Source organism: Streptomyces sp. KL109B (genome assembly GCF_030766935.1).
In the GTDB taxonomy this organism is placed as follows: Bacteria; Actinomycetota; Actinomycetes; order Streptomycetales; family Streptomycetaceae; genus Streptomyces.
In genome coordinates this window covers 227,141-279,468 of sequence record NZ_JASERL010000015.1, presented here as the reverse complement: position 1 = coordinate 279,468, position 52,328 = coordinate 227,141, and the positions used below count along the sequence as shown (strand labels likewise).

Below are 52,328 nucleotides of genomic sequence, written 5' to 3'. Positions count from 1 at the left end.
ACAGTTCCCCTGTTCAAGGTGGAGACGGGGCCGCGTGGTGCTTCTGCACCGCGCGGCCCCGTCCGCGTAACGGGACGATGCGGGTACGACGAAAAGGACCCATTGACGCCGATCACGCCGACAGTTAACTTCGCTATACGGATTGTTGATTCCGTGAAGTGGAAACATCGAGCATATGGAGAGTGCACGAATGGGTCAGCAGGAGAAGGTGTCGACGAGCCTCGCGGGCACGGTCAGCGAGAGCATCAGCGCCTCACTCGCCCCGGTCGACGCGGAGCTCGCCCGCCGCTACCCGGGAGACCCCGGCACCCGTCAGCCCGTCCACACCGTCTACGTCCCCGGTGACGCGTTCAATGCCGAGACCATCCGCACCTGGGGCGACAAGGCCCTCGCGCAGCTCGACGAGCACGCCCCGGACGCCGCCTCCTTCGCCGCCGTCCTCGGCCTGAGCGAGAAGCTCGCCGAGCCGGTCTACAAGGGCGTACGCGCGAAGCTGGAGCGGGAGCCGATCGAGGACCTGCGCGTCGACTTCGAGGACGGATACCGCCCGGAGTCGGACGCCGACGAGGACGAGACCGCCGCGCGCGCCGCGCGCGTCATCGCCGAGGCGTACGCGAACGGGACCGCCGCCCCGTACATGGGCATCCGCATGAAGTGCATGGAGGAGGCGGTCCGCGACCGCGCCATCCGTACCCTCGACATCTTCCTCACCGGCCTCATGGAGCACGGCGGCCTGCCCGACGGCCTGGTCCTCACCCTCCCCAAGGTCACGTACCCGGAGCAGGTCACGGCCATGGTCCGGATCCTCGAAGCCTTCGAGAAGCAGCACGGCCTGGAGGCAGGGCGGATCGGCTTCGAGATCCAGATCGAGACCAGCCAGTCCATCCTCGGTGGCGACGGCACCGCCACCGTGGCCCGCATGATCGAGGCCGCCGAGGGCCGCGCCACCGGCCTGCACTACGGCACCTTCGACTACAGCGCCTGCCTCGGCGTCTCCGCCGCCTACCAGGCCAGCGACCACCCGGCCGCCGACTACGCGAAGGCCGTCATGCAGGTCGCCGCGGCCGGCACCGGGGTCCGCGTCTCGGACGGCTCCACGAACGTCCTCCCGGTCGGCTCCACGGAGAAGGTGCACGACGCCTGGCGCCTGCACTTCGGCCTCACCCGCCGCGCCCTGGCCCGCGCCTACTACCAGGGCTGGGACATGCACCCGGGCCACATCCCGACCCGTTACGCCGCCGTCTTCGCGTTCTACCGCGAGGGCTTCGAGGCCGCAGCCGCGCGCCTCGCCGCGTACGCCAACCAGTCCGAGGGCGACATCGCCGACGAGCCCGCCACCGCCAAGGCCCTCGCCGGGTACCTGCTGCGCGGCCTCGACTGCGGCGCCCTCGACACCGCCGAGGTCGCCCGCCTCTCCGGCCTCACCCGCGCCGACCTGGAGTCCTACTCCGCCCCCCGCCGCGGCGACCTGACGGCCACGGCCCAGTAGCACCGCCCCGCGAACCACCACTGCCCCTCCCCGGGGACGGCCGGGGAGGGGCAGTGGCGCATTCACACGTCCGCACACCACGGTGCGGACAAATCAAGCCCTCTGCGTCGCGTGCTCGGCGCATTCATGGCGTCCGCATGCCACGGTGCGGACAAATCAAGCCCCTGCGGCGATTGAGCAGCGGGGTCCGGGGCAGAGCCCCGCGACGTCACCCCCGGGGTGCCGCACCGGACCTACCGGGGCCGCAACCGATCCGGCCCGCTCAACCCGCAGGCGGAATCTCCCCCGACCCCCGCCGAATCAACCGCGTAGGAAGCTCTATCCGCTCCGGCGCCAGCCCCGCCCCGTCCAACTGCAGAAACAATCGATCCGCCGCCGTACGCCCCAGCTGCGCCGCATCCTGCGCCACCACCGTCACCCCCGGCTTCAGCAGGTCACCCAGTTCGATGTCGTCGAACCCGACCAGGGCGACACCCCGCTCGCGCTCGGCCAGAACCCGCACCACCGTCACCGTCACACGGTTGTTGCCCGCGAAGATCGCCGTAACCGGATCCGGGCCCGACAGCATCTCCTCGGCCGCCCGCCGCACCCGCTCCGGATCGGTGACACCGAGCGACACCCACCGCTCGTCGACGTCGAGCCCGGCCTCCTCCATGGCGGCCCGGTACCCACGAAGCCGCTCCACCGCCGTGTGGATGCGCGGCTGGTCACCGATGAAGCCGATCCGCCGATGCCCGTGCGCGATGAGATGGGCGACCCCGTCCCGCGCGCCACCGTAGTTGTCCGACAGCACCACGTCCGCGTCGATCCTCCCGGCGGGCCGGTCCACGAACACGGTCGCGACACCCGCCGCGATCTCCGGCTCCAGATACTGGTGGTCGGCCCCCGCCGGGATCACCACGAGCCCGTCCACGCGCCGCGCGCACAGCGCCAGCACCAATTCCTGCTCCCGCTCCGGGTCCTCGGCACTGGACCCGTTGATGAGGAGCGCTCCGTGCGCCCGCGCGACCTCCTCGACGGCGCGGCTGAGCGGACCGTAGAACGGGTCGGCCAGATCCTCCAGGACGAGTCCGATGCTCGCCGTACGCCCCTTGCGCAGGACGCGCGCGCTGTCGTTGCGCCGAAAGCCGAGCGCGGCGATCGCCTCCTGGACACGGCGCTCGGTGTCCTCGGTGACACCGGGCTCCGCGTTCACGACGCGGGAGACCGTCTTCAGGCCGACCCCGGCGCGCGCCGCGACGTCCTTCATCGTCGGGCGGTTGCCATAGCGGCTTTCGGTACGGGGGGCGGTACGGTCCACTGTGCGCTGTCCTGTCCTGTCGCCTGGGCGTGTGGCGTCGAGCATAGGGCCTGGACAACGTTGTCAGATGCGGGAGAGACTGTCTACCATCGCCCCGGCCGCTGTCCGCGACCATCGACGCGACCGCCTTCGGCCCGCCCCTCGACCTGCCTTTTCCGGGAGACCAGACACCGATGCACATGGACCTCGTCGCCGCGCTCGACATCGGCGGCACCAAGATCGCCGGTGCCCTTGTGGACGACCGGGGCCGGCTCCTCGTACGGGCCCAGCGGCCGACCCCCGCGCAGGAGGACGGCGACACGGTGATGGGCGCGGTGGAGGCGGTGCTCGGCGAGCTGACGGCCGCCGCGCCGTGGCCCCGGGTGCGCGCCGTGGGCATCGGCAGCGCCGGTCCCGTGGACCGCTCGCGGGGCACGGTCAGCCCGGTCAACGTGCCGGGCTGGCGCGGATATCCGCTGGTCGACCGGGTGCGCGCGGTCACTGGTGAGCTTCCCGTCGAGCTGATCGGCGACGGCGTCGCGATCACGGCCGCCGAGCACTGGCAGGGCGCGGCCCGCGGCCACGACAACGCGCTGTGCATGGTCGTGTCGACCGGTGTCGGCGGCGGCCTGATCCTGGGCGGCGAACTGCGCCCCGGGCCGACCGGCAACGCGGGGCACATCGGCCACATCAGCGTCGACCTGGACGGCGACCCCTGCCCGTGCGGGGCGCGCGGCTGCGTCGAGCGCATCGCCAGCGGTCCCAACATCGCCCGCCGCGCTCTGGCCGAGGGCTGGAAGCCGGGCCCCGACGGCGACGCGACCGCCGCGGCGGTGGCCGAAGCGGCCCGCGCAGGTGACCCGGTGGCGATCGCCTCGTTCGAGCGCGCGGCCCAGGCCCTCGCGGCCGGCATCGCGGCGACGGCGACGCTGGTGGAGATCGACATCGCGGTGATCGGCGGCGGCGTGGCCAAGTCGGGCGACGTCCTGTTCACGCCCCTGCGCCGCGCGCTGCGCGACTACGCCACGCTGTCCTTCGTCCAGGGCCTCACGGTGGCCCCGGCCTCGACCGGTACGGACGCGGGCCTCGTGGGCGCGGCGGCAGCGGCGCTGCGCGGTACGGGCTCGGGTGTGAACGGAGTGCCGCGACAGGCGGTGTGAGGCGCTGCGCGGCGCGGGCGTTGCGCGGCACGCCACTTCCGGCCGACCGTACGGGGGCGGAAGCCGCGCCCTCGCCCGCCCGTATGCCCCGTCGATTCACCCCGCGACAGGCGGCTGCCCACGGTCCTCCGGCGCGTCCGGGTCACGGCACACCGCCTGCTCCACGGTCTCCACCGGTGTCAACAGCCTGGTCAGGCCGCCGAGTTCGATGAGGCGGAGAGTGAGGCGCTCGTGGCAGACCACGGTGACGCGGCCGTCCCGGTCGCGGGCCCGGTGGGCGGCGCGTACGAGGAGCCGGAGCCCGGAACAGTCGATGAACGTGGTCCGGGTCAGGTCGGCCACCACCAGGCGATAGGGCCCCGAGGTCAGGGAGTCGAAGAGCGGGGCGAGGTGGTGGAACGCCAAGATGTCGATCTCGCCGAAGAGTTCGACGACGACGCAGTCCCCTTCGGCGCGCAGTCGGGGCGCGGGAAACTCGTCGTCGTACGTGGTCGTCTCGTCGAAAGAGCCGACAGCGTAGCCCTGGTGACAGCTCCGAAGCATCTGGACCCCCGGGTCAAGGGCCCGTCCGGAACCGAAAGCGGTGCCGGTCGGGCGGGATGAGGCCACCGGGGTCCAGGGTGCCAGGTCGAGCACGCTAGCCGGACGGCGGTCACGCTGGGTCGACGGAACGATTCCTGGGCGGATAACGCCACTTGATGGGGTGAATTCCCCGGAATCCACTTGACAGTTGGCGCTGCCTTGCTCTCCCGATGCACCCGGTGTGTTCGGCTCGCACCCCGTGTGAACTCCGCACCGTCGCCGACCGCGCACACACGGTGTCGCTCGCGGTGGGGTCGCGCTTGACTGGCCCGGAGAGAGCGGGAGGCCGGGATCAGGCCGATCGCCCACCGTCGGGCAGCGGTGGGTGCCATTGAGCCGTCGGGTCTCCCGTGCGCGTCTCCGGGCTCCCCCCGATCCCCGGAGACGCCCGGGCGGTGTCATGGCGTGCGACCGCCTGGTACGGAGGGCCCGTCTACCGCGACTTCCCTGGGCGGTGGGCGGGCGCCGCACGTCGGCCGCCCACTGGACCGCAGTTGCTGGCCCATACACCGATCCCCTCATCAGCGGCTGGTTTCCGTGGCAGGGTGTTCCGGGCAAGCCACAGGGGGCCGATGGAAGAGGGGGAACCGTGATCGTCTGGATCAACGGGGCATCCCGTGCGGGAAAGACCACCGCGGCGCGGGAGTTGATCGACCTGATCCCCAATTGCACACTCTTCGACCCCGAGGTGATCGAGGAAGACCTGGAACGGTTGCTACCGGCGAAGCGGCTCGCCGAGGTGAACACCTATCAGGACCTGCCGATCTGGCGGCGCATGGTCGTCGACACGGCGGCGGCGCTCCTCGCCGAGCTGGGTGGCGTACTCGTGGTGCCGATGGGACTGCTGCGCGAGGAGTACCGCGACGAGGTCTTCGGGGGGCTCGCGGCCCGGCGGATTCCCGTGTGCCATGTGCTGCTCGCTCCAGGGGAAACGATCCTGCGCACCCGTGACCCCGCGGGCGAGCCCCCCGCCGACATCGAGCACTACCGCGTGGCGCTCGGAGGCTGGCTCGCCGCCGACGCGTACCCCGTCGACAACGGCGGCCTGTCCCCGTACGAGACCGCCGTCCGGATCGCCGCGGCGCTGCGCACCGGGGACGCGGCCTCCTGCGACATCGTCCAGACGCCCGAGCCGACCGCGGAGACCGTCGCGGCGGGGGTGCTGCTCTTCGACGACGAGGACCGGGTGCTGCTCGTCGACCCTACGTACAAGCCCGGTTGGGAGTTCCCCGGCGGGGTCGTCGAGGCGGGCGAGGCACCCGCGCGCGCGGGGGTGCGCGAGGTGGAGGAGGAGACCGGCATACGGCTCGACGACGTGCCGCGCCTGCTGGTCGTCGACTGGGAGTCGCCCATGCCGCCCGGCTACGGCGGCCTTCGCCTGCTCTTCGACGGTGGCCGGCTCGCGGGGGCCCGGGCGAGCGAAGTGCTGCTGCCGGGGCCCGAGTTGCGCGCCTGGCGCTTCGTGACGGAGAGCGAGGCCGCGGTGATGCTGCCGCCCGTGCGGTTCGAACGGTTGCGCTGGGCTCTAAGGGCGCGTGAACGCGGGGCGGCCCACTACTTGGAGGCCGGGGTGCCGGTGGGGTGAGCGCGCGCCACGGCCGTGCGCAGCGCCTCGCCCGCCCCGCCCACCAGCGGGTCGCCGTGCCCGAAGCAGGCCACCTCGCTGTCGAGCGCGGCGAGCCGCCGGTACGAGGCGATCGCCCGCTCCTTGTCGAGGTTGAACACGCCGAGGACGACCTGGCCGTCCAGCGGTGACACGGCGATCGCGTCGCCCGTGAACAGCACGCCGTGGTGCGGGAGATGGATGCCGATCGAGCCGTCGGTGTGGCCGGGCGCGCCGACCACCCGCGCCCCGTCCCCGAAGTCGAGCGTGTCGCCGTCCTCCAACTCCCTTACTTCGTAAGGGAGCACAGGGGCGGCGGGCGGCGCCGGGAGCTGGGCCAAGGCATGCGCGTGGAGGGGGCGTTCCCAGTCCTCGTAGACCGGACTTGGGCCCGTCGCCTCGCCGCGCACGTACGGGGCGTCGAGGCGGTGCGCGGACACCTCGGCGCCGCTGAGGCGCGCGAACTCCCCGGCGCCGCCCGCATGGTCCTCGTGGAAGTGCGTCAGGACGATACGGCGTACGTCCTCGGGGGCGTGGCCCCAGTCCCGTACGACGTCCGCGATGGGCCCGCCGGCTCCGGGCGCGCCCGCGTCGATCAGGGTCAACTCCCCGTCGTCGCGCCAGAGGTAGGCCTGGCCCACGGGGAAGCGCAGCATGCGCAGGCGGGGCGTGAGGTCGAGGACTTCGGTGGGTGCGTAGGGCGTCATGCCCGCGACCGTACGAGGGGCGCGGGCAGGGCGACGTACGACTTGGCCCAGAGCAGATTCGCCCTGGGGGCGCGTCAGTTGGCGGACGCGTACTTCTGGAGGAAGAGGGCCTCGGCGACCGAGAGGCGCTCCAGTTCCTCGGGGGAGACCGACTCGTTCACCGCGTGGATCTGGGCCTCCGGCTCGCTCAGGCCGATGAGGAGGATCTCCGCCTCCGGGTAGAGCGCGGCGAGCGTGTTGCACAGCGGGATGGAGCCGCCCTGCCCCGCGTACTGCATCTCCTGGCCGTCGTACGCCTGCCGCATCGCGTCGGCCAGCGCCGCGTACGCGGGGCTCTCGGTGTTCGCGCGGAACGGCTGGCCCTGGCCGATCTGCTCGACCTTCACCTGGGCGCCCCACGGGGTGTGCGCCTCGATGTGCGCCATGAGGAGCTTCGTGGCCTCCGCGGCGTCCGTGCCAGGCGGCACGCGCAGGCTGATCAGCGCGCGGGCGCCGGCCTGCACGGACGGCGTCGCGCCGACGACCGGCGGGCAGTCGATGCCGAGGACGGTCATGGCGGGGCGCGCCCAGATGCGGTCGGCGACCGAGCCGGAGCCGATCAGGTCGACGCCGTCGAGCACCTTGGCGTCCTTGCGGAACGCGTCCTCGTCGTACTGCAGGCCGTCCCAGGAGGCGGACGGGTCCAGGCCGTCGATCGTCGTCGAGCCGTCCTCGGCGCGCAGCGAGTCCAGTACGCGGACCAGGGCGGCAAGCGCGTCCGGGGCGGCGCCGCCGAACTGGCCGGAGTGCAGGTTGCCTTCGAGGGTGGCCATCTCGACGCGCACCAGGGTCATGCCGCGCAGCGTCGCCGTAGCCGTGGGCAGGCCGACGCGGAAGTTGCCCGCGTCGCCGATCACGATCGTGTCGGCCGTGAGCAGCTCCGGGTGCTGCTCGGCGTAGCGCTCAAGGCCGCCCGTGCCCTGCTCCTCGGAACCCTCCGCGATCACCTTCACGCCGACCGGCACCCCGCCGTTCGCCTTCAGCGCGCGGATCGCCAGGAGGTGCAGCAGCACACCGCCCTTGCAGTCGGCGGTGCCGCGCCCGTACCAGCGGCCGTCCGCGCGCTCCGTCAGCTCGAACGGGGGCGTCACCCACGCCGACTCGTCCAGCGTCGGCTGCACGTCGTAGTGCGCGTACAGCAGCACCGTGGGCGCGCCCTCGGGGCCCGGCAGGAAGCCGTACACCGACTGCGTGCCGTCCGGGGTGTCGAGCAGTGCCACATCCTGGAAGCCCTCTGTGCGCAGCGCGTCGGCGACCCAGTTCGCGGCGCCCTCGCTCTCGCTCCTCGGGTACTGCTCGAAGTCCGCGACCGACTTGAAGGCGACCAGTTCGGTCAGCTCCGCCTTGGCCTTCGGCATGAGCGAGGCGACGGTCTCGGCAATCGGACGCGGCGACATGGGCACGCTCCTCGTGGGTGCGACGTTGTGCAGGGTGTGTGCTTCAAGCTGTGCGGAAGATCCTCCCACAGCGGGCTGACACACGGCCCGCCGTAGGATGCCTGGGACAGGTGCGGCAGGCATTCCAAGATGGGCGAAACGGGAGCAGCAGACCATCGTGAGCAGCGAGAACCCGGCGACGGGCGGCACGGACGGCAACGAGACGGGCTACGACGGGCAGTCCGGGAGCGTGGACGGCGGGCAGTCCGGGAGTGTGTGGGACGTCGTCGTCGTGGGCGCGGGCCCGGCCGGGGCGTCCGCCGCGTACGCGGCCGCGAGCGCGGGGCGTCGGGTGCTGCTCCTGGAGAAGGCCGAACTGCCCCGCTACAAGACGTGCGGCGGCGGCATCATCGGCCCGTCGCGGGACTCGCTGCCGCCCGGCTTCGTGCTGCCCTTCAAGGACCGGGTGAACGCGGTGACGTTCTCCCTGAACGGCAAGTACACGCGCACCCGGCGCTCCAAGAAGATGCTGTTCGGGCTCATCAACCGGCCCGAGTTCGACGCCCAGCTCGTCGAGCACGCGCAGAAGGCGGGCGCCGAACTGCGCACCGGCGTCACGGTGACGCGCGTCGAGCAGCACGGCAGCGCCGTCCCCGACCGGCGCACCGTCGCGGTGGGGCTGCAGGACGGCGAGACGATCCTCGCGCGGGCGGTGGTCGGAGCCGACGGCAGCGCCAGCCGGATCGGCGCGCACGTCGGCGTGGAGATGGACCAGGTCGACCTGGGTCTTGAGGCGGAGATCCCGGTGCCGGAGCCGGTCGCGGAGGACTGGCGGGGGCGCGTGCTCATCGACTGGGGGCCGATTCCCGGCAGTTACGGGTGGGTGTTCCCGAAGGGGGACACGCTCACGGTCGGCGTGATCTCGGCGAAGGGCGAAGGGGCCGCCACCAAGCGGTACTTGGAGGACTTCATCGCGCGGCTCGGGCTCGCCGGCTTCGAGCCCTCGATCTCCTCCGGACATCTGACGCGCTGCCGCGCCGACGACTCGCCGCTCTCGCGCGGGCGGGTCCTGGTGTGCGGCGACGCGGCGGGGCTCCTGGAGCCGTGGACCCGCGAGGGCATCTCGTTCGCGCTGCGCTCCGGGCGGCTCGCGGGGGAGTGGGCGGTGCGCGTCGCCGAGGCGCACGACGCGGTGGACGCGCGGCGGCAGGCGCTGAACTACGCGTTCGCCGTCAAGGCCGGGCTCGGCGTCGAAATGGCCGTCGGCAAGCGGATGTTGACCGTCTTCGAGCGCAAGCCGGGGCTGCTGCACGCGGCGCTCACCTCGCTGCGCCCCGCATGGAACGCGTTCGCGAGGATCACCCGGGGCTCGACGACCCTGGGCGAGCTGGTGCGGACGCATCCGATGGCGGGGCGGGCGCTGTCGCGGCTCGACCGCTGAGGGCCGCCGACGGTCACTCGCCGACCGTGATGCGGAACACCGGGTGGTCCGGCGATGCGGCGGAGATCTCGTCGTCCGTCGACTTCGCCGTGACGCCCTTGAAGTAGTCGTTCACCTGCCAGCCCCACCGCTCCAGGTAGGTGCGCAGCACCTCGCGCTTGAGGTCGTCGTCGGCCAGCTCGACGGCCTCGAACGCGCGGACCTTGCGGCCCACCCGCAGCTCCCCGCCGCCCGCGGCGTGCATGTTCTTCACCCACTGCGAGTGGCCGCGGGCCGAGACGAGGTACTGCTCGCCCTCGTACGTGTGCGGGTTGACCGGGATGCGCTGCATCTGGCCGCTCTTGCGGCCTCGTACGGAGAGCTCCGCGGAGCCGGCGAGGCTGAGTCCGCGGCGGGCCAGCCAGCCGATCGCCTTGTTCATGCGCGCGGCGGAGGGGGTGGCCTTGAGGTAGTAGGGCTCGGGCTGTGCGGCCATGGTGACTCCCGGAGAGAGTTTTTCGAGAGCGGTGCTCTCGCTTGAGAGCAGTGTGCACGGGTTCGGTGATCCAAAGCAAGAGCGGTGCTCTCTTTTTTGAACAGTGCACCGCAATGTGTGCGGCGCTCCGCCACCGTGGAAGACTCGACCCATGAGTACGAGCCGCAGCACACCCCCACGCGCCACCAGTGCCGCCCAAGGAGCCCGCGCCCGCGCCCGGCAGGAGGTCACCGCCGCCATCAAGGACGAGGCGCGCAGACAGCTCGCCGAAGGCGGCGCTGCGAAGCTGTCGCTGCGCGCCGTGGCCCGGGAGCTCGGCATGGTCTCCTCGGCCCTGTACCGCTACTTCCCCAGCCGCGACGAGCTGTTGACCGCGCTCATCATCGACGCGTACGACGCGCTGGGCGCGGCCGCCGAGCATGCCGACGTCGGCTTCGTCCGGACGTCGTCGGCCACGGAACGCTGGACCTCGGTGTGCGTGGCGGTGCGCGACTGGGCCCTCGCGTATCCGCACGAGTACGCCCTCATCTACGGCTCCCCGGTGCCCGGCTACACGGCCCCGGACACCACGGTCCAGGCGGCCGCGCGCGTGGGGCAACTGCTCATCGGGATCGTGCGCGACGCCCATCAGGGCGGCGGCGTGACCGCGCCCCCGCTCGCGGACGCGGTGCGGCCCGAGGCCGAGCGGATGGCGGCGGAGCTGGCGCCTGACCTGCCGCCGGAGGTGGTGGCCGCGCTCGTTGCCGCGTGGGCGCAGCTCTTCGGGCTCGTCGGTTTCGAGCTGTTCGGCCAGTTCAACCGGGTCGTCGAGGACCGCTCGGCCTTCTTCGCGCACGCCGCGGCACGGCTCGCGAAGGACGTCGGGCTCACCCGATAGCCACCACCCGATAGCCACCACGCGCGCGTACTCCCCGGGAAGTACGCGTGATCACCTCGCACGGCGGACGCCCGATGTCGGACCCGGCGCTTAGCGTGGCGACATGGACGAGCAGCGCGTACGCGACGGTGGTCCGCCCCCGCGGTGGGGCGGTCCACCGTGGCTGCGTGCCCGGTGGGGGAGCGGGCTCGCCGGGAGCGGGCCTGCTGGGAGCGGCCCTGCTGGGAGCGGCCCTGCCGGGAGCGGCCCCGCCGGGATCGGGCCTGCCTGGAGCCGGTCTGCCGAGGGCGGGCGCCGGTGGCCGTGGCGGTCCACGCTGCTGGTCACCGCGTTCGTGCTCCTGGGCACGAACTTCGCCGCGCACGGGCAGGCGGGCGAGCGCGCCGACCTCGACGTGTTCGCGCGGCTCCTGATGCTCGCCGGAGGCGCACTGCTGCTGTGGCGGCAGCGGTACCCCGTCGCCGTCGCGTTCGGTACGACGGCGTGCGTGACCGTGTACCTGGGCGCCGGGTACCCGTACGGCCCGGTGTTCCTGCTCGTGGCCCTCGCCTGCTTCTCCGCGATCGTGGCGGGCCGCCGGTGGGCGGCGTGGGCGGCGGCCGGGATGCTCTGGGCCGGCCATCTGCTCATCGGGCACTGGCTGTACGCGTATCTGCCGCCGACCGGCGACGGGCCCGCCTCCTGGGGGCAGGAGGGAATCGTCGCGGCCTGGGTGCTCGCGGTCATGGCGATCGCCGAACTGGCCCGGGTGCGCCGCGAGCAGTGGGAGCACGCGCGCGTGGAGCGGGAGAAGGCCGCGCGGCGGCGGGCCGACGAGGAGCGCCTGCGCATCGCCCGCGAACTGCACGACGTGCTCGCCCACTCCATCTCCGTGATCAACGTGCAGGCGGGCGTCGGGCTCGCCCTCCTCGACACCGACCCCGAGCAGGCGCGGACCGCGCTCACCACCATCAAGAGCGCCAGCAAGGAGGCGCTTGGGGAGGTGCGGCAGGTCCTCGACACCCTCCGCGCCCCCGGCGACGCCCCACGCGCCCCGGCCCCCGGCCTCGACCGGCTCCCGGAACTCGTCGACCAGGCCGCGAGCGCCGGACTCACCGTCGACGTCATCACAGACGTCGCCACGGACGGCACCACCGACGGCACCCGCACCGCGCTGCCCCCGGGCACCGACCTCGCCGCGTTCCGCATCGTCCAGGAGGCGCTCACCAACGTCGTACGGCACTCGGGCTCACGCCACGCGCGCGTACAACTCACGTACACCGACAGCGAATTGACCCTCACCGTCGACGACGACGGGCCCGCGACCCGCGCCGACGCGGGCGGCAGCGGCAACGGGCTCGCCGGAATGCGCGAGCGCGCCACCGCCCTCGGTGGCACGATCGAGGCGGGACCGCGCGACGGCCGCGCCGACGGTGGGTTCCGAGTGGTGGCGCGGCTGCCGCTCACCGCCACGAACCGGGAGGCCACGCCGTGATCCGCGTACTGCTCGCCGACGATCAGTCGCTCGTCCGCGCCGGATTCAGGGCGCTGCTCGACGCGCAGAACGACATCGAGGTCGCGGGCGAGGCCGCCGACGGCGAGGAGACCGTGCGGCTCGTGTGCGAACTGCGCCCCGACGTCGTGCTCATGGACATCCGCATGCCGCTGCTCGACGGCCTCGCGGCGACCCGGCGCATCAGCGAGGACGCCGGGTTGGAGGCGGTGAAGGTCGTCATGCTGACCACCTTCGAGCTCGACGAGTACGTCTTCGAGGCCATCCGCTCCGGCGCCTCCGGGTTCCTCGTCAAGGACACCGAACCGGACGAACTGCTGCGCGCCGTACGGGCCGTGGTGCACGGTGACGCGCTGCTCTCGCCGGGCGTCACCCGACGCCTCATCGCCGAGTTCGCGGCCCGCTCGAAGGAGCCGGAGGCCGCCGCTCCGCTCGCCGAACTGACCGAGCGGGAGCGGGAGGTGATGGCGCTCGTCGGCATCGGCCTGACCAACGAGGAGATCGCCCGCCGCCTCGTCGTCAGCCCGCTCACCGCGAAGACGCACGTGAGCCGCACGATGGTGAAGCTCGGCGCCCGCGACCGCGCCCAACTGGTCGTGCTGGCCTACGAGTCGGGGCTCGTCCGGCCGGGGTGGCTGGGCTGAGCCGGACCGCGGGTCACGGGGCGCCGCGCGGGGCGACGATCCCGGACTCGTAGGCCAGCACCACGAGATGGGCGCGGTCGCGGGCGTGGAGCTTGGACATGGCACGGTTGATGTGGGTCTTCGCGGTCAGCGGGGTGATCACCATGCGCGCCGCGACCTCGTCGTTGGACAGCCCGTGGGCGACCAGGACGACGGCCTCGCGCTCCCGGTTCGTCAGCTCGTCCAGGCCCTTCGCCAGGCCGGGATGCGGCGGCTGGGTGACGTAACGGTCGATCAGTTTCCGGGTGATGGACGGCGCGAGCAGTGCCTCGCCGCGCGCCGCGACCCGGACCGCGTGCAGGAGGTCCTGCGGCAGGATGTCCTTCACCAGGAACCCGGCGGCGCCCGCCCGCAGCGCGTCGAAGACGTACTCGTCCAGGCCGTAGTTGGTCAGGACGACCACGTGCACCTGGTCGAGGGCCGGGTCGGCGGCGATCCGGCGGGTCGCCTCGATGCCGTCGACGACCGGCATCCGGATGTCGAGCAGCACGATGTCCGGCAGATGCCGCCGGACGAGTTCGAGGCCCTCCTCGCCGTCGGCGGCCTCGGCCACCACCTCGATGTCGTCCTCCAGGTCGAGGAGCGCGCGGAACCCGCTGCGGATGAGCGGCTGATCGTCGACCAGGACCACCCGGATCGTGCGCCCCGCGCGCCCGGTCATGGGGTGCGCTCCACGGGCAGCTCGGCCAGGACCCGGAACCCGCCCTCGGCGCGCGGCCCGGCGCGCAGGGTGCCGCCGAGCGCCGTGACACGCTCGTTCATGCCCAGCAGCCCGATGCCGGGCAGCGGGGCGGAGCCGGGCCGGGCCCCGCCGTCGTCCTCGACGCACAGGGTGAGGGAGCCTTCGCGGTGCTCGACGGTGACCTCGGCGGTGCGGGCGGCGGCGTGCCGGGCGACGTTCGTCAACGCCTCCTGGACGACGCGGTACGCGGTGCGCTGCACGGCGGCCGGCACGTCACGGGGCGCGCCCTCGACCGTCAGCCGCGTCTCCAGGCCGCCCGTGCAGGACCGCTTCACCAACTCCGGTATGTCGTCGAGGGTGTGCGGCGGACGAGTGTCGTCGTCGCGCAGCGCCTCCAGCGTCGCGCGCAGCTCCCGGCTCGCCTCCCGGCCCGCCTCCTGGATCGCCAGCAGGGGCTCGGGCGGCCGCTCGCCGCGCCGGAGCGCCACGTGCACGGCGACCTCGGCCTGGAGCTTGACGATCGAGATCTGGTGGGTCAGTGAATCGTGCAACTCCCTTGCGATCCGCAGCCGTTCCTCGTCGGCGCGGCGCCGCGCGGTCTCCTCCCGCGTGCGCTCCGCCTCGTCCGCCCGCCGCTCGGCCTGCCGCAGCGCTTCCCCCGCCGCGCCGGCCGCGACGAGCCAGCCCAGTTCGAGGGCGCCGCGCGAGTGCGTGAACGCCGCGCGCACCGAATCGCCGCCCGGCGAGACGAGATACGCGAGCGGCAGCGCCGCCATCACCGCGACCGACGCCACCACCGTGCTCAGCCGGTGGCCCTCGCGCACCGCCGCGTACACCGCGAACAGGAACGCCACGACCGGCACATCGACGCCCGCCGCCTGGTGGCCGACCGCGCACAGGCCGGTGACCGCCAGGACGGCGACCGGGGCCCTGCGGCGCGCGTACAGCGCGAGCCCGCCGGTCAACAGCAGGGCGTGGCCGAGGAGTTCGAGCCGGGTACCGGCCCGGGCGCCGGAGAGATCGGCGGCGAGCAGCAGCACCGTCACACACCCGGCGATCACCGCGTCCCTGACACCCGCCCGCACAGCGAACCGTTCCGTGCCCATGCGCGCAATGTAGCCGCGGTGCGGCACGGGCGGACCGTGCGCGCGGAGGACCGGCGGGCTACCGCGGACGCGGTACGGCGACGGCGGCTGCGGCAGCCGCGGTAGCCCGAAGAGTCCACGGCTGCCGGACGACGGGTCCCCGGCCCCGGCGACATCCTCGAAGCGTCAACTCGCAACGCGGCGAAGGTGAAGGAGAATCCCATGTCGGGCTTGATGTCAGTGCGGTCGGCGCTCGTCTCCGTCCAGGCGGCCGACGCCGACACCCCCTATTGGACCGCCGAGCGCGTGTGGTCCTCGGCCGCCGCGGGCGTCGGACTGATCGGCGTGATCTTCGCCGTCCTCGCGCTGACCGGCCGGATCGGTGACCGCGCCGGCAAGGCCGCGTTCGCCGCCCAGGTCGCGGGGCTCGTCGCGATCGTCGTCGGCGCCGTCGACCTCGCACTCGCCGACGGCGGCCCCGGCACCGGCAACGGAGTCGTCGGGGCCGGCCTCGCCCTCGTACTCGGAGTGGCCGCCGTGGTTGTCGGCCGACGGGCACGCCGCCGGCCGCGCGTGGACCGGGCGGCGCGGCACCAGCCGAGCCGGTGACGTCAGACCCCCGAGTGCTCCCGCCAGAACGCGGCCAACGCCGGGTCCCCGCTCACATCGGGGAACGGCAGCCGGTTCCACAGCGCCAGGTACAGACGCACCGCGGGACCGGACAGTTCGCACTCCGCCTCGCCCGAGGCGCCGCGCTCGGTGGCCGGCGGATCCTGTGTGATCCGCACCGTCCACACGGCGTCAGGGCCGGCGTCCGTGGCCCGTACGCGCAGGGTCCGGGGCACGTCCGAGCGCACCCGGCTGCGCTCGCGGGCGTGGAAACCGGCGAGCAGCTCGTCGATCCCGTCGGCCGCGAACTCCGCGGTGATCGGCTCCTCGTGGACCGTCCTGGCCAGCGCCGACTGCGCGTCCACGCGGTGCACGGTCGTCTCGTGCGCCTGGCGGCGGGCCCAGAACGCCAGCGGCGAAGGGGCCGGGAGGAAGGCCCAGCAGTCCAGGTCGGCCGGGGCCGCCGTGAGCGTGTCGACAAGTCGTCGATGGCCCTCGCGGAACCAGGCGAGCAGTTCCGCGCCGTCCAGGCCGACCTCGTGGTGGCCGATCCCGTGCGGTTTGCGCTGCTCCGCCACGTAAGAGGTCGCCCATTGGTGCACCGCGCCCTGGTGACGTAGAAGATCGCGGATCTGCCAGCCGGGGCACGTGGGCACCTTGGCGTCGACGCCCGCCTCTTCGGCGGCCGCGGCGAGCGACCGGCCCTCGATGTCGACAATTCGAATGAGTTCGGCAATCTGCATGGGCAGAGTCTGCCGTCCGAAGCGCCCACGGGCGCAAGCGGGTTGACGGGCGCAAGCGGGTTGACGGGCGCAAGCGGGTTGAACTTCTACGTCGTCGCCACCCGCCGCGTCGCGAAGCCGATCGTGGCGGCGACGGCGGCGAGCAGCGCCACGCTCGTCAGGGCCGCGGACAGCGAGAACCAGTCCGCCATGAAGCCGATCGCGGGCGGCCCGAGGAGCATGCCGCCGTAGCCGAGCGTGGACGCCGCCGCGACGCCCGTCGGGCCCGCGAGCGCCCCGGCCCGTTCGATCGCGACGGGGAACAGGTTCGCCAGGCCGATGCCGGTGATCGCGAACCCGAGGAGCGCGAGCCACACCGTGGGCGCCAGCGAGCCGAGCAGCATCCCGGCCGCGCCGGTCAGCCCGCCGGCCACCAACGTCCGGGTCCTGCCGAGCCGTTCGAGCAGCGCCGTGCCGGTGAGCCGGCCGATCGTCATGGCGAACGCGAAGCACGAGTAGCTGGCCGCCGCGACGCCGGGGTGGGCGTGCAGGTCCTGCTCCATGTGCAGCGCGCTCCAGTCGGCCAGGGCGCCCTCGCCGTACGCCGTGCACAGGGCGATGAGCCCGAAGACGAGGACGAGCAGCCGCGTACGCCCGTCGATGCGCGTACGGGCGCCGGTTCCGGTGGTCTCGGCGGCGGGCGTACGGTCCACGGGGCGCGGCGCCGGGTGCCGCAGCAGCGTCGGCGCGGCGCACGCGGTCACGACGAGGCCGATGACGGCGATTCCGATCAGGTGCTTGGTGGGGGACAGGTGCCCCGCGACCAGGCCGCCCAGCCCCGACCCGACCATCCCGCCGAGGCTGAACGCGGCGTGGAAGCTGGGCATGACCGGCCTGCCGAGCGCGCCGACCAGGTCGACGGCGGCGCTGTTCATCGCCACGTTGATGCCGCCGTACGCCGCCCCGAACGCCAGCAGGACGAGGCCGAGCGCGACGGGCGAGTGGGTCAGCGGCGGCAGGATCACGGTGAGCGGCAGCAGTACCCCGCAGGCGACGGTCACCGCGTGCGAACCGAAGCGCCGGCACAGCCGCCCGGTCAGCATCATCGTGATCACGGCCCCGGCCGAGACCCCCAGCAGCGCGAGCCCGAGCGCACTCGCCGACGCCCCGGTCTGCGCCTTCACAGCCGGAATCCGCACCACCCACCCGGCGAAGACGAAGCCGTCGAGCGCGAAGAACGCGGTGATGGCCAGGCGCAGCCGGGCCAGGGACGCGGCGCGGGGATCGTCGACGCTGACGCCCCGGAGTTTGTTCAGTAGCGGCACAAAAGGCAGGGTAGGCCGGACCCCGGATCCGAACAAGGGGGTTTCCGAGGCCCCCGGCGTCTGTGGGCGCCGTCCCTATGAGCCCCGCCGTCGGACGAGAGGCAGCGGGGTCCGGGGCAGAGCCCCGCGACGTAGGAAACGCCCCGGTCACACGGTGAGTACGCGCACCCCCGCCTCCGTGAACCGCCCCACAACCCCGTCATCCGCCCCCGTATCCGTCACCAGCACATCCACCTCCGCCACGTCACAGATCCGCGCGAACGCCCGCTGCCCCAACTTGCTGGAATCCGCCGCCACCACCACCCGCTCCGCCCGCTCGCACAGCATCCGGTTGATCGCCGCCTCCGCCTCGTCGTGCGCGGACGCGCCGTGCGTGACGTCGAGGCCGACCACACCCAGCACCGCCGTGTCGAGGGTGACCTGTCCCAGCACCCCGTCGGCGAGCGGGCCGATCAACTCGTACGACTGCGGGCGCGCGACCCCACCCGTGAGCACGATCTTGAACTGGGGCCGCACCGCGAGCTCGTTGGCGATGTTCAGCGCGTTCGTGACGATCGTCAGGGCGGGCGATCCGGAGGAGAGGTCGGGCCGGACGGCGAGCGCCCGCGCGACCTCCGTCGTGGTCGTGCCGCCGGTGAGGCCGACCGCCTCGCCGGGGGTGAGGAGTTCGGCGACGGCCTTGGCGATGCGCTGCTTCTCGGCGGCGCCGAGCGCGGACTTGTAGCGCAGCGGGAGTTCGTAGCTGACGCCGTGCACGACGGCCCCACCCCGGGTGCGTACGAGCATCTGCTGCTCGGCGAGGCCGTCGAAGTCGCGGCGGATGGTCGCGGCGGAGACGCCGAGCTCGCTCGCCGCGTCCTCCACGTCCAGGCGCCCGCGCTCGACGAGCAGTTCGAGGAGGGACTTCCAGCGGGCGTCGCGGGACATCGGCGGCTCTCCAACTCGTCGTTCAGTACGGGATCGGTACGGGGTCAGTACGGGATCAGTGCGGGATCAGTGCGGGATCGGTTCGGTGGCACGACCTTAACCGGCCTGCGCGCTAATGCTTGATTGTGCGCGAAAGCTAGCTATATCTTGCAGGAACACGCAGAATCGGGAAGACGCAGAGCAACGCATCCAGCGGGTGCGCCCCACGGGCGTACCCCATCGAGGAGTGGGGGAACGGTATGAGCCACGTCGAGGACGAGCTGAACAGCCAGCCCGAGTGCTGGACGCGGGCCGCGGGCCTCGCCACCCGGCACAAGGCCGCGCTGCCCGCCGCAGGGGAGCGGGTGGCGATCGTCGGCTGCGGCACCTCGTGGTTCATGGCGCAGGCCGCCGCGACGCTGCGCGAGCAGGCGGGGCAGGGCGAGACCGACGCGTTCGCGGCATCGGAGTTCCCGGCGGGACGCTCCTACGACCACGTGATCGCGCTGACCCGCTCCGGCACCACCACCGAGGTCCTCGACCTCCTCGCCGCGCACCGGGGCAGGGCCCGCACCACGGCGATCACCGGTGACCCGGCGACCCCGATCGCGGACGCCGCCGACGACCTGGTCGTCCTCGACTTCGCCGACGAGCGCTCGGTCGTCCAGACCCGTTTCGCCACCACCGCCCTCACCCTGCTCCGCGCCCACCTGGGCCTGCACGACGAGCAGGCGGTCGCCGACGCCCGCACGGCGCTCGCCGAGCCGCTGCCCGAAGGGCTCGTGGACTGCGGCCAGTTCACCTTCCTCGGCCGCGGCTGGACGGTCGGCCTCGCGAGCGAGGCGGCGCTGAAGATGCGCGAGGCGTCCCTGTCGTGGACCGAGGCGTACCCCGCGATGGAGTACCGGCACGGCCCGATCAGCGTCACGACGTCCGGTACGGCGACGTGGATGATCGGCGAGGCCCCCGAAGGTCTCGCCGGGCAGGTCGCCGCGACCGGAGCGCTCTGGATCGAGGGCCGCCTCGACCCGCTGGCGGAACTCGTCCGCGCCCAGCGCCTCGCGGTGGCCGTGGCAGCCCGCCGCGAGCTCGACCCGGACCGCCCCCGCCACCTCACCCGCTCGGTGATCCTCGACGCCAACTGACCGTCCCCGCCAAGGACTTGAGAAGGGAGGGGCCGTGCCCCTCGCAGCAACAGGGACCCTCGTCGGCGCGGCGGCGGCCCGGCGCGGCGCCGTGGCGGCGTTCAACGTCATCACCCTCGAACACATCGAGGCCGTCGTCGCGGGCGCCGAGTCCGTCGACGCCCCCGTCATCCTCCAGATCAGCGAGAACGCCGTCCGCTACCGCCACGGCCGCATCCTGCCGCTGGCCCGCGCCGCCGTCGCCGCCGCCGAGTCCGCGCGCGTCGACGTCGGCCTGCACCTGGACCACGTACAGAGCGACGAACTCCTGCGGCAGGCGGCCGACGCAGGGTTCGGCTCCGTGATGTACGACGCCGCGCGCCTGCCCTACGACGAGAACCTCGCCGCGACCCGCGCCGCCGCCGACTGGGGGCACGCCAACGGCCTATGGGTGGAAGCCGAGTTGGGGCAGGTCGGCGGCAAGGACGGGGCCGGGCCGCTGGACGCCCACGCGCCCGGCGCCCGCACCGACCCCGGCGAGGCCCGCGCCTACGTCACGGACACCGGCGTCGACGCGCTCGCCGTCGCCATCGGCTCCTCGCACGCCATGACGACCCGCACCGCCACCCTCGACCACGACCTGCTGAAGCGGCTCGCCGACGGCCTCGACGTACCGCTCGTGCTGCACGGCTCCTCGGGCGTGCCGGACGCGGAGCTGGCCGCGGCCGTCCGCGCCGGCATCTCCAAGGTCAACGTGGGCACGGCCCTGAACATCGCGATGACCTCCGCCGTCCGGGAGTTCCTCACCGCACACCCGGAGGCGGTCGACTCGCGCAAGTACCTCAAGGTGGCACGCGACGCGATGGCACGCACCGTGGCCGAACTGATCGGGGTGGTGCGCGGCTGAGCGCCGTCGTCCGACGGCGCCCACGGCGCGCGCCCAAGGCGCCGTCCTCTCAGTCCAACGCCCCCTCGTGGTACTGAACTCCCGGATTCCACAGCAGGAACCCCTTGATGCCGTCGGACCTCGCCGCGTCGAGCTGCTCGCGGACCTCCTTGTCGCCGTACGAGACACCGAGGGAGAAGTCCTGGATCCACGGGATGATCTGCGCGTCGGTGTGTTTCGTCTTCTTCGCGAAGGCGGCCAGCGAGCGCTTGGTGATCGGATACGGCTGGGAGTTGGGGTCCGAGACACCGTATTCGCCCTTCGCCCAGTGCGAGGGGTAGATCATCGGCGAGATGTAGTCGGCCTCCTGCGCGAGCATGCCGACGTCCTGGGCGATCTCCTTGGGCCGGTCGACGGCGATGCCGAACACCGAGACACCGAGGAACGCGTGGTGCTTGCGGACGGCGGCACGTGTCTCGCCGACGACGTCGGCGACGGAGCGCTCGGGGCTGGTGTCACCGAGGCCCGGGAAGGACATCTTGCGGATCGGGCCGTCGGGGCGGCGGATGTAGTCGTAGAGGATGTCGTCGAAGCCCAGCTTCGCTGCCTCCTCGGCCAGGTCGATGTTGTACTTCCTGACCTCCTTGTTCGCGAAGTTCGTGAACGACAACTGGCCGTAGCTGCCGCCGTTGTAGGCGCCGCCGCCGGGGGTGCGCACGACGCGGTCGCGGTGGCCTGTCTTCCACGACTTGGTGGCGAGGATCGGATCGCGGAAGGCGACGATGCGGCCGACGACCGCCCCGCCCGCGGCGTGGATCTCCTTGACCGCCTTCTTCGCGTCGTAGTACCCCTTCGCCGCGCCGATGCTCTTGGCGAGCGGCACCTTCGAGTCGTAACCGACCTCGCCGAGCTCGTCCTTGATGTCGAGCTGCACCGCGTTGATCTTCTTCTGCTTCAGCATCTTCATGACGGGCCCGCGCAGCGCGTCCGAGGCCCAGCCCTGCGCGCTGACGTGCACGGTCCTCAACAGCGGCCGATGTACGGTGAGTTCGGCGTCCTCGCGGGCCGTGTTGCCCGCCGCGTCGGTCGCGGTGACCGTCGTACGCCCCGGTGGGCGCGGCAGCCGTACCGCGAAGGAGCCGTCCTTCGCCGGCTTCGCCGCCCGCCCGGCCACCGTCACCTTCTGGGCGCCCGCCGCCTCGCCCCGCACGGTGACGGGCTTCTGGAACCCGCCGGCCTTCGTGTCGGCCACCTTCAGGCGGGGCGCCGCGGTGTCCACGGTGAGCTTCCGCGTGACCTCGGTGTCACCGCCGAGCCACGAACCCGGCTGGGTGACCCGCAGTTGGTGTGTGCCGTCCCGTACGTCGCCCAGGTCGACGGAGAGGCCGCCGCCCTGCCCGGCCCGCGTGCGCAGCGGCTCGCCGTCGAGGGTCACCTTCGTGCCCTTCAGCTTTCCGCCGTCGGCGCCCGTCACCTCGAACTCCCCGGAGCGCAGCACCTGCGCGCCCACCTCGCCGTCGCGCGGCAGGCCCACGAGGTTCAGGGAGGTTCCGTGTGCGGCGCGTAGCGAGAGTGTGCCGCCTATGGCGAGAACCAGTGCGAGCAGTACGCACACGAGGATGACGGGCCTTCTGCGTGGGAAGCCCGCCGGAGAAGCACTGGCGGCCGAATCGGACGTGGAACCGGATGAGCGGGAGGTGGGGGAGCGGAGCCAGTTCTTCCAGTCGAGCCGCATCAGCAGATCCTCCAGGAGGTCTCGTGCGTCGTGGTCTACTGCGCCTTCTGTGTCTTCTCCGTCTTCGTCGTGTGCACCGAATCGCCACAACTTCCGTAGCCGCTCTGGTCCTTGTGGCGGGGGTGGTCTCCTGCGGCGGTACCGGGGGCGATGCGCACAATGAGGGGTCCAAGCCCCCGCGGTCCGCCGATGACCGGCAGGATTCCCGCTCCCCGGGCTCCGGACACACGTCCGGGGCTGCGAAACCGGCCAAACCTCCCGCGCCGGAAAAAGTGCGCGCCAATGAACTCGGCGCGGTGCCGGTGCTGATGTACCACCAGATCGTCGACGACCCGAAGAGCGCGTACGACCGCACACCCAAGGACTTCCGCACGGAACTGGAACGCCTCGCCCGCGAGGGCTACGTGCCCGTGACCGCGGGCGACTTCGAGACCGGGAAGATCGACATTCCGGCCGGCGCCCACCCCGTCGTCCTCACCTTCGACGACTCCACCGACAGCCAGCTCCACCTCGGCTCCGACGGGAAACCCACCAAGGACTCGGCGGTCGGCATCCTGCGCGACGTCGCCGCCGCACACCCCCGCTTCAAGCCCCGCGCCACCCTCTTCGTGAACGGCGACGCCTTCGCCGCCACCGGCCAGAAGAAGGCCCTGACCTGGGCGCACAAGAACGGCTTCGAGATCGGCAACCACACCCTCGACCACGCCAATCTCGCCCAGTCCGGAGCCGCCAAGGCCCGCGCCCAGATCGCCGAAGGACAGAAGTCCATCACCCGCGACGTCCCCGACGCCGACGTCCGCTCCCTCGCCCTCCCGTACGGCGTCCAGCCCGAGCCCGCCTCCCTGGGGCTGAACGGCAGCGCGTCCGGCACGACGTACAAGAACCGGGGCGTCTACCTCGTCGGCGCGAACCCGGCCCCCTCGCCGTACGCGGACTCCTTCGAACCGGCCGCGATCCCGCGCGTCCGCTCGGGCGCCGACAAGGGCAAGGACGGCGGCTTCAGCTCCGCGCACTGGCTCGACCAGCTGGCCGCCGGGAAACTCGCCCGCTACACCTCCGACGGCGACCCCGAACACATCTCGTACCCGAAGGACACGGCCGCCCGCCCGGGCAAGGCGGCGCCCAAGGACCGGTTGCGCCCGTACTGAGCGGCGGCTGCCCCACCGCCTTCGGCGACACTGGGACCCATGAACGAACTGTTCGCCCGCGACCGCACGGAGCCCGCCCCCGGCGCCGTCCACGTCCCCGACTGGCTCGACGCGCGCGAACAGCGCCACCTCGTCGAGCTGTGCCGGACGTGGGCGCGCCCGCCCGCCGGGCTCCGGGACGTGCGGCTGCCGGGCGGCGGCCGGATGAGCGTGCGGCAGTTCGGGCTCGGCTGGCACTGGTTCCCGTACGGGTACGCGCGCACCGCCGTCGACGGTGACGGGGAGGCGGTGAAGCCGATGCCGGAGGAGCTGGTGACGCTGGGACGGCGGGCGCTCACGGCCGCGTACGGGGACGCCGGCGCCACCGATCAGGATCCGTACGACATCGCCCTGATCAACTATTACGACACCGGCGCCCACATGGGCATGCACAAGGACCGGGACGAGAGGTCCACGGCGCCGGTCGTCTCCCTCAGCCTCGGTGACACATGTGTCTTCCGGTTCGGCAACACCGAGACACGTACGAAGCCGTACACGGACGTCGAGCTGCGCAGCGGTGACCTGTTCGTGTTCGGCGGGGAGTCACGGTTCGCGTACCACGGGGTGCCGAGGACCGAGCCGGGGACGGCGCCGCCCGGGCTCGGGCTCGACGGGCGGCTCAACATCACGTTGCGGGTCAGCGGGTTGTAGCGGCGGGGAGCGGCCAACGGTCCGCGGATCGGCCCCGCGGCGTTCACCGGCTACCATTCCTCAGCGTGATCAGGGCGAGGAGTTGCTGATGGGCGGCGGCAAGGCGGCCTCCGGGACCGGGGGCCACACGGCGGGCGACGCGGCCGGGCGGCCACCACGGCTGGAGCGGGGCCGCAGCGCGCTCGGACCCGCGCTCGAACTCGTCCACACCGGGCGCGCCCCGACCCGCGCCGTGCTCACCGCGGAGCTCGGCGTGACCCGCGCGACGGCGGGCGCCGTCGCCGCCGAGCTGGAGGCGCTCGGCCTCATCCGCATCGACGCCAAGCCCAGCGCCGCGTCCGGCTCCCAGGGCCGCCCCTCGCACCGCCTGTCGGTGGCCGACGACGGGCCGGTGGCGCTCGCGGCGCAGGTGCACTCGGACGGCTACCGGGCGGCGCTCGTCGGCCTCGGCGGCGGCATCGTCGCGACCACGCCGGGCTGCGAGATCATCGACCCGGACCCCGCGCACGTACTGCGCTCGGTGGTGGAGGCGGGCGTGCGGCTGCTGGAGACCAGCGGCCGACGCTGCGTCGGCGCGGGCCTGGCCGTCCCCTCGGCGGTCGCCGAACCCGACGGCACGGCCCTTAACCCGCTGCACCTGGCGTGGCCGGTGGGCGCCCCGGTGCGGCAGATCTTCACCGACTGCGTACGGGAAGCGGGCCTGGGCATCCCGGCGTTCGCGGCCAACGACGTCAACCTGGGCGCGCTCGCCGAACACCGGCACGGCGCCGGACGCGGCGCCCGTGACCTGCTCCTGGTGGCGACGGGCCACCGGGGCGTGGGCGGCGCGCTCGTCCTCGACGGGCATCTGCACACCGGCAGTTCGGGCCTCGCCCTGGAGGTCGGCCACCTCACCGTGAACCCTGAGGGCCGCCCCTGCCACTGCGGAAGCCGCGGCTGCCTCGACGTCGAGGCGGACCCACTGGCCTTCCTCACGGCGGCGGGCCGCACCCCCGACCCCGGCGGCTCGCTCCTCGAACAGGCCCGTGACCTGCTTGCGAACGCCAAGGACGCCCCGGAGGTCCGCACGGCGACGGCCCTCCTGATCGACCGCCTCGGCCTCGGTCTCGCCGGACTGGTCAACATCCTCAACCCGGACCGCATCGTCCTCGGCGGCCTCCACCGCACCCTCCTCGACGCCGACCCCGAGCGGCTGCGGGCCGTCGTGGCGGACCGCAGCCTGTGGGGCCGCAGCGGAGGCGTCCCGATCCTGGCGTCGACGCTGGACCACAACAGCCTTGTGGGCGCTGCGGAGTTGGCGTGGCAGCCGGTGCTGGACGACCCGCTGGGGGCGCTCAGCGCGGGCTGACGCCGACGACCGGGACGGGCACGGCTTCCTCCACCCGCTTCCTACGCTCCGTCAGATCCGGTACCAGCGAGGCGATCCCGGCGAGCGCGAGCGCCAGACCGAGCCAGAGCGGCGCGCGCAGCCCGTACGCGTCGATGACGACACCGCCCACCGACGTCGCGACGACGATGCCGAGCGTGATGCACGAGGTGTGCACGGCGTTCACCAACGCGCCCTCATTGGCCCTGCGCTGCACCCGGACCACCATCGCCGGGTTCATCGTGACGCCCACGAGGCCGATGCCCAGCATGCACACCACGGCGGCCGTGCTCAGCTGCGCGAACAGCGCGAACCCCAGCAGGAACAGGGAGTTGAGGACGAGCCCGGCGAGCAGCACCGGCAGCGTGCGCCGGTCGGCGAGCCGGCCCACGACCATGTTTCCGATCACGGTCGCCGCACCGTACGCGACGAGCAGCAGCGGAACGGTGCCCGCGCCGAAGCCCGAGATCTCCGTGAGGATCGGGTTGAGGTAGCTGAACGCGGCGAAGGTGGCGCCGATGACGAGCGTGCTGGTGGACAGCGTCACCCAGACGCGTGCCGACCTGAACACCCCGAACTCCGAGCGCAGTTGACCGCCTTCCGTGCTCGGCGCCACCTCGGGCACCCCGACGAGCGTGGCGGCGGCGGCCAGTACGGCGAGAGCGGAGATCACCCAGAACGCGGCGCGCCAGCCCAGGTGTTCACCGACGAACGTGGCGATCGGCAGGCCCAGCAGGGTGCCGAGCATCAGTCCGTTCAGCGCCACGGACACGGCACGGCCGCGCACTTCGGGCCGGGTGAGGCGGGCGCACATCGCCAGCGCGACACCGAAGAAGGCCTGCGAGGCGATGCCGGTGACGATGCGCGCGGCCATCATCACGGCGTACGAGGACGCGAGTGCGGCCAGCACGTTGCCCGCGAGGAACACCGCGAACAACACCATCAGGGCTCGCTTCTGAGGGACTTTCAGCAGCGCGACGGTCAGGAACGGACCGCCGAACGCCATCGCGACGGCGAAGGCGGTGATGAGATACCCGATCTGCGGGATCGTCGCGTCAAGGCCATCCGCCATCTGCGGCATCAGACCCGCGACGACGAACTCGCTGGTGACCATGGCGAAGATGCCGAGGGCCAGGACGTATACGGCGCGTGGCATGGGTGTCCCTCCAGGAGACGCTGGTTTCGAGTGGTGCGTTTTGGATGGTGCAGTACAAAATCGGGGCATGGCTGACCGAGGAGTGTGCGTGTGCTGCGCTGAACGCGGAGGTGGTGGCGGAGGTGCGAGTGGGATCAGCCGGTGAGCGCGTCCATGGCGATGCGCGCCGTGGACTCCAGGACCGCACGGTCGGCGCCGCCCTGTCCGGCCACGCGCATCCCGCCGATCACGGCGTTGAGGAAGCGCGCCAACTCCTCCGGCGGGCGCCGCGAGGCGATCGAACCGTCGCGCTGCCCGGCCGCGAGCACGGTGCGCAGCGCCGCCAGCCGGACGTCCTGGTCCCGCTCCAGCAGCCGCGCCGACTCCGGGTCGCGCCCCGCGAGCTCCACGGTGGTGTTCACCGTGAGGCAGCCGCGGCTGCGCCCGTCCTTGCGGGTCGCGGCCTCGGTGTCGACCGTCATCGCGAAGTGGTCCCGGATCCGGTCGAGCGGCGCGCGCTCGGCGTCCTCCAGGATCTCCAGCTGGTTCGACGTCATCCGCTCGATGTATCGGGTCAGCGCGCGCGTGAACAGGTCGTGCTTGCTCGCGAACGTGTTGTAGATGCTGCTGCGGCCCAGTCCGGTGGCGATGCACAGATCCTGCGTGGAAGTGGCCTCGTAGCCGTTCTCCCAGAAGGCGTGCATCGCCGCGTCCAGGGCCCGCTCCTCGTCGAACATCCTCGGTCGGGCCATGAGGGGAACGCTACCTGTTTTGGATCGGTCAGTGCAATACCGGGCGCTCGGGTCGGGAGAGGTGCAGTACCTGGTAGCGGTCGCCCGGGGCCTTGGGGGTGTCGTGCGCCCACACGGAGAAGGTCAGCAGCTCCCAGGTGCGGGGGTCGATGGCGGAGGCGGCGTACAACACACCCTGCTCCAGCGCGAGTTGAGCGGTGAACTCGACCGCCTCTGCGGCCAGTTTGGGGAGGTCGGTGCCCGCCTCGATCGGGGTGCGCTGCCGCACGGCCGTCCGTGCCGCGGCTGTGTCCGCCGACCCCTCCTCGTACGCGACACACGTCCAGTGCTGGACCACCGGGCGCCCGAAGTCCTCGACGATGCCCTGGAATCCGGGGCCCCAGAGGAAGGCGTTCATGCCGGCCGGGGAGTTCCACAGGTAGAACGGCGCGTACTGGTTCACGGGGGAGCCGTCGACGCCGCGTACCCGCATCAGATAGGCCTTGGCGGCGAGGCCGGGGAAGTCGTCGAGGAGGTGTCCCTTGGTCTCGACCCGGCGGCGGATGATGTCCATGTCGTAGTCGGCGGGCAGGGTGATCTCGTACTGCATCGCGTGCATGGGCGGCATCCTCAGTGGTGTGTGCTGCCGGAAGTGGTGGGTGGGGTGGGGGAGAGGAGGGCCAGCAGGCCGCGTGTCCCCGCGTCGAACGCCGCCGTGTTCCCCGAGGCCCGCGCCAGCACGTACCCGCCCTGCACGGTCGCCACCACGGCCGCCGCGATCTCGTCCGGCACCAGATGGGACGCCAACTCGCCGCTGTCCACGCCCTCTTGGACGACCTCGGCGATCCGGCGCTCGATGTACGCGATCGTCTCGTCGACCGGCGCCCGTAGTTCATCGCTGACGATCACGTCCGGGTCCATCGTCAGCCGCCCGACGGGGCAGCCGCGCAGCACGTCGCGCTCCCGGAGCAGGTACGCGGCGATCCGCTCGTACGCCGTGCCGCCCCCGGAGAGCAGCCGGTCGACCAGGGTGCGCATCTCGGCGCCCGTGCGCTCGATCGCGGCGAGCGCCAGGTCCTGCTTGCCGGTGAAGTGGTGGTACATGCTGCCCTGGCCGACGCCCGCGCGGTGCAGGATCGCCTTCGGGCTCGTGCCGACGTACCCGCGCTCCCACAGGAGCTCGCGGGTCGTCTCGATCAGTCGCTCCTGAGTGGTGGCCATGGCCACACTGTACGTACCAGTAGTTACAGCCGCAAGGAGCAGCCCGCCCACCCACGCGTACTCCCACGGAGGTACCCGCACTGCCGCTGGCCGTACGACGACTCGGACCCCCTTCGCGAGCGAGTCTCGACTCATCACCACGAACGGCCTCCGGCACAGCGCGCCGGGCGCCACACACCATGGGAGTTGAGTCAGATGCAGACCCTCGCGGAATTCGGTCCCGGCAACGGCCCCGGACCCTGGATTCTCCTCTTCCCGCTGATCTGGGCCGCCGTGATCGTCGGCGTCGTCACGCTGCTGCGGCGCACCGTCTGGCGCGGCCGACGCGGACCCTGGCGCCCCGGCTTCGGCCCCGGCCGCCCCGGCGTCGACGAGAACTCGCCGATCGCCGTGCTCGGCCGGCGCTTCGCCGCCGGTGAGATCGACGAGGACGAGTACTGGCGCCGACTGACCGTGCTGAACGAGGAGTTCGGGCACTACGCCGCCGACCGCGGAGCCAAGGGCGGCGCGTCATGACCGCCACCGCCGCCGCCTCCACGCGCACCCCCACCACCCTCGCGGCGCGCGTCGAGAACGCCGTCAAGGTGTACGGCTCCGGTGACACCGCCGTCCGTGCCCTCGACGGTGTGAGCGTCGGCTTCCGCGCCGGAAGGTTCACCGCGATCATGGGGCCTTCGGGGTCGGGGAAGTCGACCCTGATGCACTGCGCGGCCGGGCTCGACACCCTCACCGAGGGCGCCGCGTACATCGGTGACACCGAGCTCGGCGCCCTCGACGACCGGCGGCTCACCCTGCTGCGGCGGGACCGCGTCGGGTTCGTCTTCCAGGCGTTCAACCTCGTACCGACGCTGAACGTCGCCGAGAACATCACGCTGCCGATCGACCTGGCGGGGCAGCGCCCCGACCGCGAGTGGCTCGACGCGCTCATCGATGTCGTAGGACTGCGCGACCGGTTGCACCACCGGCCCGCCGAACTCTCCGGCGGGCAGCAGCAACGCGTCGCCGTGGCACGGGCGTTCGTGGGCAGGCCCGACGTCGTCTTCGCCGACGAACCGACCGGCAACCTCGACTCACGCTCCGGCGGCGAGGTGCTGCGGCTGCTCGGCGACGCGGCCCGCCAGGCCTCGCGCGCGGTCGTCATGGTCACCCACGACCCGGTCGCCGCCGCCCACGCCGACGAGGTCGTCTTCCTCGCGGACGGCCGCCTCGTCGACCGGATGGAACGGCCGACGGCCGACACCGTCCTCGACCGCATGAAGGCCCTCGACGGGCCGGACCACGCACAGGGAGGTGTGTCGCCGTGAACGCCTCCGTGCGCCTCAGCCGCACCTCCCTGCGCGCCCACAAACGCCGCTTCGCCGGAACGTTCTCCGCCGTCCTGCTCGGCGTCGCGTTCCTCACCGGGACCCTCGTGATGGGTGACACCCTGCGCGCGAGCTTCGACTCGATGTTCGCGGGCGCCAGCAGCGGCACCGACGCCGTCGTCCGCTCCGGAAGTGTCATCACCACCCCCGGCGAGAGCCAGGGCACCCGCAGCCCGGTGGCCGCCTCGCTCGCCGACGACCTGGCGAAGGTGCCGGGCGTCGCGGCCGCCGCGCCGAACATCCAGGGCGCCGGCCAACTCGTCGGCGCGGACGGCAAACCCATCGGCGGCCAGGGCCCGCCCACCCTCGCCGGCAACTGGATCGACGACCCCGAACTCAACGCGTACCAGCTGTCCGACGGCCGCACCCCGCGCAAGAGCGGCGAGGTCGTCGTCAACCGCGGCGCCGCGAAGACCGGCGATCTGAAGGTCGGTGACACCACGACGCTGCGCACACCCGACCCGCTCAAGGTCACCGTCGTGGGCCTTGCCACCTTCGGGGGCGAGGACGGCATGGCGCAGACCACCTTCACGGGCATGACCCGCGCCGACGCCGAGAAGTACCTCACCCCGAAGCCGGGGGAGGCGTCCACCATCCAGGTGCGGGCAGGGCCAGGTGTCAGCCAGCAGGAGCTCGTCGACTCCCTGACCGGCCACCTCCCCAAGGGAGTCGAAGCCATCACCGGTGAGGAGTCGGCGCAGGAGAACACCGACATGATCTCCGGCCAGTTCCTCGGCCTCTTCACCACCTTCCTGCTCGTGTTCTCGGGCATCGCGCTGCTCGTCGCCACCTTCTCGATCCACAACACCTTCGCCATCGTCGTGGCCCAACGCACCCGCGAGAACGCCCTGTTGAGGGCGCTGGGGGCCGCGCGCCGCCAGGTCGCGCAGGCGACGCTCGTCGAGGCGGGCGCCGTGGCCGTGGTGGCATCGGCCGCCGGGCTCGTGGGCGGCATCGGCATCGCGGCCGGACTCCAGGCACTCTTCCCGGCCATCGGATTCCCGTTCCCCGAAGGGGACTTGGTCATCAGCCCGCTCTCGATGCTGCTGCCGCTGGCCGTCGGCATCCTGGTGTGCCTCGGCTCGGCGCTGCTGCCCGCCCTGCGCGCCGGACGCACCGCGCCGCTCGCCGCGCTGCGCGAGAGCGCGGTCGACGACTCCGGTGCCTCGCGCCGCCGCGCCGTCATCGGCGGGGCCCTCGGCGCCGCCGCGCTCGCGGTCACCCTCGTGGGCGTCCTGGCAGCCCCCTCGATCACCCTCGCTGGAATCGGGGCCGTGCTCGTCCTCGCGTCGTTCGTGGTGCTCGGCCCGGTCGCGTCCACCTCCGCCGTACGTACCCTGGGCGCGCCCCTCGACCGGCTGCGCGGCGTCACCGGATCCCTCGCCCGGCGCAACGCCCTGCGCAGCCCGAAGCGCACCGCCGCCACGGCGAGCGCGCTGATGATCGGCGTCGCGGTCGTCTCCCTCTTCACCGTCTTCGGCGCCTCCCTGAAGGCGACCATGGATCAGACCGTGAACCGCTCCTTCGCGGGCGACGTCGCCGTCTCCACCCCGTCGTTCGGCGCGGGCGGCAGCGGCCTCAGCCCGAAGCTGGCGCCCGCGATCGCCGAACGCCCCGAGGTGGCGAGCGCGGTCGGCCTGGGCCGCGGCGTCGCCGAGGTCGACGGCAAGGGGCGCGCCCTGACCGTCACCGACCCGGCCGCCCTCGGCACGTCCTTCGACCTCGGCACGGTCGACGGATCGATGGCCGACCTGGGCCCGCGCGGCCTCGCGCTCACCCGCGCGGAGGCCGACAAGCAGCACCTCGCGGTCGGCGACACGGCGCGGCTCACGTTCACCGACGGCACGAAGGAGGCGTTCACCGTCCGCGCCGTCTACGGACAGTCCGAGCTGGCGGGCGACTACGTGATCTCACGCGAGGCATGGGCCCCGCACCGTACGCAGGACTCCGACACGCTGGTCTCCGTCACGTTCAAGGACGGCGTCGCCACGGCCGACGGCACCAAGGCGGTCGAGAAGGTCGCGGCGGCGTACGGCAATCCGGATGTGCAGACCCGCGACGCGTACGCGGAGTCCTCGGCGGGCGGCATCGACATGATGCTCACCCTCGTCTACGCACTGCTCGCCCTGGCCGTCGTCATCGCGCTGCTCGGCATCGCCAACACGCTCACCCTCGCCGTGCACGAACGCACCCGCGAGCTGGGCCTGCTGCGGGCCGTCGGCCAGACCCGCGGGCAGCTGCGGGCGATGGTCCGCTGGGAGTCGGTGCTGGTCGCTGCGTTCGGCACGGCCGGCGGACTGGTCCTCGGCGGCTTCCTCGGCTGGGTCCTGGTCGAGGCGTCCGACGGGGCGAGCGACAGCGCCTTCGCGTTCGCGCTGCCGCCGGTCCAGTTGGCGATCGTCGCGGTCGTCGGGCTCGCCGCGGGCGCCCTCGCGGGCCTGCGCCCGGCACGGAGGGCGGCCCGCCTGGACGTACTTCGGGCGATCGCCATGGAGTGAGCCACGTATCGCCAGTGAAGATCACCGCCCGGTCAGCCTGCGACGGCCGACCGGGCGGGAGCATGCTGGGACACCCGACGCTCGAGCGCGTCGGTGCGGCGCGTGGGCTTCGCCGCGCGCACCGGATACGACGCGAGGGCCACCGCCTGGGCGGGCGCGGGCAGCGCGAACCAGACGACCTTGCCGTCCTTCCCGTCCTCACCGTGCGCCCGCACCCCCCAGCTCTGACTCACCGCGGCGATCATCGCGAGACCGCGGCCGCAGGTGGCGAGCGGGTCGGCGTCCCGTACCTCGGGGAGCCGTGGATCGTGGTCGTGCACCGAGACCGTGAGCGTGCCGCCGAGCAGCTCGATCTCCACGGTGCAGAGCTTGTCCGGCTGGGCATGCCGGTGGACGTTGGTCAGAAGCTCGGTGACCCCGAGCGCTGCCAGCTCGATCAACGGATCGAGGTGCCAGTAGCGCAACTGCGCCGAGACGATTCTGCGGACCTGACCTATCCGCGACGGCAGGGCCTGGAGCTCCACCGTGCAATGCCTGTTCGGCTGGCTGATCACGGCTGCGACTCCCCGAAGTTGAGTCCGGAAGAAGACGAAAACGGATCGAGCGGTGCGACCGTGCGGCGACAGGACCGCCCGCTCCGTGTCCGGCGGGCTGGTTCGCAGCGTCATCGCCGGTAAACCCTGAGTAGTGATGTGTGACCAGCGTGACTCAGGGGGCGTGGGCGTGCAACTTCGACGACGGTCCGCTGCGGGGTGGTGCGTTATCCGGTACGCGAGGTGGCGGCGCCGGACGCGCCGGCGGCGCGCACGGCCTCGATGAACCGCCGGGCCGTGGAAGCTCCCGCCGCTCCCGCGTCACCGGCGCCGGTCTGTCCGCCGAGGTGCAGCAGATAGCGCCGTCCGTCCACCGCGGCGGTCGCCCGGTCCTCGGAGCCGAACCAGGGCCTGCCCGCGCGGACTTCACCCAGGGGCGCGCTGTCGATCTCGCTCCCGTAGCTCGTGAGCAGTTCCAGCCTGCCGTCCGTGATCCGGATCTGTCCCGCCCGGGTCAGGGAACGCAGCCGCCGACCGATGCGCACGCCCGTCGCCGTGAACTCCGGCTCCGCCATGCCGTTTCGCCCCCTCGCGTGGGTGTCTGCGGTGCAGTCTGCACGCGTCTGGCCAGGAACACCAGTGTGCATGTGGACGGACTGTGAAGCCTTGGGTGCACCTTGTAGGCGTGCCCGTGTGCGCCCTCGCGTGCGCCCTCCCAGCCCTGCCTTTGAGGCTCCCAAAGATGCGTTTATGCAGGTGAGAAGCGTGCGCAAGGTGCTTATGATCGAGGTGTCCGGCCGCCGTCGGCGCCTCGGACCGGCGCTCGGGCGTGACGTCCGGGCATGACGTGAAGGAGCCACGCGGTGAGCACCACGGAACAAGGCCGACCCACGAGCGAGGGCACGCGGTCCTCCGGCCCCCTGCCGACGCTCGACGTCGACCACACGGACGCCGACTACCGCACGTGGCTCAAAGAAGCGGTACGAAAGGTGCAGGCGGACAACAACCGCTCGGCCGACACCCACCTGCTGCGCTTCCCGCTCCCCGAGCACTGGGGCATCGACCTCTACCTGAAGGACGAGTCGACGCACCCCACGGGCAGCCTCAAGCACCGACTGGCGCGCTCCCTGTTCCTCTACGGCCTGTGCAATGGCTGGATCCGCCCCGACCGCCCGGTCATCGAGGCGTCGAGCGGCTCGACGGCCGTCTCGGAGGCGTACTTCGCGAAGCTGATCGGCGTCCCCTTCATCGCGGTGATGCCGCGTACGACCAGCGCCGAGAAGTGCCGCCTCATCGAATTCCACGGCGGCCAGTGCCACTTCGTGGACGACTCCCGCACGATGTACGCGGAGTCGGCGGCCCTCGCGTCCCGCACCGGCGGCCACTACATGGACCAGTTCACGTACGCGGAGCGGGCCACGGACTGGCGCGGCAACAACAACATCGCCGAGTCGATCTACCGCCAACTCGCCCTGGAACGCTACCCGGAGCCCACCTGGATCGTCGCCACGGCCGGCACCGGCGGCACCTCGGCGACGCTCGCCCGCTACGTCCACTACATGCAGCACGACACCCGCATCTGCGTCGCGGACCCCGAGAACTCCTGCTTCTTCGAAGGCTGGACGACCGACAACCCCGACGCCAAGAGCGACTGCGGCTCCCGCATCGAGGGCATCGGCCGTCCCCGCATGGAACCGAGCTTCGTGCCCGGCGCCATCGACCGCATGATGAAGGTCCCCGACGCGGCGAGCGTCGCCGCCGTCCGCGCCCTCGAATCCGCCATCGGCCGCAAGGCGGGCGGCTCGACGGGCACGGGCCTGTGGAGCGCCCTCAAACTCGTCGCCGAAATGGTCGCCTCCGGCCACACCGGCAGCGTCGTCACCCTCCTCTGCGACCCGGGCGACCGCTACCTCGACAAGTACTACTCCGACGAGTGGCTGGCCGCCCAGGACCTGGACATCACCCCGTACGCGGAGTCGATCACGCGCTTGCTGGAGACGGGCGAGTGGCGTTGCGGCGGCCCGGCCAAATCAAGCTCTTGCGGTGACTGACGGGGGCGTGACCCGGGCAAATCAAGCCCCTGCGGCGATTGAGCAGCGGGGTCCGGGGCGGAGCCCCGAGTCCGCAACCACGTCACCCGGTTCACACACTCGCCGCCGACAACTTCCGGTCAAGCGCCCCCACCGCATCCCGAAACGCCCGCCCCAACCCCGCCTTCGCCAACTTCATCCCCACCCGCACCCCAGCAGGCGCATCCACGGCAAACGTCCACTGAACCCGCGCCCCTCCACCGGAAACCCCCTCGATCCGCCACTCCTCCAACAACGCCCGAACCCCCGGCACATTGGCCTCGTCGACCCGATACGCGTACACGCCGGAGGCCTCCGCCGCGACGATCGTCTCCAGGAACCGCGTCCCACCCTTGAGCCGAATCTCCCGCCGCGCCCCACCATCCATCGGCCGCGCCAGCGTCACCGCCGAGAACCACGTCGGCCACCCGACCACATCCTCGGCAAGCGCCCGGTACACGGCATCCGGCGCCGCCGACACCTCACGCGCGAACACCAGCCGCAGCGGCGCACTCTCGACGAAGTCGAGCTCGACGGGGCGAAGACGGCGTGCCATGAAGACCCATCCCCCAACAGTTGATTGCGGTGACTCCGGCTGAACTCCGGGCCCGGCAACCATAGCTGGCACCCCGTCAGATGTCTGTACCGCCCTCCGGCGCCTCCGGCGCCTCGGTCTCCCCGGCCACCACGAGCCGCATGTGCTCGGCCACCTCCGCGCGCGCCTCGACCGGCAGCCCGCCGTCCGTCACCAACGCGTCCACCTGGTCCAGCGTGGCGAACGAACTCAGCCCCACCGTCCCCCACTTGGTGTGGTCGGCGACCACGACGACCCGCCGCGCGGACTGCACGAGCCGCCGATTGGTCTCCGCCTCCGCGAGGTTCGGCGTGGAGAGGCCGGCCTCCGGGCTTATCCCGTGCACCCCGAGGAACAGCACATCGAAGTGCAGCGCCGCGATCGCCTGGTCGGCCACCGGACCCACCAGCGAGTCCGAAGGCGTCCGCACGCCCCCGGTCAGCACCACCGTCGCCGCCCCCTGCCGGGAGGTCGCCGCACCGCGCTGCGCGGCGTGGAACACGTCCGCCACCCGCACCGAGTTCGTGACCACCGTGAGGTCCGGTACGTCGAGCAACTCCTTGGCCAGCGCGAACGTCGTCGTACCACCGGAGAGCGCGATCGCCGTACCGGGCGCGGCCAGCGGCGCCGCGGCCCGCGCGATGTCCTCCTTGGCGGTCAGCTCCAGGCCCGACTTGGCCTCGAAGCCCGGCTCATGGGTGCTGGCCTCGACGACCGGGACCGCCCCGCCGTGCACCTTCTCGACGACACCCTGCCGGGCCAGCGCGTCCAGATCGCGCCGGACCGTCATGTCGGAGACACCGAGCTTCCTGGTCAGCTCGTTGACCCGGACGCCGCCGCGGCGACGCACCTCGTCGATGATCAGGGCGCGGCGCTGCTCCGCGAGGAGGTTCTGATTCTCGCTCACGTCCGTCGGATCCCTTCGCCTCGTCCCGCCTGCCGCCACCGCCGTACCGGCCAGCGCTTTCGCGTCATCCTCGCACGCGCCACCGACACCCGGACCACCACCTGCGCGGCATGCGGTGAACGGGGCCGGGCGCATCGGGGAGATTCCGTGACGAGGGGTGCCCGAGTGGACGTTGAGCCGCGATCCTGGTCCTGTTCAGGAACGGGGGACACATGAATACGACACCATCCACCGAGTCGGCATCCACCGAGTCGGCATCCACCGAGTCGGCCACCGAGCCGTCCACGACGCCGGACGAGACCGCCCTGGAACTCCTCGTCCACGGAGTCGGCGGCACCACACCTCAGGAGATGCTCGACGACCCGCAGACGGTGCGGGTGTCCGGCGACGACACGGCCGCCGTCTTCCGCCGCGGCGAGGACGCCGACGCGGAGGACCGCCCCGACGACTACCGGGGCAAGCCCGTCCCCGAGGCGTACGTGTGGTGCAACCTCACCTCGGGCAACGGCTCGCGCGCCCTGTGGCTGCTGCTCCTGCCCTTCATGGTGGCGAACCTGTCGCACTGGATGCGGCCCAACGCCCGCCGCAAGTCCCGCAACGTACGCCTCTACGGCCTGCTCGTCCGCCTCGTCTCGCTCACCCTCACCGTCCTCCTGGTCGGCGCCGCCTGCGAGGTCGCGCTCGACCTGACGGCCTGGCAGTGCGCGGGCACCGCGGCCTGCGCCGAGCAGCGCGCCTGGCTCGGCTTCCTCTCCGTGGACGCGCACGGCGGTGGCGGCTGGTGGAGCCAGCCCGGCCGCCGCCTCGCCCTCGCCTCCCTCGTGCCGACCGCCCTCGCCGTCCTCCTCTGGTACCTCTCGCACCGCACCTGGAGCGCGTACGAGACCCAGCGCCCGCTCCCGCACATGCCCGAGCCCACCGACGGCGAGGTCGACAACGCCCTTGGCAGGCCCGGCTTCTGGTACGGGCGCCGCCTCGTGGCACGCCTGCGCAGCGCGCACACCGCGGCCGGATTCCTCACGGTGGCCGCCGCCGTCGGCACGTCCGCGGCCCGCTTCGACCGGGAGGCGGGTGGGCCAGCCCTGCTCGACGTACTGGGCTGGGTGATCGTCGCCGCGTTGGCCGCCGGAACCCTCGCCGTCATCGGCGTCGTCGTGCACCGGGGCCGCAAGGAGAACCGCGTCGACGACACCCTGGACCGCACCGTCGTGCGCTTCCTGCCCTACGCTTCGCTCGCCCTGCTCGCCGTGACCATGGTGTACGCGGCCTGGTCGCGCCCCGGCTGGCATTCCTCCGGACGGCTGCCGGGCGACGCGACGTTCGGCGGCATCGCCCTCGTGCAGGGCGCGTTGGTGATCGTCCTCGCCTTCGTCGCGCACGCCATCTACCGCACCGCCCGCGACCCACGCACCGCGCTGCGCGGCCTCGGTGGCCCCGCCACCGCGATGCTCGCCTGCGCCCTCGGCGGCGTGATGACCGGCGGGATAGCGCAGCGCGTCGCCGACTGGCTGGACGGCACCAGCGGCCTCATCAAGGGCCCGCCGGTGCTGCTGTCCTGGCAGGCCTCCGTCATCCCGCCGCTGCTGATCGTGCTCGCCGTCCTGTGCGCGGCGCTCGCCTGGCGCACCGCACGCATCAAGAAGCGCGAGACGGTCCAGGTCGCGGCCGACTACCACCTCGACGCCAAGCCGGGCGACACCACCGAACCGCCGGACGCCGCCCGCACGGAGCGCATCGCGGGCACGCGCGCGCGTGCCGCCCTCACCGACAAGGCGCCGTTGATGATCGGCGTCGTCTCGTCGGTGACGCTGCTGCTCGGCGCGCTGGCCATCGTCGGTGCCTGGACCACGGGCAAGGTGCCGGCGACGGCGTTCCAGGGGTCGTACGCGATCGTGGAGGGGGCGGCCGAGTCCGCGCAGGCCCTCGGCTCCTGGCTGATCGGTCTCGGTTTCATACTCTTCGTCACGTGGGGGCGCCGCGCCTACAAGGACGCGTCCGCGCGGCGCACCATCGGCATCCTGTGGGACGTGGGCACCTTCTGGCCGCGCGCCGCGCACCCCTTCGCGCCCCCGTGCTACGCCGAGCGCGCCGTCCCCGACCTGACCTGGCGCATGGCCACCTGGACGCAGGCCACCGGGGGACGCCTCATCCTCTCCGGGCACTCCCAGGGCAGCGTCCTCGCGGCGGCCGCGGCCTGGCAACTGCACCCCTCCGTAAGGAAGCGCGTCGGACTGCTCACCTACGGATCGCCCCTGGAGCGGCTGTACGGGCGCTGGTTCCCCGCCCAGTTCGGGCCGGAGGCGCTGGCCTCGCTGCACCGCCAGGTCGACTGCTGGCGCAATCTGCATCGCGGGACCGACCCCATCGGCGGCCCGATCAACCTGCCAGGCGAGTGCGGCCCCCAGGTCGATCATGCGGCGCTCCTCGACCCGCTCGCGTACGGCCGCACCCCCCAACACCCGCTGCCCGCACCGATCCTGGGCCACGGCGACTACCAGGCCGACCCGGTCTTCGCCCAGGAACGCGCGCGGTTGCTTGCCCGCCTCAAGCCGGGCGGCGTACCGCAGCAGCGGCCGGATGCCGAGGGCGGGCAGGCTGAGGGGGAACAGGCCGTTCAGGGCAGTTCCGGCAGGTCCTCCGCGTAGAGCAGCGTGAGCGCGTCGGTGTCCAGGGCGTCCAGCTGGGCGACCCGTCCTGCGTGCCGCTCCACCATCGACTCGAACGTCTGCCGCGCGGTGCGGCCGTTGCCGAACGCTGGCCCCTTCGGGAGCGCCGTGAAGTACTTGAGCAGTGCTTCCGGCGTCCCGTCGGCGAGGCGGTACTCGTGCTCGTCGGCCTGCTGCTCCACGATCCGCAGCAGTTCGTCGGGCACGTAGTCGGAGAACGTGATGGTCCGTGAGAAGCGGGACGCCACACCGGGGTTGGTGGACAGGAAGCGCTCCATCTCCGCCGTGTAGCCCGCGACGATCACGACGACCTCGTCGCGGTGGTCCTCCATGAGCTTCACGAGTGTGTCGATCGCCTCGCGGCCGAAGTCGCGCCCGGAGTCCTCAGGGGAGAGGGCGTACGCCTCGTCGATGAACAGGACGCCGCCGTGGGCCCGTTGGAAGGCCTCCTGGGTGCGGATCGCGGTGGAGCCGATGTGCTCGCCGACCAGGTCCACCCGGGACACCTCTACGAGGTGTCCCTGACCGAGCACGCCGAGCGCCGCCAGGATCTCCCCGTACAGCCGCGCCACCGTCGTCTTGCCGGTGCCGGGGGAGCCCGTGAACACCAAGTGCCGCCGCACAGAAGCCGCTTTGAGACCGGCCTCCTGGCGCCTGCGGCCCACCTCGATCATGTCGGTGAGCGCCCGCACCTCGCGCTTGACGCTCTCCAGGCCCACCAGAGCGTCCAGTTCACCGAGGACGTGCTTGGACGTGCGGGACGGCTGCGCGGCCTCCTGAGGGGCCGCTGAGGGCCGCTGATCGGGCACCGCGCTGAGCAGCCCGGCGGTCTGTGTCGCGGTCTGCACGGCCGGCTGCGCGGCGGCCGTCGCGCCGGGGCGCACCCCGCCGCTCTCGTCGCTCGTGCAGTCCTCGATCAGCGGACCGTCCTCGGCGAACTCGTAGCCACCGCGCGAACACCGCTCCGTACGGCACTTCTTGAGGCTCGTACGGCACCCGTCGATGACGTGGAACCCGAAGCCGCCACTGCCCGTGACCCGGCAGCCGTGGAAGCTGCCCCGGCCGCCCGCGGACACGTAGAACCCGGCTTCGGCGGGGGAGGAGACCGTGCAGCGCTCGATCGTCGGATCGGCGCCCTTCGTGACGATCACGCCCGTCTGGGTGTCGTCCACCGCGCAGCCCGCGAGCGTGCCGCCGCTGCCGTGGTCGCGGAACCAGGCGCCCGTCGCGGCCTCCCGGATGCGGCAGTCGTCGAGCTGCGCGGTCGCGCCGTCGCTCACCGACACCGCCGTGTTGCGGACTTGGGAGAGGTCGCTGTCGACGACGTCCACGCGCGAGCCGCGATCCAGCACGAACAGCGCGTCCGGAACGTCGTGCACCCGGCAGGACTCCAGCACGGCGGTCGCGCCGTCGCTGACCCAGACGGCCGGATAGTCGCCCGTACTGTCGTGGATCTCGCACTGATTGGCGTCCACGCGCGTGCCGGGGTCCCACACCGACAGGCCGTTGCGCCCGAACTGCCGCACCGTGGAACGCGTCAGCGTGAGCACGGAGCGGGAGCGCAGGTCGATCGCGTTCTCCGGCACGTCGTGCACGCGGCAGTCGGCGAGCGTGAGCACCGCGTCCGTGTCGAGCGTGACGCCGTCCCCGGTCGTGCGGTGCACGTCGCAGTCGGTCAGGTGCGCGGCGGCCCGGCCGGTGATCTGCACACCGGAACCCTTGACCTCGTACACCTCGCAGCCCACGGCCTCCAGGCCGGAGTGCTCACCGGTCGCGGACAGGCCCGCACCCGACGTGTGGTGCACCCGGCAGCGCTCCAGGCGCGGGTGCGCGCCACCGCGCACCGCGACGCCCGCCTGCCCGGCCGCGACGACCTCGCACTCCTCGAACACGCCGCCCCCGCCGTCGAGTACGGCGATGCCGACGCCTCCGGGGTTGTCGACGGTGCACCGCCGCACCGTGGGCCGCGCGCCGCCGCGCACCTCGACGCCGGCCGCGGACCGCGTCACCACGCGGACTCCGACGATCTCCGGGGCGCCCTCCTCGACGAGCAGCGCGGGCGACGCCGCGTCCTGCCCCTCGACGTGCAGGTCACGCACCGTCGCGGAGGCCCGTACGGTCACCGCGACGCCGTCCGACGGCGCGATCCGCACGGAACCGGGCGAGCCCTCGGGACCACGCACCGTCACGGCCCGCCGCACCACCAGATTCTCCCGGTACGTGCCCGGGGCCACGGTCAGTACGTCGCCGTCACCGGCCGCCTCCAGGGCGGCGGCGAGCGACGCGTACTCACCCGTGCGGCGCCGCCATCGCGACGTGCTGGTGTGCGTCACCTGGACCGAGCCCTGTGCCATGGTGCTGATCTGCCCCCACCTCGTCGTGCGCCGGAAGTGGGCGCGCCGCGCGCGCCGTTGCTGCTGCCACTTCCCGTGTTCTGCCTGCCAAAAGGTGGGTCCACCGTAGCGTGCGCGGGGCACGGCGGTTGACCAGAGCCACGAGCCTGCCGGCCGCCGTCAACTGCCCGTGCCGGTCCTGCCCCAGTCGGGTCCCGCGATGTCCCAGGCGCTGTCCCAGCGCGCGTACCGGCGGCGCATCATGCGCCACAGCACCAGGCGCCTGCTGCCCTCCACGAGCCCGGTGACGGCGACGGCGGCGCCGAAACCTGCGAGCGCCGCGTGTGTGGCGGCCGTGGGCCGGTCGAGCGGCCGGGCGACGGCGCGGCCCTGATCGTCCGTCCACACCGGGAACCTGTCGCCGTGGTGCGGCGTGGTGAGCGGGGCGACGACGCGGTCCTGCCGCGGCGTGCCGTCCGGCGCCTTCCAGGACGCCACCACGCGCGTGTGCGCGTCCCGTGCCGTGGAGGTCTCCGGGTCGGAGTCGAGCGGCGGTTGTGCCAGCTTCTTCACCACGGTCGCCGTGACCTCGTGGCGCATCCTGTGCTGCTCCTCAACCGATCGGTACAGAGCGTCACGCGACAGGGACCCCGCGATGACGCCGAGCACCGGCGCGGCGACGACGATGAGGATCAGAGCGACCAGGGCGACCCAGGCCTCGGCCAGGTCAGTCCCGCGGCGCACCGGATTGTGGCGCCAGCGCCAGAGCCCGATCAACGCTCGCACGGTCTGCACCCCCTTCCGGGTCCGTCTTAACCCCGAACGGCAGCGCCCGCATGTCGGAGGAGAGAAGAGAGAGCGACATCACCTGGCTTGCTCGCCCCTGCCCACCGGCGCTTCCGACGCTGCCATTGTCTCTCAACGAGCATGCCGCGGCGCCGGGTTCCCCGGCCGGATGACGGTTATTCGAGGATCGTCAAGGGATCTCCGATCCGGACGGTGCCGGTGGACTCGGGCACCAGATTCGTACCGAAGCACAACTGGTCACCGAAACGACGGTGCCGCGCCAGCGTGCGCAGCGGCTCCTTGCCACGCTCCGCTGTCTGCTGGTTCGTCGTCGTCACCACGCAGCGGCCGCTCTTCTTGGTGATGCGGAAGGCGACCTCGCCGATCGCTATGCGCGACCAGTCGTCCTCCGCCCACGGAGGGGTGCCGGAGAGCACGACATTCGGCCGGAACCTGTTCATGGGCAGCGGGCCCTCGTCGGAGTGATCCCCTTGGGCGATCAACGAGTTGAGGGCGTCGAGGGAGGAGAGCGTCGTCAGGAGCAGCGGGTAGCCGTCGGCGAAGCTCACGGTCTCGCCCGGGCGCGCGTACTCGGGGTCGATGGGGCGTCTGTGCGCCGGGTCGTCCAGGTGCATCAGGCGTATCTCGGAGTCCAGGTACGCGCTCCACCACGCGTGTGCCGCGTGGTCGGCGGGGACCGCCTCGACCTTGTCCGACCAGACCTCGATCGTGCTCGTCGACCCCGGCTCGGGAACCTCGACGGTCAGCGGGTCCATCCCAGGAGCGGACACACGAATGCCGCCGCCGGGCAACTGCTCGGCGGCGGCCAAGGCCAGCCGCGGATGCGGCCGTTGGGTGACGATCTTGTCGTCTGCGCCCACCAGCACCCAGCGCCGGTCTCCGGCCAGGCCCCATGGCTCCACGACGGCCTCACGCGGAGCGTGCCCCCGGACCGCCTTGAGCGGGTGGACGTGGATCGAACTGATTGCTGGCTGCGACATGCCGGCAATTCTGCCAGCAGCCACGGACATCGCCCGTGGCGACGGGGTCGGAGCGGGCTGGGCCGGGTGGTCCCGGCCGTGTCGGGTCAGTAACCGCGGTACTGCTGGCGGTTGTAGGGATCCTCGTACGGCGCGGGGGCGGGGCGCGGCGTCGCCGGGCGCATCGCCTCGTAGCCGGTCGCGGGGCCGGGCGCCGGGCGCTGCGGCTGCTGTTGGGCCTGCGGGCCCGGGTAGCCGCGCGGGGCGCTCGCCTGCTGCGGGATGTACGCGGTCGGGGCGGCCTGCATCGGTGCCTGCTGCGGCTGCGGGTAACCGTACTGCGGCGCGGGCGCGGAGGGCGCCGACGGCAGGGCGGGCAACGCGGCCGGGAGCGCGGGGAGGTGACTGTTGCTTTCGTACGCGGAAGGAACCCGGATCGGGGCGATCTGGGGCGTGCCCCGCTCTGCGACGAGAGAGTCGTAGATCGGGGTGTCCGGGAAGGACGGCGCGGAGTAGTAACCGCCGCCATATGTGGAGCGGGGGGAGGTCATGACACATAAGTTAAGCCCACGATGTGGTCGTTGGGGTAGACCGATAAGAGGGTTCTTTTGCGTGTCGTGTGTGACCGCGCGTCCTCAATGCGAGCGAACTTGGGAAAAACGGTCGTCGGACGGGCACGTTTTCCTGTAGGGCCCGAGTTTTCGGTGGGTTACCGGCGGTTGGCCAGTGATCTTCGAACATGCCTCTGGGGGGTAGAAGGCACCCGGGAATACCTTGGCCGGTAAGCCGAAGGCCGGCGTTGGGGGCGGACATGACAATACCTAAAGGATCGAATGTCGCGCTGACGGCTTCGGCCGTACGCGTCGAATTGGGCCGACGTTCAGGCCCCGGAGTCCCCGACGTCGATGCCTCGGCGCTCCTGCTCGCTTCCGGAAAGGTGCGTTCCGACGCGGACTTCGTGTTCTACAACCAGCCGGAGCACGCCTCCGGAGCGGTGCGGCACGAGGGCAGGTCCACGAGCGGCGGCGCCGTCACGGACACCCTCTTCGTCGACCTCGCGCGCGTGGAGCCCGCCATCGAGCGGGTGGTCCTCGCGGCGTCGGCCGACGGCGGGACGTTCGGTCAGGTACCGGGCCTGCACATCCGCGTCGTCGACGCCACCGACGCCACCGAACTCGCCCGCTACGACAGCGCGGACGCGACGAGGGAGACAGCCTTCGTACTCGGCGAATTGTACCGGCGCCAGGGAGCCTGGAAGTTCCGCGCGGTGGGCCAGGGCTACGACAGCGGGCTCGAAGGCCTCGCGACCGACTACGGCATCACGGTGGACGAGCCGCAACACGCGCCGCCCACCGCGCGACCGACGAAGGTGACGCTGACGAAGGCCGCCCCCGCCGTCTCCCTGGCGAAGCAGGGCGGCACCTCCGGAGCACTGCGCGTGAACCTCAACTGGCAGGTGCGCAAACAGCTCCGCGGCCGGGGCCTCGACCTCGACCTGTGCGCCCTGTACGAACTCGCCGACGGCAGCAAGGGAGTTGTCCAGGCCCTCGGCAACGCCTTCGGGGCGCTGCACCAGCCCCCGTACATCCAACTCGACGCCGACGATCGCAGCGGAAGCCTCGCCACCGGCGAGAACCTGACCATCAACCTCGACCACACGGAAGCGTTCCGCCGCATCCTCGTCTTCGTCACCATCTACGAAGGCGCGCGCAGCTTCGCCGACCTCCACGCGACGGTCACGCTCCAGCCCGCCCAAGGGGCGCCGATCGACTTCTCCCTGGACGAGTGCACGGTGCCGTCCCCGGTGTGCGCGCTCGCCCTGCTCACGAACAGCGGCGGCGACCTGACCGTGCGGCGCGAGGCCCGCTACCTCGTCCCCGACCGCGGCGTCAGCCCCCAGCGCACCGTGGACCGCGCCTACGGGTGGGGCATGAACTGGACGCGGGGCCGCAAGTAGCGCGCTGCGGTGGACCGTTCACCCCTGGTCGGGCGCCGCGTACGTGCGTCCCTTCCAGGCCGCGCCCCGCCCCCTGTAGTGCTGCACGGCGGAATCGACCGTCATCAGGAGGTACAGCAGCGCGGTGAACGGCAGTAGGGGCGCCAGCCACAACGTCTGCCCGTAGTAGCGCAGCATGGGGAGGTACGTACCCGCCATCACCGCCCAGGCGAGCGCGCCCAGCACCGCCGTCGGTGTGCTGCCGGTGAGTAGACCCGCGATCAGCGCGGCGGGCGGCACCAGATACACAAGGGCGAGCCCGAGCACGGTGGCGAGCAGCACCAGCGGGTTGTGCCGCAGCTGTGCGTACGCGCTGCGCGACACCATGCGCCACAGATCCGCCAGGCGCGGATACGGCCGCACACTGTCGACGCGCTCGGCCAGGCCCAGCCAGATCCGCCCGCCCGAACGCTTCACGGCCCGCGCGAGCGACACGTCGTCGATGACCGCCTGCCGGATCGCGTCCGGGATCCGCGCCCGCTGGGCCGCCTCGGTGCGCAACAGGACACAGCCGCCCGCCGCCGCGGCCGTGCGGCCCTCCGCGGCGATCCAGCGGAACGGGTACAGCTGCGCGAAGAAGTACACGAACGCCGGCACCACGAGCCGCTCCCACACGCTCGCCACCCGCAGCCGCGCCATCTGCGAGACCAGATCGAATCCGCCGGTGCGCGCCGCCGCCACCAACTCCCGCAGGCTGTCCGGCTCGTGCGCGATGTCGGCGTCGGTCAGGAGCAGGAACTCGGGCTCACGCGCGCGTGCCAGGGCGATGCCGTGCCGCACCGCCCACAGCTTCCCGGTCCAGCCCGCGGGCGGCTCGCCCGGCGAGTCGACCGTGAGCGCGAGCCCGCCGAACCGCTCCGACAGGGCCCGCGCGACCTCACCCGTGCCGTCCGAGCTGCCGTCGTCCACCAGGAAGATCTCCGCCCGCCCCGGATAGTCCTGGGCGAGCAGCGACGGCAGGCTGTCCGGCAGCACCTCCGCCTCGTCCCTGGCCGGCACCACGACGCACACATCCGGCCAGTCCTCGGCGTCCGTGCGGGGCGGCAGCCGCAGGTCGGTACGCCAGAAGAAGCCCTGGCACAGCAGCAGCCACACCCATGCGGCCAGCGAAGCCGCGGTGATCCACGCAACGACGTCCATCCGCCGCAGTCTGCCCCACCGGCACGGGCGTTGTCGGAGCCATCGTCTATGGTTTCCGGGTGAAGATCGCGCTGATGGACTCCGGAATCGGACTGCTCGCGGCCGCCGCCGCGGTACGGCGCCTGCGCCCGGACGCCGACCTCGTGCTCTCCTCCGCCCCGGGCACCATGCCCTGGGGGCCGCGCACCCCGGAAGACGTGACCGAGCGGGCGCTCGCCGTCGCCGAGGCCGCCGCCGCGCAGGGCCCGGACGCGCTGATCATCGCCTGCAACACGGCCTCCGTGCACGCCCTGCCCGCGGTGCGCGCCCGCCTCGAGCCGCGGATCCCCGTCATCGGCACCGTCCCCGCCATCAAGCCCGCCGCGGCGGGTGGCGGCCAGGTCGCCATCTGGGCCACGCCCGCGACCACCGGCAGCCCGTACCAGCAGACGCTGATCCGGGACTTCGGAGGCGGCGCGCAGGTCACGGAGGTGCCCTGCCCCGGCCTTGCCGACGCCGTGCAGTGGGCCGACGAGGACGGCATCGACCGGGCCATCGAGGCCGCGGCCGCCCTCACTCCCCGTGGCGTAAGGGCCGTCGTCCTGGGCTGCACCCATTACGAGCTGGTCGCGGAGCGGATCCGCGACGCCGTGCAGCAGCCGGACACGGACCGGCTCGTCCTGCACAGCAGCGCGGGCGCCGTCGCCGCGCAGGCGCTGCGCCGGGTCGGCGCGGGCCCGCAGCCGGAGCCGGGCGTGCGCGGCCGGCTCACCGTCCTCCTGGGCGGCCGGGAGGACACGCTCCCCAAGGAGGCCCTCGCCTACGCGGAAGGCCGCGAGCTGCGGGCGCTCAGCCACGCGGGCTGAGAACCCGCCTGGTCCGGCCCCTCGTGCCCGCAAGGCAGTGCCGTAAACGCGGAACCTGAGTAGGCTCGAATCATGAGGGAACACGCCCCCGACGAGCCCGCAGGGCGACGCTCTTCCGCCCCCGCGACCGATATCTGGACCGGCCGCGCACACAACCGTGTGCAGTGGCTCCTGGCCTGTGGTGGGCTCGCCTGCCTGGCCCTGGGCATCGAACTGGCCGTGGACAACTCGTGGGCCACGGGGATACTCGCCCTGGCCATGTCCGTGGTCGGCCTGATCGCCGTGGGCCTGCTCATCCTGTTCGGCACCCTCGCCTTCCTCCATGTCGCCGTGAAGGTCGACAAGGACCACCTCGAAGTGCGCTGCGGCCACGTCGGCCTGCCGCGCCGCCGCATCCCGCTCGCCCACGTGGTCGAGGCGGACTTCGCGCCCCGCGTCACGCCCCGGCAGTGGGGCGGCTGGGGCTACCGCTGGCGCCCGGAGATCGGCACGGCCGTCGTCGTGCGGCGCGGTGAGGGCGTGGTGCTCCACCTCGGCGACGGGCGCAGGTTCACGGTGACCGTGGACGACGCGGAGAGCGCCGTGCGGCACATCCGCGACCGGCTCAAGCCGACCGCCGCGGGCCCGGTCGTCTGACGCACACAGGACCCGGCCCACGAGACACGGTCGCCCGGCCCATGAATCTCAGTCGCGGCCGCTCCGGAACACCCCCGGGGCGGCCGCTTCGTCGTCCGGTGGCGCGTCCGTGAGGGGCTCCGCCGTGGCGATCCCCGCGAGCAGGCCCACGCCCGCCGTCACGGTCGTGAAGCTGAGCGCGTTGCCGACCGTCGCCATCGTCGCCACCGCGGTCAGCGCGGCGCCCGCCGCCAGCACCACCTGCGTCGAGCGCGCGGAGCGCCACAGGACGTACAGCAGCCAGCAGTAGGCCGTCGCGAGCAGCAGCACGCCGACGACGCCCTGCTCGGCCGCCACCTGGAGGACCGCGGAGTGCGGCTTGCCGTCGGAGAGCGGGAACTGCGCGAGCGTCGGGCTGAGGTCCTCGAAGCGGCCGGGGCCCGTGCCCAGGGTGGGATCGTTCTCGGCAAGGTGCACGGCGTCGCGCCACAGCAGGACCCGCCGCTGCGACAGCCACGTCTCCAGGGACGCCGTCGGACCCGGCGGCAGGGCGTTCTTCGCGAGGGCCACACCGATGCCGGCCACGACGGCCGTCGTGAGACCGAGGCCGGTCAGGCCGGCCGCGCGGCTCCGTAGGCGGGCCGCCGCGAGCGAGCACAGGACGACGCCCACGCAGGCCGCGATCCCGGCCGGGGAGTCGACGACGGCGGCCACCACCGCGCTGCCCGCGGCCAGAACGTGCAGCACGACCCGCGCGGCCGGGCGCCGCGCCGACCACGCCGCGCAGCACAGCGCCCCCGCCGACACGGCGAGCAGCGCCGCCGTCGCGCCGACCCGGCCCATCGGCGTCACGACATCCGGGGTGGGGACCGCGTACGGGGTGGTGAGCGCGAGACACAGGCCGCCGAACCCGACCGCGCAGGACGCGGCGACCGGGACGAGCGCCCCGCCGATCCGCCCGCACGCATACCCCGCGACCACGGCGAGCACCGCCAGGAGCACCCCCTCCGGCCTGCCCGCGCGGGCGGTGGCGCTGATCAACGACCACGCCGCGCAACACCCGAGAACCGCCACCCCCACGGCGTCGGAGGCCCCGCCGTGCCGCCGCACGGCACCGCCCGTCCCCGCACCGGCCGACCACCCCGTCGCACCCACCCGCCGCCCCCCGACGTAGACGGGCCCCGGACGCCGGGCCGGACGCGGCCGCGTTGTCGGGACTCGGGCACACGGTAACGGCTGGTGGATCGCGGCGGGCCGGTGTTGCGCAGGAACGATGCGGCGCGGAGCCGCTGCGGTGGGTGCCGAACCGGCATGTCGGGCTGACAGCGACGCGCCGTACACTCCCCGGGTGACCGCCACCGCACCTCCCGTAGCCCCGTCGGACGAGCCCGCCGAGTCGTCCGGTCGCCGCTTCCACCTGCGACGGTTCGTGCCGCTCGCGCTCGCGGTGATCGCCGGGCTGCTCCTGTACGTGAGCGTCCCGCCGCGGGAGCTGCCGTGGCTCGCCCCGATCTCCTTCGCGCTGTTCGGCGTGGCCGTGTACGGGCGGCGGCTGCGAGCGGGCTTCGGCCTCGGACTCGCCTTCGGGCTCGCCTACTTGGTGCCGCTGCTGTCGTGGACGGGCGTCGACGTCGGTCCGCTGCCGTGGCTCGCGCTCGCCGCAGCGGAGGCGCTGCTCGTGTCACTCGCAGGCATGGGCGTCGCCTATGTGTCGCGCCTCCCGCTGTGGCCCCTGTGGGCCAGTGCGATCTGGATCGCGGACGAGGCACTACGCGCGCGTGCCCCGTTCGGCGGGTTCCCCTGGGGGAAGGTCGCCTTCGGGCAGCCGAGCGGCGTGTTCCTGCCGCTGGCCTCGCTGGGCGGCACCCCGCTGCTCGGCTTCGGCGTGGTCCTGTGCGGCTTCGGGCTCGGGGCTCTCGCGCTGCGCGTCAGGAAGATCCGCGGCGCGGCCCCCGGCGACGCGGCGACGGGCAACTGGAAGGACGGGAAGCTCGCCGCCGCGGCCGCGTTCACCGTCGCCCCGATCGTCGCCGGAGCGGTCGTGATGCCCTTCGTGGCGACCTCCGCCGAGGCGGGCACCGCGCGCGTGGCGCTCATTCAGGGCAATGTGCCGCGCATGGGCCTGGACTTCAACGCACAGCGCCGCGCCGTCCTCGACTACCACGTACGCGAGACCATGAAGCTCGCCGCGAAGATCAAGTCCGGGGAGGTCAAGCGCCCCGACCTGGTGCTGTGGCCGGAGAACTCCTCCGACATCGACCCGTACGTCAACCAGGACGCCTACGACGAGATCACCAAGGCCGCACAGGCCGTCGGCGCCCCGATCTCGGTGGGCGCCGTGGTCACCGCCGCAGACGGCACGCCCCGCAACCGGCTCATCCAGTGGGACCCGAAGACCGGTCCCGGCGCCGTCTACGACAAGCGGCATCTGCAGCCCTTCGGCGAGTACATGCCGTACCGCGGCTTCTTCCGGATCTTCAGCAAGGACGTCGACCGGGCGGGGAACTTCGTCCCCGGCAAGAAGGCCGTCGTCTTCGACATGGCGGGCACCAAGGTCGGCAACATCACCTGCTACGAGGCCGCGTTCGACGACACGGTGCGCGACCAGGTCCGTGAGGGCGCGCAGATCCTGTCCGTGCCGAGCAACAACGCGACGTTCGAGCGCAGCCAGATGACCTACCAGCAGCTCGCCATGGACCGGGTGCGGGCCGTCGAGCACGGCAGGGCCGTGATGGTCCCCGTCACCAGCGGGGTCAGCGCCGTGATCGCGGCGGACGGCTCCATCGAGCAGCGCACCGGCATGTTCGAGCCCGCCACGCTGCTCGCCGACGTCCCCAAGCGCACTTCCCAGACGCTCGCCACGCGCGTGGGCGCGTGGCCCGAGGCGCTGCTCGTGGCGATCGGTGTCGGTGGCCTGGGGTGGGCCGTCGTACGGGCCCGCGCGGGGCGCCGCTCGGAGGGCTGACGGGGCCCTTGGCCTGCCGGTTCGTTGTGGCGTACAGGTAGGGTCGTTCGCATGGCGACTCCTGAATTCATCCGTACGATCCGGGCCACCGCGGGCCACCAGTTGCTGCTTCTCCCGGGAGTCAGCGCCGTCGTCTTCGACGACGAGGGCCGGGTGCTCCTCGGGCGGCGCGCGGACACCGGCAACTGGTCGATCATCGGCGGGATCCCCGAGCCGGGCGAGCAGCCCGCCGATGTCGCCGTGCGTGAGGTCTTCGAGGAGACCGGCGTCGAGTGCGTCGTCGAGCGGGTCGTGCTCGTGCAGGCCCTGGAGCCGGTCACGTACCCCAATGGTGACCAGTGCCAGTTCATGGACACGTCCTTCCGCTGCCGGGCCACCGGTGGCGCGGCCCGCGTCAACGACGACGAGTCGCTGGACGTCGACTGGTTCTCCCTGGACGCGCTGCCGCCGCTCGGCGAGTTCGCGATGTTCCGGATCAAGCAGGCGCAGGCCGAGGGGCCCACATGGTTCGAGACCACGACCGAGCGCTGAAGTATGGGTGCCGCCCACATCGGGCGGCGCTGATCAACTGCCTAGGGTTCTTGTCATGACGCCGCGCACCTCGCTGACCACGCCCGCCGCCCCCGAACTGGACCTCGGCGGCCGCACCGCACTCGTCACAGGCGCCGCCAGTGGCATCGGCCGGGCCTGTGCCCTGCGCCTCGCCGCGGCGGGCGCCAAGGTCAGAGCGGTGGACCGGGACGCGGCGGGGCTCGAGGAGTTGGCAGGGGAGGCCGATGGCGTCGAGCCGTACGTCCTGGACCTGACCGACCTCGACGCCGCGGAGGAGGCGGCGGCCGGCACCGACGTCCTCGTGAACAACGCCGGAATCCAACTGGTCCGGCCCATCGAGGAGTTCCCGCCCGACGTCTTCCACACCGTCCTCACCGTAATGCTGGAGGCCCCGTTCCGGCTGCTGCGCGGCGCGCTGCCGCACATGTACGGGCAGGGCTGGGGGCGCGTCGTGAACGTGTCGTCGGTGCACGGGCTGCGGGCCTCCGCGTACAAATCGGCGTACGTCGCCGCGAAGCACGGCCTCGAAGGTCTGTCGAAGACGGCCGCGCTGGAAGGGGCGGCGCACGGCGTCACCTCGAACTGCGTGAACCCCGGCTATGTGCGCACGCCGCTCGTCGAGCGACAGGTCGCCGACCAGGCCGCCGCGCACGGCATCCCCGAGGAGCGGGTGCTCGGCGAGGTGATGCTGCAGGACAGCGCGATCAAGCGGCTCGTCGAACCCGCCGAGGTCGCCGAGGCCGTCGCGTATCTGTGCACGCCGCACGCCTCGTTCATGACCGGCACGTCCCTCGTTCTCGACGGCGGCTGGTCCGCCCACTGAAAACCCCTGAATTTTGCGGAGTTTGGGAGGATTCGTCACGGAGTGCGGTCGCTCGGCAGAGTGACGGGGACTCCGCGACGACCCGAGTTGTCCACAGGCCTAGCAGGCCCGACC

General features: G+C 72.5%; 49 protein-coding genes. 24 read left to right on the top strand and 25 right to left on the bottom strand.

Going from position 1 to position 52,328, the window contains the following annotated elements; translation table 11 throughout:
- The first annotated feature begins 190 nt into the window (after positions 1-190).
- Complete coding sequence (locus RBJ65_RS37280) at positions 191-1,489, top strand: aldolase/citrate lyase family protein (protein WP_306319654.1); 1,299 nt, start codon at positions 191-193, stop codon at positions 1,487-1,489.
- 262 nt (positions 1,490-1,751) lie between these two features.
- Here the strand turns inward: RBJ65_RS37280 and RBJ65_RS37275 are convergent, their stop codons facing one another.
- Positions 1,752-2,834, bottom strand: a complete 1,083-nt coding sequence (locus tag RBJ65_RS37275) for a LacI family DNA-binding transcriptional regulator (RefSeq protein ID WP_372341298.1) — start codon at positions 2,832-2,834, stop codon at positions 1,752-1,754.
- Between the two features lie 128 nt (positions 2,835-2,962).
- On the opposite strand from RBJ65_RS37275, the gene RBJ65_RS37270 reads away from it, so the two are divergent.
- Positions 2,963-3,928, top strand: coding sequence for an ROK family protein (locus RBJ65_RS37270; protein ID WP_306319656.1), 966 nt, complete (start codon positions 2,963-2,965; stop codon positions 3,926-3,928).
- A 96-nt stretch (positions 3,929-4,024) separates the two neighbouring features.
- Here the strand turns inward: RBJ65_RS37270 and RBJ65_RS37265 are convergent, their stop codons facing one another.
- Positions 4,025-4,471, bottom strand: coding sequence for an anti-sigma factor antagonist (locus tag RBJ65_RS37265; protein ID WP_306319657.1), 447 nt, complete (start codon positions 4,469-4,471; stop codon positions 4,025-4,027).
- Positions 4,472-5,099: 628 nt separating this feature from the next.
- Here RBJ65_RS37265 and RBJ65_RS37260 point away from each other — a divergent pair.
- The gene (locus RBJ65_RS37260; RefSeq protein WP_306319658.1) at positions 5,100-6,095 is read left to right on the top strand and encodes an NUDIX domain-containing protein; all 996 of its coding nucleotides are present in this window, start codon (positions 5,100-5,102) and stop codon (positions 6,093-6,095) included.
- Here RBJ65_RS37260 and RBJ65_RS37255 read toward each other — a convergent pair.
- Both RBJ65_RS37255 and RBJ65_RS37250 read right to left on the bottom strand, forming a co-directional pair.
- Complete coding sequence (locus RBJ65_RS37255; protein ID WP_306319659.1) at positions 6,065-6,820, bottom strand: MBL fold metallo-hydrolase; 756 nt, start codon at positions 6,818-6,820, stop codon at positions 6,065-6,067. The two genes, RBJ65_RS37260 and RBJ65_RS37255, sit on opposite strands and share 31 nt — an antisense overlap.
- A gap of 74 nt (positions 6,821-6,894) precedes the next feature.
- Positions 6,895-8,256 (bottom strand): dipeptidase, encoded by a 1,362-nt coding sequence (locus RBJ65_RS37250; protein ID WP_306319660.1) that lies wholly within the window; start codon positions 8,254-8,256, stop codon positions 6,895-6,897.
- Positions 8,257-8,413: 157 nt separating this feature from the next.
- On the opposite strand from RBJ65_RS37250, the gene RBJ65_RS37245 reads away from it, so the two are divergent.
- Positions 8,414-9,676, top strand: coding sequence for a geranylgeranyl reductase family protein (locus RBJ65_RS37245; RefSeq protein ID WP_372341299.1), 1,263 nt, complete (start codon positions 8,414-8,416; stop codon positions 9,674-9,676).
- Positions 9,677-9,689: 13 nt separating this feature from the next.
- On the opposite strand, the gene RBJ65_RS37240 is transcribed toward RBJ65_RS37245, so the two are convergent.
- Positions 9,690-10,151 (bottom strand): nitroreductase family deazaflavin-dependent oxidoreductase, encoded by a 462-nt coding sequence (locus tag RBJ65_RS37240; RefSeq protein WP_306319661.1) that lies wholly within the window; start codon positions 10,149-10,151, stop codon positions 9,690-9,692.
- Positions 10,152-10,302: 151 nt separating this feature from the next.
- Here RBJ65_RS37240 and RBJ65_RS37235 point away from each other — a divergent pair, with 151 nt between their 5' ends.
- From RBJ65_RS37235 to RBJ65_RS37225, 3 genes are all read left to right on the top strand, one after another.
- Positions 10,303-11,028 carry a TetR/AcrR family transcriptional regulator gene (locus tag RBJ65_RS37235; protein WP_306319662.1) on the top strand — a complete coding sequence of 242 codons (726 nt, stop codon included), beginning with the start codon at positions 10,303-10,305 and terminating at the stop codon, positions 11,026-11,028.
- A gap of 103 nt (positions 11,029-11,131) precedes the next feature.
- Positions 11,132-12,502, top strand: a complete 1,371-nt coding sequence (locus RBJ65_RS37230) for a sensor histidine kinase (RefSeq protein WP_306319663.1) — start codon at positions 11,132-11,134, stop codon at positions 12,500-12,502.
- Entirely contained in the window at positions 12,499-13,164 is a 666-nt protein-coding gene (locus tag RBJ65_RS37225) for a response regulator transcription factor (protein ID WP_306319664.1), read from the top strand. The genes RBJ65_RS37230 and RBJ65_RS37225 overlap by 4 nt, the downstream gene beginning before the upstream one ends.
- A 13-nt stretch (positions 13,165-13,177) precedes the next feature.
- On the opposite strand, the gene RBJ65_RS37220 is transcribed toward RBJ65_RS37225, so the two are convergent.
- Positions 13,178-13,864, bottom strand: coding sequence for a response regulator transcription factor (locus RBJ65_RS37220; protein ID WP_306319665.1), 687 nt, complete (start codon positions 13,862-13,864; stop codon positions 13,178-13,180).
- Complete coding sequence (locus RBJ65_RS37215) at positions 13,861-14,991, bottom strand: sensor histidine kinase (protein ID WP_306319666.1); 1,131 nt, start codon at positions 14,989-14,991, stop codon at positions 13,861-13,863. Before RBJ65_RS37215 ends, RBJ65_RS37220 begins: the two co-directional genes overlap by 4 nt.
- A 201-nt stretch (positions 14,992-15,192) precedes the next feature.
- On the opposite strand from RBJ65_RS37215, the gene RBJ65_RS37210 reads away from it, so the two are divergent.
- Positions 15,193-15,579 (top strand): DUF6223 family protein, encoded by a 387-nt coding sequence (locus tag RBJ65_RS37210; RefSeq protein WP_306319667.1) that lies wholly within the window; start codon positions 15,193-15,195, stop codon positions 15,577-15,579.
- Between the two features lie 2 nt (positions 15,580-15,581).
- On the opposite strand, the gene RBJ65_RS37205 is transcribed toward RBJ65_RS37210, so the two are convergent.
- The 3 genes from RBJ65_RS37205 to RBJ65_RS37195 form a co-directional block, all read right to left on the bottom strand.
- Positions 15,582-16,322: a maleylpyruvate isomerase family mycothiol-dependent enzyme gene (locus tag RBJ65_RS37205; RefSeq protein WP_306319668.1), complete on the bottom strand. Its 741-nt coding sequence runs from the start codon at positions 16,320-16,322 to the stop codon at positions 15,582-15,584.
- Positions 16,323-16,408: 86 nt separating this feature from the next.
- A complete protein-coding gene (locus tag RBJ65_RS37200; protein ID WP_372341300.1) occupies positions 16,409-17,626 on the bottom strand; it encodes an MFS transporter in 1,218 nt (405 codons plus the stop codon).
- A 147-nt stretch (positions 17,627-17,773) separates the two neighbouring features.
- The gene (locus RBJ65_RS37195) at positions 17,774-18,553 is read right to left on the bottom strand and encodes a DeoR/GlpR family DNA-binding transcription regulator (protein WP_306319669.1); all 780 of its coding nucleotides are present in this window, start codon (positions 18,551-18,553) and stop codon (positions 17,774-17,776) included.
- A gap of 239 nt (positions 18,554-18,792) precedes the next feature.
- Here RBJ65_RS37195 and RBJ65_RS37190 point away from each other — a divergent pair, with 239 nt between their 5' ends.
- Both RBJ65_RS37190 and RBJ65_RS37185 read left to right on the top strand, forming a co-directional pair.
- Entirely contained in the window at positions 18,793-19,677 is an 885-nt protein-coding gene (locus RBJ65_RS37190; protein WP_306319670.1) for an SIS domain-containing protein, read from the top strand.
- A gap of 34 nt (positions 19,678-19,711) precedes the next feature.
- Positions 19,712-20,563 (top strand): class II fructose-bisphosphate aldolase, encoded by an 852-nt coding sequence (locus RBJ65_RS37185; RefSeq protein WP_306319671.1) that lies wholly within the window; start codon positions 19,712-19,714, stop codon positions 20,561-20,563.
- 49 nt (positions 20,564-20,612) lie between these two features.
- Here the strand turns inward: RBJ65_RS37185 and RBJ65_RS37180 are convergent, their stop codons facing one another.
- The gene (locus RBJ65_RS37180) at positions 20,613-22,277 is read right to left on the bottom strand and encodes a putative glycoside hydrolase (RefSeq protein WP_306319672.1); all 1,665 of its coding nucleotides are present in this window, start codon (positions 22,275-22,277) and stop codon (positions 20,613-20,615) included.
- 272 nt (positions 22,278-22,549) lie between these two features.
- Between RBJ65_RS37180 and RBJ65_RS37175 the strand changes: the two genes are divergently transcribed.
- The 3 genes from RBJ65_RS37175 to RBJ65_RS37165 all read left to right on the top strand — a co-directional run bounded on the left by RBJ65_RS37175 (position 22,550) and on the right by RBJ65_RS37165 (position 25,463).
- On the top strand, positions 22,550-23,425 hold the full coding sequence (locus RBJ65_RS37175; RefSeq protein WP_306319673.1) for a polysaccharide deacetylase family protein: 876 nt from the start codon (positions 22,550-22,552) through the stop codon (positions 23,423-23,425).
- A 39-nt stretch (positions 23,426-23,464) separates the two neighbouring features.
- A complete protein-coding gene (locus RBJ65_RS37170) occupies positions 23,465-24,115 on the top strand; it encodes an alpha-ketoglutarate-dependent dioxygenase AlkB (protein WP_306319674.1) in 651 nt (216 codons plus the stop codon).
- A gap of 88 nt (positions 24,116-24,203) precedes the next feature.
- Positions 24,204-25,463 (top strand): ROK family protein, encoded by a 1,260-nt coding sequence (locus tag RBJ65_RS37165; protein WP_306319675.1) that lies wholly within the window; start codon positions 24,204-24,206, stop codon positions 25,461-25,463.
- Here the strand turns inward: RBJ65_RS37165 and RBJ65_RS37160 are convergent.
- From RBJ65_RS37160 to RBJ65_RS37145, 4 genes are all read right to left on the bottom strand, one after another.
- On the bottom strand, positions 25,450-26,637 hold the full coding sequence (locus tag RBJ65_RS37160) for an MFS transporter (protein WP_306319676.1): 1,188 nt from the start codon (positions 26,635-26,637) through the stop codon (positions 25,450-25,452). The genes RBJ65_RS37165 and RBJ65_RS37160 overlap by 14 nt on opposite strands.
- A 134-nt stretch (positions 26,638-26,771) precedes the next feature.
- Positions 26,772-27,368: a TetR/AcrR family transcriptional regulator gene (locus RBJ65_RS37155; protein WP_306319677.1), complete on the bottom strand. Its 597-nt coding sequence runs from the start codon at positions 27,366-27,368 to the stop codon at positions 26,772-26,774.
- 28 nt (positions 27,369-27,396) lie between these two features.
- On the bottom strand, positions 27,397-27,966 hold the full coding sequence (locus RBJ65_RS37150; RefSeq protein WP_306319678.1) for a DUF4865 family protein: 570 nt from the start codon (positions 27,964-27,966) through the stop codon (positions 27,397-27,399).
- Positions 27,967-27,977: 11 nt separating this feature from the next.
- Positions 27,978-28,568 carry a TetR/AcrR family transcriptional regulator gene (locus RBJ65_RS37145; RefSeq protein ID WP_306319679.1) on the bottom strand — a complete coding sequence of 197 codons (591 nt, stop codon included), beginning with the start codon at positions 28,566-28,568 and terminating at the stop codon, positions 27,978-27,980.
- Between the two features lie 195 nt (positions 28,569-28,763).
- Between RBJ65_RS37145 and RBJ65_RS37140 the strand changes: the two genes are divergently transcribed.
- The 3 genes from RBJ65_RS37140 to RBJ65_RS37130 are packed head-to-tail and all read left to right on the top strand — an operon-like array spanning position 28,764 to position 32,430.
- Positions 28,764-29,084 carry an SHOCT domain-containing protein gene (locus tag RBJ65_RS37140; protein ID WP_306319680.1) on the top strand — a complete coding sequence of 107 codons (321 nt, stop codon included), beginning with the start codon at positions 28,764-28,766 and terminating at the stop codon, positions 29,082-29,084.
- A complete protein-coding gene (locus tag RBJ65_RS37135; RefSeq protein ID WP_306319681.1) occupies positions 29,081-29,872 on the top strand; it encodes an ABC transporter ATP-binding protein in 792 nt (263 codons plus the stop codon). Before RBJ65_RS37140 ends, RBJ65_RS37135 begins: the two co-directional genes overlap by 4 nt.
- The gene (locus RBJ65_RS37130) at positions 29,869-32,430 is read left to right on the top strand and encodes an ABC transporter permease (RefSeq protein WP_306319682.1); all 2,562 of its coding nucleotides are present in this window, start codon (positions 29,869-29,871) and stop codon (positions 32,428-32,430) included. Before RBJ65_RS37135 ends, RBJ65_RS37130 begins: the two co-directional genes overlap by 4 nt.
- A 32-nt stretch (positions 32,431-32,462) precedes the next feature.
- Here RBJ65_RS37130 and RBJ65_RS37125 read toward each other — a convergent pair whose 3' ends face one another.
- On the bottom strand, positions 32,463-32,984 hold the full coding sequence (locus tag RBJ65_RS37125; RefSeq protein ID WP_306319683.1) for an ATP-binding protein: 522 nt from the start codon (positions 32,982-32,984) through the stop codon (positions 32,463-32,465).
- A gap of 206 nt (positions 32,985-33,190) precedes the next feature.
- Positions 33,191-33,538 carry a hypothetical protein gene (locus RBJ65_RS37120; RefSeq protein WP_306319684.1) on the bottom strand — a complete coding sequence of 116 codons (348 nt, stop codon included), beginning with the start codon at positions 33,536-33,538 and terminating at the stop codon, positions 33,191-33,193.
- 288 nt (positions 33,539-33,826) lie between these two features.
- Here RBJ65_RS37120 and RBJ65_RS37115 point away from each other — a divergent pair, with 288 nt between their 5' ends.
- Positions 33,827-35,014, top strand: coding sequence for a PLP-dependent cysteine synthase family protein (locus RBJ65_RS37115; RefSeq protein WP_372341301.1), 1,188 nt, complete (start codon positions 33,827-33,829; stop codon positions 35,012-35,014).
- Positions 35,015-35,105: 91 nt separating this feature from the next.
- Here RBJ65_RS37115 and RBJ65_RS37110 read toward each other — a convergent pair whose 3' ends face one another.
- Together RBJ65_RS37110 and RBJ65_RS37105 are read right to left on the bottom strand one after the other, a co-directional pair.
- A complete protein-coding gene (locus RBJ65_RS37110; protein ID WP_306319685.1) occupies positions 35,106-35,588 on the bottom strand; it encodes an SRPBCC family protein in 483 nt (160 codons plus the stop codon).
- A gap of 76 nt (positions 35,589-35,664) precedes the next feature.
- Positions 35,665-36,513 carry a DeoR/GlpR family DNA-binding transcription regulator gene (locus RBJ65_RS37105; protein ID WP_306319686.1) on the bottom strand — a complete coding sequence of 283 codons (849 nt, stop codon included), beginning with the start codon at positions 36,511-36,513 and terminating at the stop codon, positions 35,665-35,667.
- A 212-nt stretch (positions 36,514-36,725) separates the two neighbouring features.
- On the opposite strand from RBJ65_RS37105, the gene RBJ65_RS37100 reads away from it, so the two are divergent.
- Positions 36,726-39,158: a hypothetical protein gene (locus RBJ65_RS37100; RefSeq protein WP_306319687.1), complete on the top strand. Its 2,433-nt coding sequence runs from the start codon at positions 36,726-36,728 to the stop codon at positions 39,156-39,158.
- Here RBJ65_RS37100 and RBJ65_RS37095 read toward each other — a convergent pair.
- The 4 genes from RBJ65_RS37095 to RBJ65_RS37080 form a co-directional block, all read right to left on the bottom strand.
- Positions 39,128-41,533, bottom strand: a complete 2,406-nt coding sequence (locus tag RBJ65_RS37095; protein ID WP_306319688.1) for a right-handed parallel beta-helix repeat-containing protein — start codon at positions 41,531-41,533, stop codon at positions 39,128-39,130. The two genes, RBJ65_RS37100 and RBJ65_RS37095, sit on opposite strands and share 31 nt — an antisense overlap.
- A 159-nt stretch (positions 41,534-41,692) precedes the next feature.
- Positions 41,693-42,298: a hypothetical protein gene (locus RBJ65_RS37090; RefSeq protein ID WP_306319689.1), complete on the bottom strand. Its 606-nt coding sequence runs from the start codon at positions 42,296-42,298 to the stop codon at positions 41,693-41,695.
- 176 nt (positions 42,299-42,474) lie between these two features.
- Positions 42,475-43,299: an MOSC domain-containing protein gene (locus RBJ65_RS37085; RefSeq protein ID WP_306319690.1), complete on the bottom strand. Its 825-nt coding sequence runs from the start codon at positions 43,297-43,299 to the stop codon at positions 42,475-42,477.
- 86 nt (positions 43,300-43,385) lie between these two features.
- Positions 43,386-43,829 carry a DUF6643 family protein gene (locus RBJ65_RS37080; RefSeq protein ID WP_306319691.1) on the bottom strand — a complete coding sequence of 148 codons (444 nt, stop codon included), beginning with the start codon at positions 43,827-43,829 and terminating at the stop codon, positions 43,386-43,388.
- A gap of 260 nt (positions 43,830-44,089) precedes the next feature.
- On the opposite strand from RBJ65_RS37080, the gene RBJ65_RS37075 reads away from it, so the two are divergent.
- Positions 44,090-45,235: a TerD family protein gene (locus tag RBJ65_RS37075; protein ID WP_306319692.1), complete on the top strand. Its 1,146-nt coding sequence runs from the start codon at positions 44,090-44,092 to the stop codon at positions 45,233-45,235.
- A gap of 18 nt (positions 45,236-45,253) precedes the next feature.
- On the opposite strand, the gene RBJ65_RS37070 is transcribed toward RBJ65_RS37075, so the two are convergent.
- The gene (locus tag RBJ65_RS37070; RefSeq protein ID WP_306319693.1) at positions 45,254-46,414 is read right to left on the bottom strand and encodes a glycosyltransferase; all 1,161 of its coding nucleotides are present in this window, start codon (positions 46,412-46,414) and stop codon (positions 45,254-45,256) included.
- Between the two features lie 59 nt (positions 46,415-46,473).
- Between RBJ65_RS37070 and RBJ65_RS37065 the strand changes: the two genes are divergently transcribed.
- Both RBJ65_RS37065 and RBJ65_RS37060 read left to right on the top strand, forming a co-directional pair.
- On the top strand, positions 46,474-47,259 hold the full coding sequence (locus RBJ65_RS37065) for a glutamate racemase (RefSeq protein ID WP_306319694.1): 786 nt from the start codon (positions 46,474-46,476) through the stop codon (positions 47,257-47,259).
- Positions 47,260-47,331: 72 nt separating this feature from the next.
- Complete coding sequence (locus RBJ65_RS37060) at positions 47,332-47,895, top strand: hypothetical protein (RefSeq protein WP_306319695.1); 564 nt, start codon at positions 47,332-47,334, stop codon at positions 47,893-47,895.
- 48 nt (positions 47,896-47,943) lie between these two features.
- Here the strand turns inward: RBJ65_RS37060 and RBJ65_RS37055 are convergent, their stop codons facing one another.
- Positions 47,944-49,029 carry an O-antigen ligase gene (locus RBJ65_RS37055; protein WP_306319696.1) on the bottom strand — a complete coding sequence of 362 codons (1,086 nt, stop codon included), beginning with the start codon at positions 49,027-49,029 and terminating at the stop codon, positions 47,944-47,946.
- Between the two features lie 193 nt (positions 49,030-49,222).
- Here RBJ65_RS37055 and lnt point away from each other — a divergent pair, with 193 nt between their 5' ends.
- Genes lnt through RBJ65_RS37040 form a run of 3 tightly spaced genes read left to right on the top strand, consistent with a single transcriptional unit; the run spans position 49,223 to position 52,214 of the window.
- Positions 49,223-50,839, top strand: a complete 1,617-nt coding sequence (lnt, locus tag RBJ65_RS37050) for an apolipoprotein N-acyltransferase (protein ID WP_306319697.1) — start codon at positions 49,223-49,225, stop codon at positions 50,837-50,839.
- A 51-nt stretch (positions 50,840-50,890) separates the two neighbouring features.
- The gene (locus RBJ65_RS37045; protein ID WP_306319698.1) at positions 50,891-51,370 is read left to right on the top strand and encodes an NUDIX domain-containing protein; all 480 of its coding nucleotides are present in this window, start codon (positions 50,891-50,893) and stop codon (positions 51,368-51,370) included.
- 55 nt (positions 51,371-51,425) lie between these two features.
- Positions 51,426-52,214, top strand: coding sequence for a 3-hydroxybutyrate dehydrogenase (locus tag RBJ65_RS37040; RefSeq protein ID WP_306319699.1), 789 nt, complete (start codon positions 51,426-51,428; stop codon positions 52,212-52,214).
- Positions 52,215-52,328 lie beyond the last annotated feature (114 nt).

Excerpts from the sequence above, each read along its gene's own strand:
- RBJ65_RS37280 (WP_306319654.1), top strand. The coding sequence starts at position 191 with ATGGGTCAGCAGGAGAAGGTGTCGACGAGCCTCGCGGGCACGGTCAGC.
- RBJ65_RS37275 (WP_372341298.1), bottom strand. The coding sequence starts at position 2,834 with ATGCTCGACGCCACACGCCCAGGCGACAGGACAGGACAGCGCACAGTG.
- RBJ65_RS37270 (WP_306319656.1), top strand. The coding sequence starts at position 2,963 with ATGCACATGGACCTCGTCGCCGCGCTCGACATCGGCGGCACCAAGATC.
- RBJ65_RS37265 (WP_306319657.1), bottom strand. The coding sequence starts at position 4,471 with ATGCTTCGGAGCTGTCACCAGGGCTACGCTGTCGGCTCTTTCGACGAG.
- RBJ65_RS37255 (WP_306319659.1), bottom strand. The coding sequence starts at position 6,820 with ATGACGCCCTACGCACCCACCGAAGTCCTCGACCTCACGCCCCGCCTG.
- RBJ65_RS37250 (WP_306319660.1), bottom strand. The coding sequence starts at position 8,256 with ATGTCGCCGCGTCCGATTGCCGAGACCGTCGCCTCGCTCATGCCGAAG.
- RBJ65_RS37240 (WP_306319661.1), bottom strand. The coding sequence starts at position 10,151 with ATGGCCGCACAGCCCGAGCCCTACTACCTCAAGGCCACCCCCTCCGCC.
- RBJ65_RS37235 (WP_306319662.1), top strand. The coding sequence starts at position 10,303 with ATGAGTACGAGCCGCAGCACACCCCCACGCGCCACCAGTGCCGCCCAA.
- RBJ65_RS37230 (WP_306319663.1), top strand. The coding sequence starts at position 11,132 with ATGGACGAGCAGCGCGTACGCGACGGTGGTCCGCCCCCGCGGTGGGGC.
- RBJ65_RS37220 (WP_306319665.1), bottom strand. The coding sequence starts at position 13,864 with ATGACCGGGCGCGCGGGGCGCACGATCCGGGTGGTCCTGGTCGACGAT.
- RBJ65_RS37215 (WP_306319666.1), bottom strand. The coding sequence starts at position 14,991 with ATGGGCACGGAACGGTTCGCTGTGCGGGCGGGTGTCAGGGACGCGGTG.
- RBJ65_RS37210 (WP_306319667.1), top strand. The coding sequence starts at position 15,193 with ATGTCGGGCTTGATGTCAGTGCGGTCGGCGCTCGTCTCCGTCCAGGCG.
- RBJ65_RS37205 (WP_306319668.1), bottom strand. The coding sequence starts at position 16,322 with ATGCAGATTGCCGAACTCATTCGAATTGTCGACATCGAGGGCCGGTCG.
- RBJ65_RS37195 (WP_306319669.1), bottom strand. The coding sequence starts at position 18,553 with ATGTCCCGCGACGCCCGCTGGAAGTCCCTCCTCGAACTGCTCGTCGAG.
- RBJ65_RS37190 (WP_306319670.1), top strand. The coding sequence starts at position 18,793 with ATGAGCCACGTCGAGGACGAGCTGAACAGCCAGCCCGAGTGCTGGACG.
- RBJ65_RS37180 (WP_306319672.1), bottom strand. The coding sequence starts at position 22,277 with ATGCGGCTCGACTGGAAGAACTGGCTCCGCTCCCCCACCTCCCGCTCA.
- RBJ65_RS37170 (WP_306319674.1), top strand. The coding sequence starts at position 23,465 with ATGAACGAACTGTTCGCCCGCGACCGCACGGAGCCCGCCCCCGGCGCC.
- RBJ65_RS37165 (WP_306319675.1), top strand. The coding sequence starts at position 24,204 with ATGGGCGGCGGCAAGGCGGCCTCCGGGACCGGGGGCCACACGGCGGGC.
- RBJ65_RS37160 (WP_306319676.1), bottom strand. The coding sequence starts at position 26,637 with ATGCCACGCGCCGTATACGTCCTGGCCCTCGGCATCTTCGCCATGGTC.
- RBJ65_RS37155 (WP_306319677.1), bottom strand. The coding sequence starts at position 27,368 with ATGGCCCGACCGAGGATGTTCGACGAGGAGCGGGCCCTGGACGCGGCG.
- RBJ65_RS37150 (WP_306319678.1), bottom strand. The coding sequence starts at position 27,966 with ATGCACGCGATGCAGTACGAGATCACCCTGCCCGCCGACTACGACATG.
- RBJ65_RS37145 (WP_306319679.1), bottom strand. The coding sequence starts at position 28,568 with ATGGCCACCACTCAGGAGCGACTGATCGAGACGACCCGCGAGCTCCTG.
- RBJ65_RS37140 (WP_306319680.1), top strand. The coding sequence starts at position 28,764 with ATGCAGACCCTCGCGGAATTCGGTCCCGGCAACGGCCCCGGACCCTGG.
- RBJ65_RS37135 (WP_306319681.1), top strand. The coding sequence starts at position 29,081 with ATGACCGCCACCGCCGCCGCCTCCACGCGCACCCCCACCACCCTCGCG.
- RBJ65_RS37120 (WP_306319684.1), bottom strand. The coding sequence starts at position 33,538 with ATGGCGGAGCCGGAGTTCACGGCGACGGGCGTGCGCATCGGTCGGCGG.
- RBJ65_RS37110 (WP_306319685.1), bottom strand. The coding sequence starts at position 35,588 with ATGGCACGCCGTCTTCGCCCCGTCGAGCTCGACTTCGTCGAGAGTGCG.
- RBJ65_RS37100 (WP_306319687.1), top strand. The coding sequence starts at position 36,726 with ATGAATACGACACCATCCACCGAGTCGGCATCCACCGAGTCGGCATCC.
- RBJ65_RS37095 (WP_306319688.1), bottom strand. The coding sequence starts at position 41,533 with ATGGCACAGGGCTCGGTCCAGGTGACGCACACCAGCACGTCGCGATGG.
- RBJ65_RS37085 (WP_306319690.1), bottom strand. The coding sequence starts at position 43,299 with ATGTCGCAGCCAGCAATCAGTTCGATCCACGTCCACCCGCTCAAGGCG.
- RBJ65_RS37080 (WP_306319691.1), bottom strand. The coding sequence starts at position 43,829 with ATGACCTCCCCCCGCTCCACATATGGCGGCGGTTACTACTCCGCGCCG.
- RBJ65_RS37075 (WP_306319692.1), top strand. The coding sequence starts at position 44,090 with ATGACAATACCTAAAGGATCGAATGTCGCGCTGACGGCTTCGGCCGTA.
- RBJ65_RS37070 (WP_306319693.1), bottom strand. The coding sequence starts at position 46,414 with ATGGACGTCGTTGCGTGGATCACCGCGGCTTCGCTGGCCGCATGGGTG.
- RBJ65_RS37060 (WP_306319695.1), top strand. The coding sequence starts at position 47,332 with ATGAGGGAACACGCCCCCGACGAGCCCGCAGGGCGACGCTCTTCCGCC.
- RBJ65_RS37045 (WP_306319698.1), top strand. The coding sequence starts at position 50,891 with ATGGCGACTCCTGAATTCATCCGTACGATCCGGGCCACCGCGGGCCAC.
- RBJ65_RS37040 (WP_306319699.1), top strand. The coding sequence starts at position 51,426 with ATGACGCCGCGCACCTCGCTGACCACGCCCGCCGCCCCCGAACTGGAC.